Source organism: Halalkalibacter kiskunsagensis (genome assembly GCF_037027555.1).
Lineage (GTDB): Bacteria > Bacillota > Bacilli > Bacillales > Bacillaceae_D > Halalkalibacter > Halalkalibacter kiskunsagensis.
On record NZ_JAXBLX010000004.1, the window covers coordinates 115,344 to 158,260 of the forward strand.

Consider the following 42,917-nt stretch of genomic DNA (forward strand, 5'->3'; position numbering starts at 1 on the left):
CCTCAATCGTAGAAAGGCGATTCAGTTCATCAATGCCGTGAAAGACTCTCGGATAAATATTGTCCGCTTGCATGTGTGGAACCATAACTTCTTTCATTAACCCTAATCTCCAAGCTGCATCATCTGGTTTCGTTGTCACCGTACCATAATAGCTATCTAGTATTGCTAAAGGTCCTCCAATAGACGTTCTCTCTCTCAATTCAACAGGCGCTGTCCCTTCTAAATCAAGGTGTCTTAACATTTGAGCGCTTTCATCGAATTCAAAAATGTTTTGCTGCTCATCATCGCCATACGTACCCCAGTTGTTTTGTACAGATTGTGCCGGATCATACAGCTGGTCAATCCATTTTGCTGTTAATTCAAGGTTTTGGTTGGCACTTGTAATGACCATTCGTGAACGGTCAAAGCCCATTCCATTTGTTCTTGTTACATTAATATGACCATCTGGACCAGCTAATGGATTCATTAAATCATAATCGTCACCCATACCTGTGATATTTCCTTTATCCCAAGTGAAGTACAAACCATAACGTCCTTCTTGTCCTTTGGCAACATAGACAGGCCAGTCTTGTTCAAAGCCTTCAATATCCATTAAATCTTCTTCATATAACTCGTTCATGAATTTGATGGCTTCTTTATAGCCTTCATCAGCTGCTGTTAATTTCACTTCTCCATCATTCGTTACAACCGTACGATCCCAGTTATCACCTAGACCGAAAGAGCCAAATAAGAACCCTAAATCTTGTCCGCCATCATTGATGATAAACGACATTGGAATCGTTTGTCCGTCGCCTGCTGGATCATTGTCTCTAAACGCAATGAGGACATCTTTTAATTCATCTGTTGTCGTTGGCATGTCTAAGCCTAATTGATCCAACCATTCAACATTAATCCAAGGAAAATTATCTACAGAGTGAATGCTTTCTCTGCCTTCACCTAATTCTTCAATCCATGGAAAGGCATAAATGTTTCCATCTGGAGCCGTCATCATTGCTTCATACTCCGGTGCCTTCTCAAGTACGGTTTGTAAATTAGGCATATGTTGATCAATTAAATCGTTAAGTGGAATAATTGCTTCATCTTTTGCTAAGTTTAATAACTCATAGTCACTATAGCCTGCATTCAAAATCGCATCCGGCATTTCACCGCTGGACATTGCTAAATTTCTTCTTTCACCAAATTGTGCCCCAGTAAAGTTTCTCCACTCGATTTCAACCCCTGTTTGTTCTTCTAACCGTTGAAAGATCAACTTGTCATTAGGGTCCTCAGGTGCTAATGGTGAACTTTCTGTCAAAAATTTTAATGATACCTTTTCTTCTAATGGAAACGTAATATCAGACAACTCATAATCCTCAGACCATGTTTGGCTCGAATTTCCTCCACAAGCTACAAGAAGTGACGTTCCAATTAACACTGCTGACATCGTTTTCACAAATTTCTTCATGACAAACCCCCACTTTTCTTTTTTTTATTTTAATGACCCGACCATAACACCTTTTTCAAAGTATTTTTGGAAGAATGGGTACATAATTAATAACGGTAAACTTGCTACAACAATCGATGAGTACTTGATCATTTCGGCAATTCTTTGCATTTCAGCCCTTGCGAGTTGGTCGGCAATCATTCCCGGTTGTACTTCGTTTTGGATGAGAATGTCTCGCATAATCAATTGCAACGGGTACAGTGACTTGTCTTCAAGGTAAATCATCGCATTAAAATAAGAATTCCATTGTCCGATAAAAGCATAGAGAGCGAGCACAAAAATAATCGGCTTAGACAATGGTAAAATAATTTTTAAGAAGATTTTAAAATCAGATGCACCATCGATTCTTGCTGCCTCTTTCAACTCATTCGGAAGCGCTTTAAAATACGTTCTTGCCAAAATAATATTCCAAACCGTGACTGCTCCTGGCAAAATGACCGCCCAAGGTGTATTAATCATTCCTAACTCTCTGACAAGTAAATACGTTGGGATCATCCCTCCATTGAAAAACATCGTAAAGAGGAAGAAAATCATTAATGCCTTTTTCCCAACGAGCTTATCAACCGATAACGAATATCCTGCTAGAATCGAAAATCCAACCGAAATGAGCGTAAACCCGCCAGCATATAGAATTGAATTTAAAAACCCTCTCATAATCGAGCCATCAGTGAAGATACGTACATATCCATCAATCGTCCAATGATCAGGATTAAATGAAATGCCTCTCGTTACTAGAATATGAGGCTGTAAAAAAGATCCTAGCAGTACATATAGGAGAGGAATCATAACAATTAAGACAACTAAACTCAGTAAGACTTTATTCAATAGAAGGATTAGTCGGTCTGTTTTCGAGTTATTGATCAATCTATTTTTGTTCGAATTACTTTGAAGCAACAGTCTATTTTTTTTCTTTTTGCTGATTTTTTCTTTTTTAAAATCACTCATCCTACTAACTCCTTTCTAGTAAAGTGTTTCGCCATTGAATTTTTTCACTACATAGTTGACACTTACTAATAACATCAAACTAACAACAGAATTAAATAATCCAACAGCTGCACCAAATGACCAATCTCCTGCTTGCAACCCTCTTTTATACACATAGGTATCGATGATTTCTGAAGCAGGTAAATTCATATCTGTTTGCAGCAAATAGGCTTTCTCAAAACCAACACCCATGATTCCTCCAACTGCTAGAATGAATAGCACCGCCATAACAGGTTTCAGCACTTGAACGTCAATATGCCAGATTCTTTGTAATAGTGATGCCCCGTCAATCGTTGCAGCATCATGCAATTGCGGATCACTATTTGATAGGGCGGCTACATAGATAATCGACGCAAAGCCAGCACCTTGCCAGATTCCAGACGCTATGAAAATTGTTCTAAAATAGTCTGGATCAGACATAAACGATATCGGACGGTCTAAGAAAACAGATAATAGTGCATTTATCGGCCCTGCTGGTGATAAAAAGATAAAGATCATCCCGCCGATGACAACGGCTGATATGAAATGCGGTGCATAAATCATCAATTGAACATTCTTTTTTATGCTTGCTCTTCTCACCTGGTTTAACATGAGCGCCAATATAATTGGAACAGGAAATCCGATAAGAAGTTCAAACGCACTTAGCTTAATCGTATTTGCGAAAATCTGATGGAAATTGGGCGAGTTCAAGAAATTTGTAAAGTGAGTCAACCCAACCCATTCACTTGCCATGATCCCCCTTGTTGGACTAAAGTCCTTAAAGGCAATCGTTACTCCATACATTGGAATGTAATTAAATAAAAACACTAAAATGACGGCAGGAGCTAAAAATACATACAAGATAAAATTTTTCTTCATAAAGTCTAATGGGCTTTCTTTCTTTTTCTTTATTTTAGGCAACTGATTTGAAACATCAGCTGTCTTGGCTGTAGCGCCCCCGTTTTGAGCCATGTCTTTCCCCCCTTAAGTAATTAACTTCTAACTTTTTTAGCAGCCTTGGAATCTATCCAACATACGAAATGCGGCTTGAAAGCTTGTCACCTTAAGTAAGAATTAAGGTAGCGCTTTCTTGAATTCAATATAACAAAATCGCGAGAACAACTATTTCAATATCTTTGGTTTCGGACATTTAATATTTTCGGTAGTTGAAATCGATTACATTAAAACCCTTAGCTTCCCCCCGATTCTACTCTCCCCCCAGGCGACCAATCCTTTACTCATTCTTATCTTAAAACCAAAAAAACCCCCTAGCTTGTTAACTAGAGGATGTCATCTTTATTCAACCGCTTGACTGAAGTCTTTTCTTGGTAAAGAAAACGATGCTACTTTCATCATTACGAAACTGATTAAGCTCATACCGAAAACAAGAATTAATACGGGAAAGTTCATATACAAAAATAAGACAATAGCCAGTCCACCGATCATCATGATCGTTTGAAACGGCTTCGCAACAGCCAGAATTAAAGCGTGTTTCGGATATTGTAAAAACGTCAAATTAAAATGAACGAATAAAGGGAAAATATAAAGTAATGTCAGTAAATAGACAATGCCGATCACAACCGTTATGCTCGCTAAAGCTAATTGGAGTATGTTGTTGTCTAATAGCTGGAGTACTTTTATATCAACGTATAAAATAACGCCAACACTCAAAACAAGATAACCAATAACATTTGACATAAAGAACTCAGATTTAAATTTGCTCCAGAATAGTTTCAAAACGGAGGTATCTTCATCCTCCATAATGATTTGCCTTAAAACTGCAAACAATGCTGCCGTAGCTGGAAAGAAACCTAATACAAAAACACCTAATAAAGAAAAGAAAAACCATAGAAGGTTTAACAAAACTAAATTAAATGCAAACGTGCCTAGTCGCATATACCATGGTGATCGTTCAAACATCTTTGTGCACCTCCATCGTGATGACATCAAATGGTCAAGCTCTTCCTTTACTTTAACAAAAGGAACAGATATAAGAGTTTAATATTTTTGGGTGCAGATGTTTAAAATCTTCAGGTTTTGAAATCGTTATCAATTAATAAAAGGGGTCAGACCCCTTTTAAGGCTTGGTTGATTTTTTCAACCGCTTCGTCGGCAGCTTCCTTTACATCTTTTTCGTTAATGACAACATCCTCAAATAGTTCCTTTATCACGTTACTAATAACAGGATACGCTGGGGTGACCGGTCTGTTTTTTGAGTAATTTCTTCCTTGTTCAATAAAGATATTTTTAGGGTACTCATTAAGTTCGGGAAGTTCATTGACTACTGAGTACCTTGCCGGAATATCGTCTGTGATCTCATAATGCTTTTTGACACCCTCAAAACTTGTCACAAATTTAATGAATTCCCATGCCTCATCAGGGTAGTTAGACTTTGAAGAGATGCCAAGAGCCCATCCCCCGTTAGGAGCCACTTGATCGCTCGCCTTTGGCAATGGCGCAATCCCGTAATCTTCCCCTAATTCAAAGTCAGGGACACTTTGCAATTCTTTAACGTGCCATGAACCCAAAACCGTCATAGCAAGCTGGTTAGATTCAAAAAGACCCGGAGGCAACTCAACCGTCGCTACACGATGCTTGAGATACAAATCTTGATAAAATTGCAGTGCTGCAAGCGCCTCTTCAGAATTTAAATATCCCTCTGCTGTTGAGCCATCTGGACTTAAAACATCTGCTCCGAACTGCCATAGAAACGGCATTTTAAAGTAGGCGGGACCTTCCCCTTCACCAAATCCCTGGGCCGGGTCAATCGCATACACTCCCTTTTCTGGATTGTTTATTTTTTTAGCAATTTCTAATACTTCATCCCATGTCATCGGGTTGTCGGGGTCTTCTGATGGGTACGGGATACCTGCCTCTTTGAATAGGTGTTTATTATAAAATAAGGCAATACTCGATTCGCCAACAGGAGCAAGATAAATTTCATCCTGATAGGTTACTCCATTTAATGTATGCTCAAATATATCATCCAAATGGCCTTCTTTTTTCATGTATTTATCTATTGATAATAGCTCGCCTGCATTTGCATAAACTGCCAAAGTAGGACTATCGATGCTCATTATATCGGGAGGATTTCCAGCAGCCATTTCAGTACGTAGTCTTAATTCATATTCATGAGCCCAATGAATCGATTTCATATTAATCACAATATGGGGGTGTGTTGCTTCAAAAGCATCAACTAATTGTTCATATGCTTGATTGTAAGCTGGGTTCCCTAAATTCCGTAAAAACGTCAACTCTACTTGTTCTGCATCAGCATGATCAATATCTGCCTCTTTTGGGCCGTTAAAAAATAGGATATAAAAAGATAGTGCTGCGATACCAAAGAAAATAATGGCCATTTGAACCGTTATCTTTTTTTTCATCGACATTTCCTCCTTTCCATATTTAATCACTTCCACTTAAGTGTCGATTGATTTACGAAATTCAACAGGAGTTTGCCCAAAATGCTTTTTAAATACCGTACTAAAATAGCCTGAGCTAGAAAAACCAACTAAGTTTGCGACATCAATGATTTTAAGATGTTTATCTTGAAGAAACTGTTTTGCTTTTTCCATTCTTATCGAAACAAGGTAATCACTAAAATTCTGCCCTACTTTATTTTTAAACGTTTCAGATAAATAAGCACTATTAATATGAAATAATTTAGATAATGAGGTAAGCGAAATTTCATTGGCATAATGCTCGTCCAAATAATGCTTGATACTATCAATTAATTTATGATTCGAAAAGCGAGCTGCCCGTACTTTTTCAACAATTAACTGGGCTAATTGCATGAGATATTCCATCACTTTATGTTGAGAAGTCAACTCCCAAATACGCTGTTGGCAATTCCAAATCGTACTTTGTATGTCTTTCGTTTCGATATCGTATTTTTTGGCTAATGAACCTAACAGAAATAATACTCGATTGGCCGCCATTGAAAAAGACATCACAGATTGATTTTCTCCTCTTCCAAGCACCTTTTTAAGGTTTTCTTTAAACACCTCGAAATCGACATTTTCAATGGCATTTGTTAACCTTCTTTCAAAATCAGGCGAAAAGTCAAATACTTCTTCTCTCGTTCCTGTTTCATCAATCACCTGTGACTCAGAACCTAGTTGACTTTGACTCCAAGCAAGCAAGCTTGAAATATAGCCATTTCTAAATTCTTTAAGACCACGGACGACATTTCCAATCCCTATGACCGTTTCTAAATGTAAATATTTTTTCACGTTTTCTTGAACATTCTTAACTAAATCGGACGTGCGGTTGGGCGTTTTGGAATCAGTAAGTTGTAAAAATTGAACCATATTTGTATAGTTAGGATCGTAAAAGGAGTACGCCCCTGCATGTTCTTTGGCTATTTCTTTACACAACAGTTGAAACGGAAGACCGAATTCCTTTAGTCGCTTCGATTTGTCATCGTTTTCTCTAATTTCTACTGTTACAAACTGTACCGTCACAAACTCATGTGCCAGTTCTTCTAACTGCAGCTGATGTAATCTCTCTTTCACCATCGCAAGTTGCAACCATTCTTCTTTGACTAAATGAAGAAAGTATTGATCTTGCACTTCTTGGAGATGGGAGTGAACAAGCTGGCGCATCCGATCTGATTCCAATTGATTTTGCTTCTCCTCCTCAATTTCTTTCCGAATTCTTCGTAACGCTTCTTCTAATTCGTCAGGCGCAACGGGTTTTAATAAATAGTCTCGAACTCCTTCTTTCATCGAACCTCGCACAAAATCAAAGTCAGAGTACCCCGATAATACGATCACCTTTACATTTGGAAATTGTTCATGACAATGTTTAGCGAGTTCAACGCCATCCATAATCGGCATTCTCATATCTGTAATGATTAAATCGACAACCCCGTTTTCTAGCAATTCAAGCGCTTCTTTCCCGTTAGAAGCCTCCGCCACAATTTCAAAACCCTCTTCTTCCCAATCCACTTTCATTCGTAAGCCTTTACGAACTTGAATCTCATCATCGGTGATTATGACCTTCATCATGTACATCCCCCCTATTAATATGGATACATAATGTAATTTTCGTGCCTACATTTTTCTCAGACTCAATTTGATAGGAAAAGTCTTGTCCATAGTAAAGCTTTAATCGTCCAAGTACATTTTTTAGGCCAATGCTGCTTCCTTTACTTTCTAATACAGTCATCGTTTCTTCATTCTTCTCTTCGCTTACTAAATCCGAAATAACGTCTTCAGACATGCCTATTCCTTTGTCTTCAATTACAATCAGCACTTGATCTTGAACTTTTTCCGTTTTGATATAAATGTTAGCAAATTGCTTCTCTTTAAAACTGTATTTCACCGCATTTTCCACAAGCGGCTGTAAAATAAATTTTATAATAGGTAGCCGTTTCGTTTCAGGATCTTCTGCTATTTGCACCGTAATCGCCTCTTCATACCTTAGCTTTAGAATGTCTGTATAACTTTTAATATAGTTTACTTCTTCACCTAAATTCACGACGTTGCTTTTTGTATTCAACGAATACCTCATCATTCTCCCTAAATAAACACTTACATTCATAACCTCTTTGTTTTTTCCTTGAGCGGCTAATCCCCCGATAATTTCAAGTGTATTGTTCAAAAAGTGTGGATTAATCTGTAATAATAACGCTTTGTATTCAGCATCTTTGCGCCGAATATTTGCTTCGTACTGTGTTTCAATTAAGTTCTTTAATTGCCCAATGGTACGATCGAACACTTTGATTAGATAACCAACTTCATTGTTATGAGATTTAATGGTTGGCATAAACCGTTTCGCACCAGCAAAATCACCACGTTCAATAAATCCCATCGCTTTTGCCATTTTTCCTAAGGGACTTGTAATATTGGAAGAAAGCATGAAAGAAATGACAATCGTTAGTAAAAAGACGACGGCACTCGTTAAGAGCAAGTTTCGTTGCAAATGGTTCACATTTGAGAACAAATCAGACTCCGTGACTTCACTGATCAAAATCCAATCTCCCACGGATAACTTTTGAAAAAACATGAAATATGTCTCTCCGTTATAATTCAATTCTATTAACCCTTTTGGATGATTCTCCTTTGTTATTTCGAGCAAACTTTGTTCTAACACTTGTTCAGGAGTATCGATCGGTCCTTGAAGAACGTTTGCTCCTTGCTGATCGATCAAATATGCACGGCCCTCTTGGCCAATTGTAATTTTATTAAGCGCTGTTTCTAGCAGAGGTGAAGGGAAATTAACCTTTATAATTCCACTTGAAACGAGCGTATTGGTATCAAAAAGAGGCAAAATATAGCTATTTATACTTCTCTCTCGCATTTCATGAGACTGCTGATAAGAATCTTTATGTGCCTTCACAAACCGTTGTTCATTGTCCGAAAAGTCTTTGAACCAATCCACCTCACCTAGTGAGGGATGATTTCCCCAAGTCCCGGTACCATCATCTAGAAACACGGAAATGGACATTGCATTTGAATTGTTAATCATGATAGACGATAGCAGCATCCTAAGTTCATTCTTCATTAACAGGGTCTCTTCGGTCGCAGCATTCTCTTTTTCTAACCTTACCCACTCTTGAGTCGTTTGGTTAACAAGTACCTGCTTGCCTAGATCCTGTGCCTGTGTCGTGATCGAATCAACATAAAGCGAATACTGATCCATCATTTCTACCGTTAATTCTTGTGTCTGTTCTTTTATAACAGATGTAAACCAACTAGGAATAAGAATTGATAAAATAATAAATGGAACCGTAAGCAAAAGTGTAAAAATGAGGAATAAACGATTTCGTAATGAGAAAAACACACTCCCCCTCCTTTCCTAAAGAGACACAATAGAAAGCCCTTACATCATTTTGACGTTTTAAGAAATTATATCATTTAAAAACAATCAACTTTGATAATCTTCTTTTCAGTTAATAAACATGTATTGAACTTAGCATATCTTTTATTCCATTGCCACTGAGAATTCAAAATAGAACCCATTAGAAAGTGCACGTAACTTCCTAGTAGAAATTAAAGAGCGCAAGCCTCTATCAGTGAGGAGAAAGTTCATCAACAAAAAAACGCTTCTCTCATTATTTAAGAGATGCGTTTTTCACAAGCAGATATAAAATTTGTTTCAATCATATCCTGAATTCCATCCCGTATTATCTATATAATAGAGTGAAGTTAAAATTGCAGCTAAAATACTAAACAAAAGCCTTATTATTTCTTATTTTATTTCGACCATAAATCTTTCTAGAAATCATTGGAGCTAGCTGGAATAAGATAATTCCAATTATCGCAGATACTAATATAAAAATACTACTAAATGCCTGTAGTGTTCCAACAGCTAATGCCGCAATAATAATTGAAAATTCCCCACGTTGAGTTAAAGAAAGCCCTGCTCTTAGTGATACCTTTTTGGATAGTCCATACCAACTTCCACCCCAAAATCCCACCATAATCTTAGCCGCAATTGACCAAACAATAAGAATCAACAAAAGCGAAAGCATTGGGATTCCTTCATTCAAAGTGATCGTTGTACCAAAATACAAGAAGAATAAAGGCATTAATAAATCTCTTGAACGCACAACCAATTCCTCTAATTCATGTGTTCTACGTACTTCCGCAAGCATAATCCCTGCTAAGAAAGCCCCTAATACTTCCGATAAATCTAAATAAAGAGCCAATCCTCCATAAGTTAATGCAAGTCCAATCACAAAGAGAAGAAAAATATCATGATTCATATAGCGATCGAAAAACGGCCCCAACTTACTAAATAAAAGTCTACCTAAAAGCACCGATCCAGCTACTAGGACTACGACCTTTACGATCAGCAAGGACATAGAAGAAAAAGTAATTGCTGTTCCTGCTGTTAGTCCGACAAGCACGGCTACTAAAATTGGAGCCACTAAATCTTCAAAGATTAATAGACCTAACATGAACTCAGATTCAGGATTGGCCATCCTTTTCGTGCTTTCAAGCATTTTTGCCGTTATTGATGAACTCGTTGCATATACAACTCCACCAATAATAAGCGAAGTTATTACATCTAACCCCACTAATAAACAAATACCTGTTGTAACACCGAAGCTTAATACTACATCTAACATCCCCGCTCTCAATACCTTTTTAGCAACGGTTAATAATTGTTTAATTGGAAACTCCATCCCAAGCATAAAAAACAAAAGAACAATTCCGATCTCTCCTGCAAAGTGAAGCAGATGAGTATCAGTTATGATATCTCCAATGACAATACCAGTTACTATAAATATAACTACATTAGGTATCTTCATTTTCAATCCTGCAAACCCCGCAAAAAATAATAGCAGAAGAATCAGACCTGCACTAAATAATTCAGGAAAGTCCATCTTATCTGCCCTTCCCTTCACAGAGCATTTCGATTTCATTTATTGAATCTTTCTTTCCAACTACCATAATCGTATCTTTAATTTCAATTAACAAATTTTGTTTAAGATCAACCAAAAACTCATCATTACGAAATATTCCAATTAATGATGCATCAGAGGGCATTTTTGCTTTGAGCACAGAAACGTTCAGTCCAGCAACTTTAGATTGTTTTGTTATATCAATCCACTCAACGACAATTTGTTTTCGTGCTATTTTAATCTTTTCCAATTTCTCACTATCAATTGGACTAAATGAAGCCCCAAGTAGTTGAGCAGCTAATTGTTTTGTATCCTCTGAAGACAAATTAAATGAGAAAATCGCCTCATCATCGTCTACATCCTCGAAGAAATAAAGTTCGCGTTTCCCGGTATGATGAATAATGATTGCCATCATTTGATTTTCTGCATTAACAAACGATATTTTCTTTCCTACTCCAGGTAAATCAGTAATGTTCATTTTCATTTAAATCCCTCATTTTCATTTTATAATAATGGTAGCATAAGATTATAAAATTTCGATAATTGCTACTTTTTAGCCTACTATTTCTTATAACACTCTTAAACTATTATAAATAAATCCCACTTCCTAAAATTGAAAGTGGGATTAATAACTAAGATTTTGATCAAATATCAGGTAAATGATAAAAGCTCGTTATTTGCATACATAGACTAAGCTTTATAAAGCTTAGTCTATTCTTTTACTCACAAATCTAATTGGAGACAGGAACCGCATTCATATATTCCTCAAGTGTTACTCCTAGAGAAACTATTTCCTTTGCTATTTCCTTTCCTACATAGCGTAGGTGCCACGGCTCATATTGATATCCGGTGATTGACTCTTTCCCTTCTAAGTATCGAATAATGAAGCCATAATCCGCTGCGTTTTCCTCTAGCCACTTTGCTTCTTCTGTTTCAGCGAAACAGACTTCTACAACACATGTATCATAACTAGCTGTGACATCAATCGCAAGCCCGGTTTGATGCTCACTAGAGCCTGGAACAGCACTGTAGGTACGTGCCTTTTCTTCCCCATCTCTTTCAACATAGTAATTAAACAACGCTTTTTGCGTATCGTATGAACGATATGCTGATACTCCTAATAATGACAGCCCGTCCATCTCCGCTGCTGAAAACAACTCTTCTATCGCCATCGCTGCTTCTTCTCTCATTTGGCGTTTCTCTATTTTCTCCTCAAAAGTAAATGGTATATTCGGATAAACTAAGTCTTCTGGTTTATGACCTTCTGGAAGACTATACTCCTTGTTCACAAGCACTGCGGTACTTTCTGGATTCGTCTCAACTTCAACTTCATGCTCTTCAACTATTTGATCTTCGCTGTTCATTTCACTTCTATCATCTTTACTAGTCTCATCTTCCTTGCTTTCATCTTCACTGTTTGAATCGTTATCAGAGATTTGAGAAGAACTGATTAGTGGTGGATCTTGTTGCAAAGAATGCTCTTCTGTACTACAACCAGTAAAAAATAATATCGTTAACCCTAATAGTATCACAGAAATAATACTTGGTTTCATTATAAATTCTCCCCCTAATTACATTGAATACGCACTATTATATTACCTATTAGAAAAAGATTTTTCAAATCACACTCTGCTTGCCCCACAAATTACAATCATGTCAACATTCTACTAGAAAAAGAGAGCTAAGGATACTCCCCTAACTCTCTTTGCTATCTTTATTTATCTTTTACCCGCAAAAGTCGTAATCCGTTCAACGTAACAAGCAAGGTTGCCCCCATATCAGCTAAAATGGCTATCCAAAGAGTTAACCAACCTGGAACAACTAACAATACTGCTAGTAGTTTAATCCCTAAAGAAAAGGTAATATTTTGTTTAATGATGTTCAGAGTTTTTCTGCTGAGGATAATCGTATAAGGAAGCTTCGTTAAATCATCTCCCATTAAGGCCACATCTGCAGTCTCTAATGCAGTATCGGTACCTGCGCCTCCCATCGCAATCTCGACAGTAGAAGCAGCTAATGCTGGAGCGTCATTCACACCATCCCCAACCATGGCAACATTTCCGTATGCAAAGCGCAATTGTTTAATATAGTCTAGTTTATCTTGGGGCATGAGTTCTGCTTCAACATCTGTTACACCTACATGATTTCCAATTGCTGCAGCCGTTTGTTTATTATCTCCCGTAAGCATGACTGTTTTTTTACTCCCTAAGTCATGTAGTTTCTTAATGACTTCTTGGCTCGTTTCTCTTACTTCAAAAGTGTACGGTGTGTTTTAACAAGCAATTTTTTAAAGAATCATTCAACAGTAAATGTAGAAATTACTCCTTATTCAAGCCATCAATAATCACATTAATATTAGATTCCATCATTTTTAAATAGGTATCTCCATCTGTCCCTTCTTTTCCTAAAGAGTCGGTATAAACTGTTCCTACAATCGGAACACCAGTTTCCCCTGATACGGTTTCCATACTACGGCGATCGATACTCGTTTCAACAAATAATCCATTTACTTCTTTCTCACGAATAAGGTCAATTACGTCACGTATTTCTTGTGGAGATCCTTGATTTTCGGAATTGATTTCCCAAATGTATCCCGTCTCAATTCCATAAGCCTCCCCAAAATATTTAAAAGCACCCTCACTTGTAATTAAAAAACGTTTATCTTCATCGATAGATGCTATTTGTTCAATTGTTTTTTCATGCAATTCTTTTAGCTCGTTAATATATGTTTCAGCATTTTCAGTGTATAAACTTTCATTCCCTGGATCTACTTCAATTAAGGCATCGCGGATATTTTCAGCATAAGTCATTCCATTGCGTAAATCGAGCCAAGCATGTGGATCCGTTTCTTCCTCTAATCCTTTAGACTCTAAAAATATAGGCTCTACTCCTTCACTGACTCGATAAACAGGTGCTTCCGCGTCACCTTTCCCTGCAACCTCAGTTAATTTCTTAAACCAACTATTTCCTTCTTCCAAGTTAAGTCCATTATAAAACACAATATCTGCATCCGTTGTTTTCTTTACATCTTCTGGTAATGGGTCATATTCGTGTGGATTCGAACCGATAGGAGCTAAATTATAAATATCCGCTTCCTCTCCTGCTACATTTTTGGCAATATCATAGATGATGGAATAAGTTGTGACAATTTTCAATTGCTGATCTTCACCTTGTTCTTGACTAGTTTGTTCACTACCACACGCTCCAAGTAAAAAAAGTAAAAGGAATGTGATACTAAATAATAATTGGTTTCTCATAATTTTCTCTCCTTCTTCTTGTTTATTTTTAGTTTTCTGTAAGTAATTTTTTCTTTTTCTGAGTACGTAATGTTCGCCATAAAAGTCCTTGTTTTGGCGAAAAGAAAAAGGCCAGTGCAAACATCAAGCTTGCTACTACAACAATTGTCGGGCCCGAAGCTAAATTATACGTAAAGCTATAATAAAGACCTATAATGGATGAAATAACGCCAAATCCTGCAGCTAGAAAGACCATAAGCCATAATCGATTGGTCATCAGATAGGCTGTTGCTGCGGGCGTAATTAACATTGCGACTACAAGAACGATTCCTACTGTTTGCAAAGAGGCTACCGTAGACATTGTTAAAAGTGCCATTAATATATAATGGATGAGCTTATTAGGTAATCCATACGCAGCCGACATCGTCGGATCAAATGTAGTCACCAGTAATTCTTTGAAAAATAAATAGACACCAAGTAACACAATAACTGTCACAATAAATGTCATCCACACTTCTGAGGTTGGGACGGCTAGTACGTTTCCGAATAAGATATGATACAAATCAGCACTACTTTGCATAATCGTAATCAGGATAATCCCTATTGCAAAAGCAGCTGTAAACATAATTCCAATCGATGTATCATGTTTTATTCGACTGTTCTGGCTAACATATCCAATTGAGATTGCAACCAGTAATCCCGTTAGTACAGCACCATAGAAAATATTAATCCCCAACATATAAGAGATGGCAACTCCCGGAAGAACGGCATGGGAAATTGCATCTCCCATCAAAGACATTCCTCGTAAAATGATAAAACATCCGATCACCCCACAGATAACTCCAACCATTATCGATGTAATCAAGGCTCTCTGCAAAAACTCATACTGTAAAATAGACTCATAGAAAGCAAACACACTCATGATACCGTCATCCCCATTTCATCTAAAAAGGATAATTGTCCCTGATAGGCTTTCTTTATTACGTCTGGTCGACATACCTCAGCCACAGCCCCATACTTAACTAGTTCTCGATTAAGTAACAATAACTCATCAAAGTATGAATTCGCTTTGCTTAAGTCATGATGGACAACTAATACTGTTTTCCCTAAGTTTTTCTGTTCACGTAAAATGTTAATGATCGTTTCCTCACTGGACACATCGATCCCGACAAAAGGCTCGTCAAGAAAAAACAATTCCGCCTTTTGAGCTAACGCTCTAGCAACAAAAACTCTCTGCTGCTGTCCCCCTGACAACTCGCCAATTTGACGCTGACTGAACTCTTCCATTCCCACCTTTTGTAAACATTCATAAGCCCACTCTCTTTCGCGTTTCTTTGGACGTTTAAATAAACCAAGGTTTGGATATGTCCCAATAACGACCGTATCAATTACCGTAATTGGAAAATCCCAATCGATATTGCTACGTTGAGGAACATAGGCGATTTTTTTTCTCATTTCATGTATCGGCTTACCTGCAATTTTTATTTGACCCTTATCTCTTGGAATTAAATTCAATAATGACTTTAATAAAGTTGACTTTCCTGCTCCATTTGGACCAATGATTCCAACAATTTGCCCTGCTTTTGTAGAGAATGATAAATTTTTTACCGCTTCATTTCCGTGATAGGAAACATACAAATCTTGAACTATTACTATATCTTCCAACGTCTTCCCCTCCCTTCAGATTAGTAAATGATTAGTATAAAGCTCACAATCTTTCCTTAAGGCAACTTCCCAACAAAAAAAATTAGTCTTTTAGAATACCTAAAATCAAAATATGTAATTGTATTAATAAAACAAACTTGTACAAATGAATTTATTTTTCCTTAAGGCAACTTTTAATAACATTATATTCATTCTATTTCAAAATTACAACCTAAAATATTTTCTTGGTCACCTTTCATTTATAATAAAGAAAGCAAAAAAGGGTCTCCAATGCTTTTTTATATAGAATGTAAAGTTTGTATTAAGCTTTGGTTGCTTCATTGAATCTAGTTCAAAAATTTGTTACGATCATAATATCGGTTTTCGATATTACTTTTCGATAATAAGAGGAGGGATATATTGGAAGAGAGAGTATTACGAAAGCTTTTCTTAGGCTTTATACAAATACATATACTTTACCATGCGAAAGAACATCCTATTTTCGGATTATGGATGCTTGAGGAATTGAAGGAACACGGATATGACATTAGCGCCGGAACCTTGTATCCAATTCTTCACAACATGGAAGCGGACGGGCTATTAATAAAAGAAGAACAAAAGGTTGAAGGGAAAATAAGAAAATATTATTCGACCACTGATAAAGGTGAAATGGTCTTAATTGAAGCCAGGAACAAAGCTTATGAGCTTTTTAAAGAGATAAAAGATTAATAAAAGAAGGTGAAATGATGACTGATAAAAAAGAGAACACGCTTAAGTCATTGCTAGAAATACTCATTGTTTCTACTAGACTTGGATTTACTTCCTTTGGAGGACCAATTGCACATTTAGGTTATTTTCATGAAGAGTACATTCGCAGAAGAAAGTGGATGGACGAAAAGAGTTATGCCGATTTAGTTGCCTTATGTCAATTCCTACCAGGACCTGCTAGTAGTCAGGTTGGAATTGGAATTGGAGTGATGCGAGCGGGTGTTTTAGGTGGAATCGTCTCGTTTCTTGGATTTACTTTGCCATCGGTTATTGCATTAATTATTTTTGCTTTGCTCCTACATAACTTTGGTTTGACAGATGCAGGCTGGATCCATGGATTAAAAATTGTTGCTGTTGTCGTTGTCGCTCATGCCATTTTAGGAATGGCCAAAAATTTAACACCTGATATAAAAAGAAAAACTATTGCTCTATTTGCGGTTGTTATGACATTATTATGGCAAACAGCTTTCACACAGGTTGGGATAATTCTTTTAGCTGGCTTTGTCGGATTTCTTATTTATAAGCATCATACATTGGATGAAAAATCAGATGACGTCCACGTCCACTTCCCTATTTCGCACCGATTTGCGGTAATCTGTTTAACACTATTTTTTGGATTGTTGATTGCTCTCCCGCTATTAAGGGAAGCAACAAACCTACATTGGCTTGCGATGTTTGATAGCTTTTACCGCTCTGGTTCACTTGTTTTTGGTGGTGGACATGTTGTCTTGCCATTACTCGAAAGAGAATTTGTACCTACAGGATGGCTGAGTGAGGAAGAATTTCTTGCTGGTTATGGTGCTGCTCAAGCTGTACCAGGACCATTATTTACCTTTGCAGCCTATATTGGGGCCGTTATCAATGGTTGGCAAGGTGGTTTACTCGCAACTGTTGCGATCTTCTTACCTGCGTTTCTACTAATACTAGGAACACTGCCTTTCTGGAACTCATTACGTCGTAATCCAAAAATCAAGGGAGCTCTAATGGGTGTGAATGCCGCTGTTGTCGGTATCTTAATTGCAGCACTTTATCATCCAATCTGGACAAGTTCAATTTTGTCTGCCATTGACTTTGCTTTTGCTGCGGTATTGTTTAGTATGTTGGTTTTCTGGAAGCTACCTCCTTGGGTGATTGTTGTAGCAGGGGCATTCGGTGGTTTTTTATTATCATTATAATAAAACATAGCAAAAAAGAAGATGCGATAAGCATCTTCTTTTATTATAGTTTCTTAGAATTAACGTGTAATTGCCCTACGCCCTTCTCCTCACACCAGCTTCTACCTCGTTCTCCTTTTTCGTTAATTTAAAAAAGGCAAGAAAACCTATAAAAGAAGTAATAAATAAGGTTGCTCCCATTGGAACGGCTGTTGTCTCATTAATCCCAACTAAAGGAGAAACAATTGCTCCTAGTAATAATGAGAGAGTTCCTAACACAGCACTTGCACTTCCTGCGCGATGCCCCTGGTTTTCCATCGCAAGCGTAAAGGAACTTGTTATAATCATTCCCATAGAGGTCATGTAGATAAAAATAGGGATCACAAGCGTTGCAAGTGGACCTTTAATAATTGTCATAAGAAGAAGAATGAAAGTTGCACTTACAGCAATAATCACAGCTACACGAAGCAAACTTCTTTCATGGACAATCCCACCAAAACGCCCGATAATAAAACTCCCTGTAATAATCGCCAGACCATTAATACCAAAGAGAATACTAAAGACTTGCGGTGACACATCATAAATACCCTGATACACAAAAGGAGTTCCTGCTACATAAGCAAAGCTTCCCCCATGTATAAAGCCGACGGTCAATGCGTAACCAATAAAGGAACGATCCTTGAACAACCCCCCCATCGTACGAACGGAATGCCCGATTGAGCTTGGAACTCGCTTCTTCGGTGGCAATGTTTCCTTTAATCGGATTGCAACAATCAACACAATGAAAAGTCCGATTAAACATAAAAAGTAGAAGATGGTATGCCAAGTTGCAAAAGGTAAGAGCAAGATTGCTCCACCAGCCATCGGTGCCACCATCGGAGCAACTGCTGTGATGACCATTAATAGTGCAAAGAATTTCGTAAGCTCTCTTCCACTAAACACATCACGTACAACAGCACGAGAAAGGACAATTCCTGCTGAAGCAGTGAAACCTTGCAAGAATCGTGCGATCACCAACGTGGTAATATTGGGAGCAACTGCACATAGAAGTGATGATAACGCAAATAAGAAAATCGATATCAATAAAGGCTTTTTTCTCCCCTTTGCATCACTAATCGGTCCAACAATTATCTGACCAATGGCAAGTCCGATCAAACAAGTTGTTAAACTAAGCTGTACTAGCGAGGCACGGGCCCCTAAATCATCAGCTATTTCAGGAAAACTTGGTAAATACATATCTATATTTAATGGTCCTAATATTGCAAGCATGCCAAGTAGAAAAGCCAAAGCTAAACGTTCTTTTCCTGTTGGATTCTGTAACATAAATCTCCAACACCTTTCCTATAACTCTATTATATATTGCATAAAAAACGATATTGTACAGGAAAAAGAACAGTCTGTCTAGTAGATAATACTAGATAGACAAACCTTTAAATTACCATTTTACCTTTGATTAAGTTTATAAATTTCACGAGCCAGAGATTCTAGGATATAAACAACTGGCACTTGTGTAGTAATATTCGCTTCCTCAAAAAATTCCTCTGTTACATAATATGAAATGTTTATGTCAGAAATTTTTGCTATGGTTGAGAGTTTAGAGTTTGTAATACTATTTACATATTATATATTGTATATTAGGAATACAATCTCAACAAAAACTATGTATGTCCCTATTCAACAAGCCTGCCTCATTCAATAAGAAAAGGTAATTACCCTTTTTGCTAAATGCTTTTTATAGAGAGAGTGTGTGGTGGGAGCTTATAAGAGGGCTTTTGGGGAGTTCTAATGAGATGTGCTAATAATTTTTATAATAAGGGTGCCAGAAAGGACCCCCTTATTTAAAGAAGGTCCTATTTCGAAAACATTTATTCATAGACAAATCCTATTGTTTTACCAAATAGATTTTAACTTCCAAATCTCCATTAACTTAATATTTACAGAACCATTTTTTGCAAACAGATCAACCTCTAATCTATTTTTACTAGGGTAAATTCGATTTGATAATGTAACCCTTCCATCATCTATAAATAGTTCAATAGATGACTTATCGATAAATAAATGAATCTTTAAGCTTTCAAGATTATTCCTTATTTTAGAATATGAAATACTTGAATCACCTTTATTTGACATTGTTCGATTTACGATAATTTGTCCAGCAAATGTATTAAATGTAACAATCTTTTGTTCATAATTTCCTTCTGGGCATTTTAATTTAATTCCAAACTCTTCTGCAGTACAGTTGACAAAGTCAATCTCCGCCATAATCTCAAGACAGTCTCCTACAATATTTCCCAATAAACTTGTTGGTTTATCTGTAACTTTTAAATGTAAGTATTTATAATGCTTTTCGCGTAAAAGACTTAACTCAGGTACTGGTTTTATGCTTAACTTTCCATCTGGCAATAAGTTTAATACTCGTGGCAAAGTCATTGCCCCAGCCCACCCATTTTCTTTAGTTGGCAAATAACTTCCCCAGTGATCCATCCACCCAAAAACAATTCTTCTACCTTGGTCATCTAAGAGAGATTGTGCAGCATAATTATCAAAGCCGTAATCAAAAACCCCAGTAAATTCGGGTGTGAATTTACAAGTTTCATAATTCATATGACCAATCATATAAATTGTATTACGAGTTTTATCATCGTAAATTGGTGATATGATGAGAACATGTTTTTCCCCTAATGGAAACAAATCGGGGCATTCCCACATTTGTCCTTGGCTTCCATCACTTTCAATTACGTACCCCATGTAATCCCAATCAAATAAATTAATTGATTTATATAATAATGCTTTCCCTTTTCCATCTTTTCCTGAGCCGACGATCATATACCAACTCTCTTTATGTTTCCAGACGTTGGGATCACGAAATTCCATTGTTCCGTCTAGAGGTGGATCACTTATAATGGGGTTTCCTTCAAATTTTTGAAAATGGATTCCATCCTTACTTTCAGCAATACACTGAACCTGTTTCCTAGACCCATCTTCTAAATAAGTATTCCCAGTATAAATTAACATCAGTTTATCATCTATAATGACAGCACAACCAGAGAAACAACCGCCACTATCATATTCTTCACTCGGTGCCAAGGCGATAGGTAAGTGTTCCCAGTACACTAAATCTTTACTTTTGGCATGTCCCCAGTGCATTGGCCCCCACTCTGGACTATATGGATGATACTGATAAAACAAATGATATTCTCCATTAAAATAGATTAAGCCATTGGGATCATTAATCCAATTTGCTGGTGACATAAAATGGTAACCCATACGGTAAATATCAGAATTCACCATGTCTTTTACGTGGCCAATTGATAATTCAGCCTGTTTAATTAATTCCTGATGGTCTAAATTTTTCAAGGATTCTACCCACTTTCTAAAATAAAATTAGATAACTTGCATTGCTAATCACTAGGAAGAATAAAAATCCTTCTAATTTCTGAACACTTTTAACTGTTCATCCCTATAAGGTTAGGAGGTATTTCACCCTTTAAACCTTTTACTAAATTCTCTGCCGCTACCATTGATAATTGATGTCGAGCTTTTTTCGTTCCAGCACCAATATGGGGCATGGTTACGACATTCGGCATGGTCAGAAATGGGTGATTATTTGAAATCGGCTCTTTTTCGTAAACATCAAGTCCGGCTGCTTTAATTCTTCCTGATTTTAAAGCACCTATCAAAGCTTCTTCATTTACAGTCATTCCTCTTGAAGCATTAATAAAAATAGCACCCTTTTTCATTCGTTCAAACTGTTCTTTATTCATGAATTGAATGGTATCTTTTGTTAATGGTGTAAGCAATACAACAAAATCAGACTCTTGTAACAAATGATTTAATGTGACATATTTTATTTCTAGTTTTTTTTCTACATCTTCTCTTCGGGTACGGTTGTAATATGATACTTCCATATCGAAACCTAATTTTGCCCGTTTAGCTACTGCTTCACCAATTCCTCCAAGACCAATAATACCTACTTTACTTCCAAAAATATCTGTTCCAAACAACTCCTCATCATCTAGTCCTTTTTTCCACAAACCTTTTTTTACAAAATTATCCAACTCTGTCATTCTTCTAGCTGTTGCAATCATTAATCCTAGTACAAGGTCCGCAACAGTATTGTCTATTGTTTTAGGCGCATTTGTAGCCATAATATTTCTTTTCTTCATTTCGTTAAGGTCAAAATTATTGTAGCCAACAGCAATATTGCTAACAATTTTCAAATTTGGGGCTGCATCAAGTAACTCTGCATCAATTTTATCCCCGGTGGTTAAGATACCTTCAACATCAACTATTTTCTGGAAAATAATCTTCCTAGTTATTGATTCTTGACCTCTCCAGACCTCCAATTCACAGTGATTGGTTAGATAACCCTCAACCTCTTTAGATATAGGTCTTGTAACAAAAACTTTTGGCTTTTTCTTCATTCAAAAAACTCCTCTTTCTTTTTTAATTATCCCTTTACTGCCCCCAAAGACATTCCACTTACAAGTTTTTCTTTAGTAATTAAATAGAATACGAGCATCGGGATAATTGCAAAAATGACAGCTGCACTCATCATGCCATAGTCTACAAAGTATTCACCTTTGGCATAAGCTAAAATGACAGATAATGTTTTATGTTCTTCTTTCGGAATCATAATTAACGCAGTCGTATAGTCATTCCAAATCGCTACCGATGCCAAAATTAACATCGTAACAATTCCATTTTGACTTAAAGGAATTGTTACCTTAGTGAAGATTTTCCAAACACCACAACCATCGATAATAGCTGCTTCATCGAGTTCCGATGGTATCGCTTTCATGAACATTGCCATTAAAAATACAGAAATTGGTATTTGCTCTACAACATATGCTATCACAATAGAATATTTATAACCCAAAAGCCCAAGCTCATTAAATAATTTGTAATTCATTGGAAGGATCGTTATTGTCGGAATTAATACAGCTAACGAAAAAAACAAGTAAATATAGGTTGCCATTCGAAACTTAAATCGAGAGATAGCAAACGATAATGGTAATACGATAACCATTAATACAAGTAAGCTTATTACTGTAATACTTAACGAATTATAAAAAGCTCTTAATATATTTGTGGCTTCAAAAAGCTTAATATAATTACTCAAATCAAAAGAAGTAGGAATTATTCGAAAATTCGTTAATATTTCACCGCTTTCCCTGAAGGAGTTTGTGAATACCCAAAAAATTGGGACCAACGTAAGCATTGTGTAGAAAATTAAAAAGGAATAAGTAACTGTTATACTTAGATGTTTTTTTTTCGGTAAACTTATCTTTTTTACATTTTGTGTCCCCAACTCAACAATTTTCATTGTCATCCTCCTTTTATTTAGAACTTGTTAATTTTCTAAATACAATTGTTACAAAAAAACTAAACATAAATATTGCAAAAGCTATTGCCGTACCATATCCATATCGCATTCCCTCAAAAATTGTTTCGAACATATATGTTGCTGGTACTTGAGTTGAATTTGCTGGTCCTCCTTTCGTCATCACGAACACATAATCAAAACTCTTCATAGCTCCAGTTATCGCTAAGATAATACAAATTTGTAATATAGGCCAAATTTGTGGAATCGTTACCTTTGTAAACGTTACCCAAGCATTTGCTCCATCAATCTTCGCCGCTTCATAGATTTCTCCTGAAATATTTTGCATTGCTGCTAAAAGAATAATAAAAAAGTAACCGATTGTATGGTAGATAGGAGCTGCGATTACAGCATAAAATGCAGTTTGTTCATTTCCAAGCCAACTTTTAGTCCATGATTCAAGTCCAATCGAACTTAGAAAGATATTTAATACGCCAACATCTAAATCGTATATTAAAGTAAACATAACACTAATGGCAGCCGTTGAAATGATAACGGGTATAAAAAAAGCCGATGTGAAGATTTTCGATCCCACAATAGGTTGCCTTAAAATATTAGCTAAAATTAATGCTAATCCAACTTTAATTAAAATAGCTAATAGAGCCCACACCGTTACTCTACCCAAACCTGATAAGAACAGTTGATCATTTAATAATAATAGATAATTTTGAAACCCTATGAAAGTAGCCTCGCCTATTCCACTCCAATCAAAAAAGCTATAGTAAAAAGTGCGAAAAAAAGGATAAATAAAAAAAAGAGAATAGATTAGAAACGCTGGCATCATGAAAAAAATAATTCTGTTTTGAAACTTTAGAGTACCAATAATTTTCCCCTCCTCGTACTTTTATAGAAGTGCCTTATATTGACTCTATAAGACACCTCTGACAAACTATTAATTAGAGTTAATAATTTCATCAAGTTTTTGTACATATATATCTGGTTTAAGCTTCCCGCTCAGTAATTCACCTTGTAAAGATTCATACTTCTTTCTTTGATCTGGAGACAACATAGAAGGAATCCATTTATTCATCGGCCTATTCAAAGCAATGTTCTGAGCATCAACCGTTAATTGTCCTACCTTTTGAGGGTCGATTTCTACTCCTAACATCGGCATAGGTTGTTTAGCATCTTCTATATATTTTTTTGCTGATTCCCTTGATGTTAATCTCTTTACCAATTCCTTTACATATGGTTGTTTGTCAGTATCTTTGAATGCTGTTGCACTAATATAATATAATTTAGTCAAATCACGTTCGACATTCATTTCTTGTTGCGCTCCTCCAGGAATAAGAGGGAAATCTAATGGAATTAGCGATTCTTGAATTGCCGAATCAATATGAGCTGTCCCCCATGATCCATCCATCATTAACGCTGCTCTTCCATTATTAATGTATTTCGCATACGTCGCATCTCTTTCAATTGCAAGAGCATCTTCTGGAGCATTGCCAACAATTAGTTCTTGTACTAACTCAGATGCTTTAATTACTTCTGGAACATTTATAGGTTCTTTTCCGGCATACATATTTAAAGCCCTTTCATTTCCAATCATTCGATTAAATACGTAGTTATAAATACGAGAGCCATTACTATCTCCATTAATATTAATTCCCCACGGCAATTCACCTTCTTCTTTTAATTGCTTGATTGCTGAAAGCAACTCATCCCATGTTTGCGGAATAGAGACTCCTGCTCGATCGAATACTTCCTTATTTGCTAAAAACTGAATATAGTACATTTGAGCCGGTATACCATACACTTTTTCATCTTTTGTTGCTGTTTTCCAAGATGATTCATCGAAAAGATCTTCAAAAAAAGGATCAGTTTTGGTCCATTCTGTTAAATCAGCTAACATACCAGCCTCTTGTATGACATTAAGACCAAACGAGGGATCCAACCTCCAATAATCAAAAACATCAGGTAAGCGATCACCTTGTGCATCCAATTGAATTTTTGTTTGATGATCATCACCTGCAGCACCCTCTATTTCAACTGTCACATTTGGATAATCTTCTTCAAACTGAGTAACAATATCATCAATAATTGGTGTAAGTGGATGGCTTCCAATAAAGTTTGTAGCAAATCTAATTGTTACCGGTTTTTCTGTAATCTCTTCTTCCCCAGTTGATGAAGCAACATCATTAGAAGACTTAGAACAACCCAAAATCATTGTCGCCATTACTATTAATAAAACAACCATTGTAGAGGTTTTTACCCATTTCCCCATCAAATCTTCCTCCTCAAATTTCAAAGTTTAATAATTCAGAAACCATTTACTTATCCATCTACCTTTTGAAGATTTTGTGATTTCACAGTAATCATGAATACGTTTTCATTCGAGAAAATTTAAAACCCTTTTTAACCTTTCTTTGATAAATACATTTTTTTACCGCAATTAATCCACCTGTTCCTTACAAAACAATTTTTTTATTTCTCCCTCCTTTTCGCCTATGAAAAAATGTGATAACGTTGTCACAATTTAATTATATAATCTTGCTAGCCAATTTGTAAAGAATATTTTTTCAGAATTTTCTAGCAAGAGTAACATGCTTGATTATTGCTCTTATTTCCCTTAAATTCTAGAATTTTAAATTATTCATTTACTCTGTTAAAAATGTTTGATATTATTTAAAATATATGACAACGTTATCTTAACTCTCAATTCTAGGTTAATAGAACATGTCTAAATTAGTAAGCCAACTAATGAAAAAAACGACCTGTGAGGTGAGTATCCTTGGCTACAAGTAAGGACGTCGCAAAATTAGCAAATGTTTCTGTATCTACTGTTTCTAGAGCTTTTCGAAATGATTGTTATATTAGTGAGGAAATGAAAAATAAAGTTTTGGCTGCTGCGAAAGAGCTTGGATATACGCCGAATTTAGTAGCAAGAAGCTTAAAAAACAGTAAGAGCAAAATTATTGGTTTAATTACTTCTGACATAGATAATGATTTTTATTCTGTTGTAACTAGAGTTATTGAATCAGAACTAAAACGACTTGGTTATAGATTATTAATTTCAACTACTAACGAAAGTTCTGAAGAAGAATTAGAAAATTTAAACCTGTTATCCTCATCAAGAGCTGATGGTATTATTTTTACACCTAATAGCGCTAGACATCATTTAACAATTGACAAAATAAAAAAACAAAACATTGCTTTAGTTCAAATGTATAGAAGAGCCTATAAGGATATTGATACAGTTCTAGTTGACGATAAAAAAGGAACCTACATCGCTACAAATTACTTAATTCAGAATGGTCATACGAACATTTTATTACTTACAACAGTCGGGTCAGAAATTGAAGATGCTAAAAATTACAAACCTTCTGGCTATAAGCAAGCTTTTAAAGAAAAAAACCTTTCATTGGACGAAAATAAAAACATACTATATTTTCCGTATCAAACTGATTTAAGAATGATGATTACCCAACAAATAGAAAAAATAAAACCCACTGCTATAATTGCTGGAACGAATACAATTGGAAGAGACGTTATCAAAGTTTGTAAAGAAATGAAACTTTCGATACCAGAAGATATCAGCGTTATTATGTTCGACGATGTGGAATGGGCCTCATTGTTAGATATAACAACTATTTCACAACCAATTAAAGATATAGGTTTAATCGCTAGCCGAACACTGATAAATAGGATTGAAGATCAGAACGTTTCAAATACACCAATCCTTTCTACTTTAGAACCTGACCTTATATTAAGAAATTCAGTGAAAAATCTTTTCACATCCAAAAAGAACTGATTTTTTCTAACTTACTTGAATCAATTTCATAATGCCTAGTTCATGAATGACAGACTCTTTCGGACGTGTGTATTTTAAGGTCTTGTACGTCGCATCGTAACTATCGTATCGATACGAATGTTCTCGGACACAAGTTGGGGCAAAGTGCCTATCAAATCCTTCTAGCTCTGATTCATTTTTCTTGTTGGAAGCAATAACGGATTGTGCTCCGATTCGGTAAATCTGTTGGTAAATAGCTGGATAATCATAACCAGCATCAGGTGTACTAAAAGAAATTTTCAGTTCAGAAAGACGCTCTTGCATTCCTTTTAATAAAGGGATTACAGCTTTTCCATCATTCAGGTTTCCAGAGGAAAAGAACGACTGAAAGATGTACTGACTTTTCGTTCCAACGGCGAAATGTCCTTTGTGGCCAAACCAAAAAACGTTCTTTCCTTCACTGTTTTTCTTGATGCCCCACTTAGGGTCAAGAGGAACAGCTGATCGTAACTCAACTAAAGATGCGTCAAGTTGAGCTTCAATTCTTTTCTCGAAAATAGGAAGAGCCACTTCTCGTCCCGCTTGTTCTTGAAGCCATTTTTCTTTCTCTTCCTTTGATTTGCGGCCGCGCTTTTTGGGTTCAGGTTTAGGCTTTTCTTCTTTCGATGGGGCCTGGTCATGAGCTTCGATGTGAGTCGCATCGGCAACTGTATCATCTATGATAAATCCTTCCGTCATCGCTTGAAGGATGCGCGTTTCTTGAACACTTTCAAGAACAGGTGATTCCGCTATTTTAGAAAGCATTCTCGAGTAAGAAGCTTGGGATGGAATCGCATCAGAAAGAAGGTACCCGCAATCCAAACGGAACATAAAATCATGTTTGAGGCGTTTAATTAGATCCTTTATCGTCGGAATGCGTTCGAGAATTCTAGCGACAAGTGAGTAGATCATAGCTGCGTAATTAAGCTGAACAGGCGCACCATACAAGGCTTTTTTAGATACAACAGCCAATATAGATCGACTTTAATTGTCGAAAATACTGCTTCAAAACGGTGGGTAGGTTCTAAATCGTATAAATCTTGCAGGTCAAATAGGCTTCCTTGTCGTATAATAGTCATAAGGGAGTCTTCCTCCAGTCTGAGAGTTGGTTTGGTCACTTACTCATTCGACTTTTGGGGAGGTACTCCTTTTTTCGTGTCTTGAAAACCTTGCGAGACTAAGGGTTCAAATTATGAAATTTACTCATTTATAAAACAATAGAATTAAATTTCATTAAAAGAGCATTAGCTTTTTTTAGCTAATGCTCTTAAATGAATCCTTTCAAATAATAATATAATTTTCACTTTTAAATAACAGGTATTACTAAAAAAGTTGAAAGGTTAGTTGTTGATCGCCATTACTCTCTTTCTTTAACTCCTCAAAGATTTCCTTTTATTCGTTTAATTAGATACTGAAGCTTAATCTGACTGATATCAAGCTTCTTGTACCTTGTACGCTTCCATATATATTATCAATAATGATCATCATGCCAATTCCAATCGGCTGCCTCACCTAATTGAAAGCTATGAAGTCCATCAACTTCTTGTAATTTTAATAATTCTTTCACTGGCCCCGTTACTACTGCACCATAAACCTGGAATCCTTCATTATTTAGATAATCGTATCTTTCTTGAAGGTGATTCGTCACTAACAACCTTTCAGCTAAGGACTTATTTTCTTCCAACATTCGTGCCATGTTATCAAGCATAGCCATTTTACTTTCTTCTACACTCATCTCATTTAATACGTGTGCTAAAGAGCCACTCCTAAAATTGTCTTCGGTTGTTCTAGCTCCAGATAGCCCCCATTGATGAGCTAACGCCATTGAGTTCCCACCACCAGACCAACCCCACTCTGTGAATTCTTGATATTCCCCCATATATATTGGCATCCAAATCACATCGACATCGTAGTCAGCGAGCAGCTGTAATATCTCTTCAGGTGAGTAATAATCATTTGTAGAAAAAGCAAAATCAGCTACACTTCCTTCATGAACCATCTCTAGTGTTTCAAAAACACCAGGAGATTTATTTCCGACTAATGGCCGCCCATTTTCAGGATGAAAAGGGAGGTAAAAATTAAATCCATATTCCCCAGACTTATAAGGATAACTTCGTTCAATTTCCAGTTGAGATCTTTCATTCATAATTGGTTTACTTAGGTTCAAATGTGATACAACATAATTATTTTTACCGATCCTTCTCTCTAAAGGAAACTCAATTTTCTGTGTCCAAAACGGAGTAATCTCCTGATGGTGACTTATTGCAATATCACTTGTAAATTCTGGATACGTCCAATCAATTGCTAACTTTTGATAAAACTCTGTTCGAGGACCAATCTTACTATAATCATAAGAAACCGTAAGAACAAATAAATAAATCCAATACAATAGCAATAAAGAAACAATCACACGAATAATTTTAAAAGACAATCGAAAGTTGAACCGACTTTTGTATTTTTTCACAATCTGTTGAGCCTTCTCCTCGTTCCACTCCACTTTAATCACCCCTTTAAAAGCTTTTTCCTAATCTTTCTGATAATTGTTTAAAACGTTTCCTATCCCTATATAGATTTACTTTCACCTGCTCAAGAGAAAGATCCATGGTTACCGTGAGTTCATCATATGTAAATTGTTGATGTTCTCTTAAATAAAGAATTGTTCGATACTGTTCAGGAAGCAATTTCAAAACATCCTTGATTTCTCCTACACGTTCTTTTATGGACCATTCTTCTTCAGAATCCCGTATAGACTTTCAAAGTCAATGGAATTATTAAAAGAATCGTAAAAAGGGATCCATTTCCACAGCTGCCGTTGACGCCTTATTTTACCACTTTTTTAGAATTAACCCGCTTCTTTTGTTCTATAAATAAAGAAAGTCCCTGTTCGAAATTGCTTTATTAATAGTAAAATTATTTTTTATCTTTAGTTTTTCAATTGACAATTTGATCGTATCATTAGAAATATTCCAGGTGCTCCTGTCCCGTCCCAGGTGAAAGAACCACTAAATCAAAAAAAGAAGATCCCTTTAATTTAAGATAGGTTCCATCGCTGTTGGGATTAGGCTCATCTAGATTCCGTGTAGTGTGAATACCTGAATTTGTTGCATTTTGTCACAAGCTGCTCGTTCTATGTTTAATAATATACTCATTTTTATCGTCCCTTTCTTAGATCAAAAAAAAGGTCCCATCCTAAAATAAAGGACGAGAAACCCGTGGTGCCACCTTCGTTCGTCTATCATCATAAACGCACTTTTTGTACAGTACTACAAACGTTCGATACAGTGTCTCTTTTCGGTGAGATACTCCGCCATAACCTACTTACATTTCAGCCTGGTTGCTCAGAAGCCCATTCAACAACAATCGTCCCACACTGATTTACACCAACCATCAGCTCTCTGGAGTGCTCCTACTGTTTACTCTTCCTCGTCATTGCAGTCATATTTAATTGTTGTCTTTTCTATGTGCTAACTTATTATTGATTTTTCGTTATTTTTAACATCGAATGAGCATTTGCCTGAAATTCATATGGAACTTTCATTTCTTCCACTGTGCAGCCCATATCCAAAAGCTCCTGTTTTAATCTATCTAAATGCTGATAGCGGTTCCCTGTTAAATCTACCAAAGGAAAAATACGTATTTCTTCTTTAGATACCCTTACTAACTCATGTAACGTTTTTTTATGAAAATCGTAATCTAATCGGTCGGCATACGTAAAAAGAAAATGAGCAGATAGTAATATATCAAACTCTTCATCTTGAAATGGCAAAGTAGGTAATGTAACAGGAACGTATCGTTCACTCGATTCCCTCATATTGTTTGCGCAAGCTTGTAAAGCACTTAAACGATGCTTTCTCAAGTTTTCAATATCTTTAAAATAGTCCCAAACAAACTTATGCTTAACATTTTTCATTTGTTCCATCGCATGCTCAATATCTTGGATCCCTTTCTTCTCCAGGTTGTCTATTGAATGATAATAGGCGATATCGCAAGCCGTTACATCCATACCGAGTTTATTCCCCATTGCCGTAAATGAACATGCTCCGGCTGGACAATCCAGAATTTTTTTCTCTTTTAATTCTTGAACTGTTAGAGAAAACATATCGAGATATTCTTCAAACGTTCTCCCTATGAAAATAATCCTTTCTAATTCTAACTTTGTTTCTTCCTCAACTCTGCTCATCTCAACTCACCTCTTAATATGGATTTAAATTTTCTTCCTCACAATCATTAAAAAATTTCTACAAATGATTGTTACTTAGCAACGTAGGGTAACTACCTTCCAAGTAAGAAAAAGAAAACAAAAAGGGTTACTCATACCTAAGAAAAGGACGAGTAACCCGTGGTGCCACCTTCATTCGTTTACAAATGTAAACGCACTTAATCCGTACAAAATCACTAGTTGTGTTTCTATACGAAGTCCCTTTTAACGGTAGGACACTCCGCTAAACCTACTACTAATTCAGTCTAGAAGCTCAGAAACCCATTCAACAATAATCCCACACTGATTTGCACCAACCATCAGCTCTCTGAAGTGTTCTTAATGTTTACTCTTCTTCTTCATCACTCTTTTATATGAATTTAATTCTAAAATATGGATAATAAAGGTCAAGAGAATATTGGTGAAAAATTCCAATTAAACAGATTATTTAATATCCGATTAAAGAATCGTATGCTGTTTTTTTCCGCATAACACAGTGTTGAACGATTTATTAGATTTCAATCATCGCCCAAGAACATGACTTGGATGAAAGACTTCATTCGAAGCATTTTGGGAAGACGTGTCGCAATTAGATTGACAGAATGGGCTGCATCAATGAAATCCAACCCGTCATTTTACTATTGTTATCCGTTAGTAGAAAATTCATTTATTTATTAAGAGTTACTTTTTTTATTTGCACGGCGTTCTATCCCATAATAAACAGCGGCAATTAAAAATAGAATATTTGAAATGAATAATACTAAACCATTCCACTCACCATTAAAAATAGTTATATTTATAAGGATAGTTGTATGTATTATAGCAATAACAATAAACAAAATTGAATAAGTTTTCATCAAAACACACCTCCAATACTATTACAAAAAAACTTCCCAGGCTACCACACTATCTTGCCTCAATAGTACAAGTAGCGACTGCACTTATTTAATAATTACTACCAGTTAGTAAAATGGCAATATCTTGATGTTTAAGGTTTTAGTATAAAAATCGCTGCAACGATTATTTCCAGATTAGAGAGATAGATCGAGTTAGTCATGCCAAAAAGCTTGTCGGATTCGCTGGAATAGATCCGCTTTAATTCCTTTGTTGATACATTATCTGGAGTGAGACGGATACTTACTCAATATTTCCTTTTTTATCAACATGATATGAATATACATAAAAGTGGTTCGTCTTCAAATGTAACTTTAAGATGATAAGGATTGTATCCAATAAGGGCAAGCCATTATTACAATAAAACCCCCAAAAGTAAAAAGCAATCCAGCTCTCCTTTGTTCCTTTTTCAAAAATAACTAGGAGCGATTCTACCACTCCTATTATTTTAAAAGTAAAATAAGCATTACAACAGCTATATATACACACAAAAACAATCCAGTACCTTTCAAAATAAGACGACCATAGTATTTTTTCCATAATTCAATACCGTCTTTGGATCCTGTAGCTACAGGTTGATCTATTACTTTTATATCAATTGGAGATTTCATCAGTTCATATAACTCGCCACAATCAGAACAACTTTCTAGATGTTCTTTCACCATTAGGCTTGTGTCTTTGGAGCAATCCCCTTCTACATAAAGTGGCAACAAATCTCTAATTAAGCTACACTTCATTTGTATCATCCTCAGTTCTACATAAGTGCTTTCGCAGCTCAAGCTTTGCCCGGTGTAAATTAGTTTTCACTTTTGAAAGCTTCCAACCTACTACTTCTGCAATTTCATCATACGATAACTCTTGATATTCTCGAAGTATTATCACTGTTTGATAATCTTCCTTTAACGAATCTATGGCCGACAACATTTGTGCTTGTTCTGCCTTTTGAGCTACCACTTCTTCTGGATTTTTGTATGTTTTTTGTTCTAGAAAAATAGTTTTTTCAATTGGATGCTTACTGATTTTCGTTTCACGCCGATACCAATTAATAAATGTATGATGGGCAATTGTGTACAACCACGTTTTTATACTTGATTTTCCTTTAAAAGAAGATAACCCGTTAAATGCTTTTAAAAATGTATCTTGGGTAAGATCTTGAGCTAACTCTTTTTGTCTCGTTCGTTGAAGCAAATACCTAAATATCTCTTCATAATAAAGAGAATATAAATCCTCTAACGTTCTCCAGTTACTCATTTACCATAAATACCAAACGGACATCCAAATCGCAAGAAAAAGGAAAATACTATATAGCGACATCGTCATAATACGAATCCCCCAAACTTTCTCACTATCCTCATGAAAGGCAGGATTTCTTCCATTTTCCTTTCCACAATTTTGACAATAAGTACATACAGCCTCGTGCTCCATCATCCATTGCTTCGTTTCATCCTCAACTTCTTCTTCTGTATATAATTCATACAAATCTTGAAATACTGCACATTCATCTTTTTTATTCATAGAGGGAGACCCACTCTTTCGTTTCAATGTCTACTAAGTAAAGACGATGCTCTGCTTTTTTATACGGCTGGATAACTAGTAACCAAGCTACTCTAATATCATCATTTTCATCAATAACATGAGTTAACCTTGCTCTTGAGGCATAAGGTGTAAAATCTATCGCATTTGCAACAACCTCATATGCTTCTTTTCTTGAGGCAACGGTCACCTTTGTCTTTGGTTGGTTATAATAGTCGAGGTTCTTCGAATAAGTGAAAAGAGGTTCACCTTTTGTATAGCCAAATTGATGAACATAGGCAAGCTTCATCTCCTCTTGGTCAATATCTCTTTCTCTCCACTCCCAAAAGTTAGAGAAACGATCTCGCTCCCAGTCTTCGATCTGAACTTTTTTATTAGCTAACACCTTGTTTTCTAACTCATGAAAATCTTTTTTTTCATAATTAACTAATTCACCGCCAAAGTACAAGATTTCACCCGTACGTCCATCTAGTTGGATATTCTGTTGATTTAATGTAGTAATATTGATATCAATTGTCCTGTTACTATATCCATACGTTACATTATCAATTACATATCTTGGCATCTCTTCCCCTAACATTTCGTACCATTGTTGTAGGATTAATTCAATGTCTTTAGACGTAATTGAAACATCTTTTAACGTTTCCACGGGATATAAGTTTAAGCGTTCGTGAAACTCCACTAGAGATTCTTTTTCCCACGTAAAAGAAGTGTTCATCCATACATCTAAGGCTGCCCCACTAGAATACTTCGGCACCATTTCAACTTGAACGCGACCTTCCTCTTTAGTAATGGTCGTGTCAATTTGATCATCATCTAGCAATGTTCTCCCTATTTCTTCTAACAATTGCTTGGAACGAGCAACATATTCATCAGCAGAAAGAGTCTCGCCTTCTGGTTCGGTTTGGCGATGAACATTCATGACAACTCCTGAAACCCCGTCAATATCAACAGAATAGTTCTTTGACATTAGCCAGTATCGATTGTGAAAATCTTGTGTTTCAGGCTGACGGAATGAAAATTGCTCATCATTTGTAATCTTTGTTGCTAAAGATTTTGCTTCCTCTAATTGAATTAAATTAGTTGTTTCAAAATAGCGTAATCTCAATTCTGCATCAGTAGAGGCAAGGGCTTGATCGGCGGCATTATACAGAGGATTACATAATACTAGGAATAAAATAGCCATTATAAGCTTAAACGGCTGTTTCAACTTCTCGAGTAATTGAAACTGATTTCTATTGATAAGATGATACGTCAGTAATAATCCTATGAAAATAATAAAATTTGACACTTCCATCATATCCACCATACCTGTATTACGTCTTAAAAGGTAAAACACTAGCGTGCATATTACTATAATAGAATAGAATGGAATAATGGTTTTCCAGCGAAACTCCCAATAGTTAAGAAAAAATAAATACAGACTTCCTACAATAATTGTAAGGATTGTGAGAAAACCAACCACATCTGCAACAATGACTTCACCTTTGATAGCAAAAAGAATAAAACTAGTTAGAAGCTGTAATGCCGGTAGTGTCATTACGGCAATATCGAAAGTATAAAAGATTCCTTTATTGTTATTTTGCTTTAGTGTAACAATGTAGTAAAAACCGACGACAATGATGTAACCGAAAAACAAAAAGTGTAGAAACTGTCGTAAAGACGGCTGCCTATCATAATAAACGGTCGTAATTTCCGTTATACTTACTTGATGAAGCATTTCAATTGAGAAACCGATAAGTAACACTAAACGTACAGCAAACCCAACATAGATTGATACTCTCGCCGCGTTCCATTTTTTTACAAATAATGAAACTAAGCCATAAACTGCTAAAACAGTTAATGTCCATTGAATAATGATTTTACTAAAATAACTTAATAAAAAAAAGTTTTCAATATGCAATACGAACCTGCTTATAATCTCCATTACTATACACCTTCTCTTATTTTCTATGAGCTCATACTGTATAGACAATTTAAAAGGGAAAAAGTTTCAAAAAATAAAAAACGATAAAATAAAACTGTCAAAGATCGCTTCTTACCAAGGAAAGCAACTCTAATATTATGAAAAAAGTCTCTTCCATTGCAAAGAAGGGATTTTAGTTATTCTATTAAATTAATTCCACTTTAATACTAAGCGGAGTCTTCAAGAATCCGTTAAAATCTCCTATGGATTTTTCCTTTCGTAACCCCTAAATTTCAATTTCTAATAACACCAATAAAAAAAAAGATGACTCAAAGTCGGAAATCAAAAAGATTCATGGGGTGATACGCGTGCCAGTCATTGGAAACCTTACAATCGATGATCCAATCGATGCAAATGAAAACATTATTGAATACACCTATATTCCCGATGACGGCAAATATCGAGAAGGTGAAGTGTTCATTCTAGAAGTCCATGGAGATTCTATAGAAGGAAGAAGTCGAATTTGCAAAGGCGACCGCGTACTCGTTCAACGCCAAAATGATGTGGAGTCCGGAGAAATTGCTGTTGTAGTTATTAATGGAGAGGATGCAAACCTAAGATGCGTCAAAAAAACAGAAACTGGAGATGTGTACCTCTATCCTGATAACGCTAAGTATGAACCTCTTTTGATTAAGGATGGAAATGCTAAAATTTACGGAAAGGTTGTACAGGTTATTTTTGAACCACTATAAATAACCTTCCCTTTCTGTATTTGAAAGGAGGTGAGAAAAATAGCGACTTTCAAAAAATACCCAGTAAAAAGCAATTCTAAGGGATACAAGTGGATGTATCAAGTTGATTTAGGGACCGATCCAGCAACAGGTAAGAGAATACAAAAGTTAAAAAGAGGACTTTCTACGAAAAAGGTAGCGGAAGCAGATTGTGCAAAGTTGATAAATCAATATAGTCGTGGTGCAATTGCTCCACCAAAAAAACTTTTATTACACGAGTTAATTGATAAGTGGATCTTAAGTAAAAAGAAAATACGTGATGTAACATTAGCAAAATACCAACGACTTCTAAAAAATCACATAGTGCCAGCTCTCGGCTATATTCAAGTTTCAAAGTTAACCGACGAACATTTAAACATTTTTTACAAACAATAAAAAACAGAAAAAGGTCTCTCTAGTACAACCATAAACGAAGTTCACAAACTTTGTAAACAAATCCTTTCTTATGCAGTGAAAAAGAAATTTATCGTTGAGAATGTTGCCGCCATCGTAGAAGCACCTAGACTAAACAAAAAACAAATTCAGATATGGACTTACGATGAATGTAGAAGATTCCTTAATCATGTAAAAGAGCACCTGGAATATGTAGCTTACCTGCTTGCTTTAATAACCGGAATGCGTCAAAGCGACATTCTAGCATTAACCTGGCAACATGTTTACTTTGAAAGAAACACAATTTCAGTTAACCAAACACTTGAGCGTGGAACAAGGGCACTCGATCCTAAAGTTAAATCAAAGAACAGTCAGCGTAGTATTCGAGTTGACCACGAAACAATGTTAGAGCTTCAAAAACAAAAACGTCGGATCATGAAGGAAAAAATGTATTTAGGAGAAGAGTACAACGATTTCGACTTAGTGATCCCAACTACAAAAGGAACACCTATTAATCAAAGAAACATCCTTCGAACATTTTATCGATATATGAAAAAAGCTGGAGTTAGACAAATTGATTTCATGATATGCGCCATACACATGCATCTATGTTGCTTCAAAATGAAGCAAACCCGAAAGCTGTTTCTGAGAGACTTGAACATACTGTCCGAACACTAATGGAAACCTACGCTCACATCATGCCAAATGTTCAAGAAGAAATTGCAATAGACTTTGGCTCTACTTTCTATCAGAAAAAACCACACAAAAAACGAAACGCAAAATAATGTGATCAAACCCCTCTTCTTTCATTTTCCAACAACAAAAAACACACCTCTCGAAACCTGAGAAGGCGCGTCCTTACTGACTTTCTTATGAATGACCCGTACTGGGTTCGAACCAGTGACCTCCACCCTGTCAAGGTAGATAGATTGATAGGATTATAACAGTTTGAGTCGGAAAACGTTGATTTAATAGGCTCTAGTTTTTGTTAAGTAGGATCTAATCAGATGAAATTGGTGGCAGTATGTCTAAGTTTGCCACCAATCTGCCACCAACTCGCCACCATTTTACCACCAGCTGAATCTCTATTGTTATTAGGGTTTTACAGCTCCTAATTTGCTCCTCATTCTATTCCATGATCAAGTTTTGCGAGTTTTTTGGAATTATCATCTTCTATTTAGTTAGTAACGTTGTTAAAGAAAAAACTGGAAGGTTATACTCCCCTCAGTTATACGTCATCAATAAATTTTATAAACTTGCAAGTATTTCATTTAATTTTTCCAGCTCTTCTTTCGACAAAGTAACCCCTTTACCCATTTCCTCGTGATTAGGTACCCAGTCGCGAATATCATACTTCGGTTCACGGCCATTCCAGCTGATTAGATTAAGTTCCTATCTCCAGCCTTTTGGTAATTCGGATAAGACTGCGATGTGTTCTGTGATTTCATATTTTAGCTCTGCCATTAATACCTCCGCTAATTATTTAATGATTTTTGCATTATATTCTCCATTAATTCAGCCTGCCTCATGACTACATCAAGAGCATTCTTTACTTGTTTTGGTGGGTAGTCATATTTTTTCAATAAGCGTTTAATGATTCTTCTCATTCCCGCTTATGCACTTTTTGCACATGCCAGTCGATAGATACATTCCGTTTTATTGCTGCTGTTAGCTCATAGCTTCAGAGATAATGTGGTCCCTAAGAAGCCTTAACATCTTAATATTTTCTGTTTTCCCAATAATAACTTGTCCTGACTGATCACCAATTCCTTTTGGATAGTAACTTAAGACCGCTTCTATTACTGCCATAATATTCACCTCCGTAAAAATAAAGAAACCGCTCATAATTGAACGGTTTCCTTTCACTATATATAGGGGGATATTATCAGTCTACTAGACATTCCCTTTGCAGTTTTCTTTTTAATTTTCTTTGTACCGCTTGATAGTATGTCCATTTATCATCCATTTTTTTTCATACATTCAGCAGGGGTATAGCCTTCTACTATTTAGTCTACCATCAAAAGAGAAATATCTAGTTGTTGGGAGAGTTTCAACTAACTTGCTTTAAAAAATTCCAGGTAACTATTAGGATCGTGAGTCTTTACATAGTTTTTAAATTCTTTATATAACCCTAGTTTTTTCAAATCATTGAAAAGAAGAGTTGGCCTTTGTTCATAGCTTTTATAAACTCCAGCATGATCGATTACTTTTAATCTTTTATCATTTGTAACAATGAAATGCCTCAAGTGTACATTAATCCTTGGGAACTTTAATTTTTTAAGTTCCTTTAGACAAAAGAGAATTTGTTCTGAGATTTCGTTTGATAGGTATCCTTTTTTACATAGATAGTCATAAAGATTTGATCCTTTAACATATTCCATAACAATATAGTTTTTTCCGACTTCATAAAGTTTTGGAATTATAGGGGAGTTTACACCCTTTAGAAGAGCCTTTTTTTCTGTTTTTACCCTTTCTAATTTAACATAGATTTTTACGCATTTTTCAGAGGATAGTTTAAATACTGCTCCTGTATAGCCTCTCCCAAGAAACTTATATGGGGTAGGATTTTTATACTCAACACCATCTTTTCCGGGATAAACTTTAATTTTCAAAAAATCATATTTCATATTTTCTCACCTCGTATGTTAGCTTTATTGGATCGCTTACTATAAAGCTCCTTGTTTTTTCCATTCATCATAAATTGTTTTATCTATTTTTTTTACTTTTTGAATAAATGTAGCTAAAAACCCCATTTTTTCTAATCCCTTTAATAAGTTTTTAGGGTATGGGGTTACCTTTTGCCGTGAGTTAACGTGATCGATAACCTTCACTTTTTTTTCTTCTTCAAGAATTAAAACATGGCGTAGTTTAACATCTATTCTTGTAAAATGGAATTTTTTCATCTCTGTCAACAAGTGAAGCAATTTGTATATAATCCATTCAGGAAGTTCTCTCGTATTTTTTAGGTAGTTGTCCAAAGGAGTTCCATGAATATTCTCCATTACAATGTATTTATTACCTGTTTCATATATCTTAGGGAAAAATTCTGATTTTTGAACATCTTTTAATATATCCTCCTCTAAATTCCTACTGTAAGAATGAGGATATATTTTCACACATTTTGTTTTTGATAATTCAAACACTGCTCCTTGGAAACCTAGACCTAATAATTTATAGTTATTTGGGTTGGCCATAACAGTAACCTTAGTATCCTCATTATCATGACTGACCACAATTGATTCATACTGACCCATATTATGCTTCCTCCTAACATTATTTATTGATACGGTTGAAATTTAGTGGTAGCCGTTTGGGTTATTCTCTTGCCATTTCCAAGCATCTTGACACATTTGTTCTAGTCCTTTTTTGGCTTCCCATCCTAATTCATTTTTAGCCTTTGTTGCATCAGCATAGCAAATTGCAACATCACCTGGCCTTCTATTTAAAATTTCATATGGTATTTTTACTTTTGATACTCTTTCTAAAGCTTCTTTTACTTGGATAACACTATATCCGTTTCCTGTTCCAAGGTTATATACTGCGATACCCGTTGAAGATAAAGTTTTCTGTAATGCTTTTACATGTCCGAGAGCAAGGTCAACTACATGGATATAATCCCTCACACCTGTTCCATCAATAGTTGGGTAATTGTTACCGAATACTTGTAGCTTAGGTAGTTTTCCAATTGCTACTTGAGTAAGAAACGGCATTAAATTATTAGGAGTCCCTTTCGGGTCTTCACCAATTTTTCCACTACGGTGGGCGCCAATCGGATTAAAGTATCTTAATATAGAAATGCCCCATTTATTATCCGAAACGTATAAATCATATAATAAGTTTTCGATTACTAGTTTTGTTTGGCCATAAGGATTTGTAGGAATTAGTGGAAAGTCCTCCTTTATTGGGACTTTATGAGGTGTACCATAAACTGTAGCAGAAGAGCTAAAAACCATTTTATTAACTTTATACTTTTGCATCAATTCACATAAATTTATAGTTGTATTTATATTGCTATCATAGTAATGAATAGGATTTAGAACAGATTCTCCTACCGCTTTTAAACCTGCAAAGTGGACAACTGCTTCAATGTTATTTTCTGAAAATACTTGTTCAAGCTCTATTTTGTTTAATAGATCGATTTGATAAAAACGAAAGTCTTTTCCTGTAATTTCTTTTACTCGTTTTACGACTTCGAGTTTGCTATTAAGCAAACTGTCAACAATAATAACTTCATAGCCACAATTTAGAAGTTCAACACAAGTATGACTACCTATATAACCGACACCACCTGTTACTAGTATTGACATATTATTCACTCCAATAAATTTATTGTGAGATACAATGGTTTAAGCGACTGCTTTATACGCCTATTTTCTATTGATTTGGAACATAACGGGAACAAAAAAATAAAATATTAGTAAAATCTAAGAATGGGCCAGTAAACCTTCTCTTAATATATTTAATTGCATTTTATGCATTGGTACCCTAAGTCGTACTTGTTTAGAGACAGAATGGATGAATATCTCAATCCATTTAGCGACATGCTCTCTTATTAAGGGTATAAAGAAATAAAGGAGGAGTGTATTATGACTAGCATCGAAGGTGGTAACATTCCTAATGACATTCAAAATTGTGAGCTTTCTGATTCAGAGATAGAGAAGTTATGTGCTCTATTTGGGTTAGGAACATTAAAAAAAGTGGTCGGTACTCCGGGTAAAGGAAGAGTTAATAAAACGATCTTAATAAAAGCTTCGACAGGTAACTATGTTGTTAGACTTCTAGGGCATTCAACATATGGGTCAAGAATTAACATTGTTGAAGAAATGTTAGTAAAGTTTAAAGAAGTAAATGTACCTGTTGTAAATGCTCAAAAAAATAAATCAGGGCAATACTATGACCAAATGAAAGGTTATTATGTTCAGATTTATCCATATATAGAAGGAGAAACCTTTAGTTTTAAAAGAAACCAGATCATTTCTTGTGGAAAGATGCTAAGAAAGTTTCATGAGGCGATTAAAGTAGATGACATTACAGTACCTCCACCAAGACTCTTTATTTATCCTCAAAACAAAAACCTTGAGGAAAACTATAAAGAATTTCTTAAAACTAAAAAGATTAAATCAAATTCAACCCTAGAAAAGATTAAAACCCTATATACTTCCGTTATGAAAAAATGGTCTAAGACGAACATAAAACAATTACCTGAAGCAATTATTCACGACGATTGGCATCCTTGGAATTTAATTTTTAACCAAAATGGATCTGTGGCGGCTATTTTAGATTTTGATTACCTTCAGAGAGGGCAACGAATCTTTGACTTAGCTTATGCTATACACAGTATTTATACAACTTCTAGTAATTCAAAGGATGTTGCAACTCTCTTATTTCAATCCTATGGAGAATTAACCTCTACAGAAAAGACGATATTTCCATTAGCTGTAGCAAATGTATGTCTATTTCAAATCTTCTATTTTGCGAAAGAAGGCTCTTTGGAAACTTTCAAAAAGGTATTAGCAGAAAATGAAGCATTTATCAACTATTTATTAAGTGATGAAGGCAAAATGTTTTGCCAATACCCTTTATAAATTTGGAGGTGAATCAAGTGGAAAGTGTTTCCGTATTATTTCCGTATAAACCGGATTATGGACATAGAGATCGATTATTTAAATGGGTTCTGAAGTATTACAAAGAAGTATTTCCTGAAGTGGAGATATGTATAGGTGAATGTAAGAACGATATTTTTTCTAGGGCAGAAGCTGTTAATAATGCTGCCCATAAAGCGACTAAAGAGATATTTGTAATAGCAGATTGTGATATTTTCTATGATCGCAACGTTCTTAAAAAGTCTATTCAGCAATTAGATAATTTTGCATGGGTTGTCCCATATGAACGAATTCATTACCTATCTAAAGATTGTACAGAGCAAATTATTCAACAAAAACCAGAGTGGCCCACGGTTCCCCTTAAAGGTGATATAGTAAAAGCTACAGAAGGACAATATATAAGTGGATATGTTTATATAGGTGGTGTAAATATCGTACCAAGAAAATACTTTTCATACATTGGTGGATTTGATGAGAGATTTCGTGGTTGGGGCGGGGAAGATGATGCCTTTAATGCAGCGATGAATACATTATGCGGTCATTATGGGAGGCTTGATCTTGATATTTATCACTTATGGCACCCTCCTGCACCAGGTAGCCATGAATCTAATAACTCACATTCTAACTTTAAGGAAAATACAAAGTTAAAAAAACGCTATACATCCGCAAGTGGAAATAAGGATGCTATGATACAAATTGTTAGCGAAAATTTTTTAAATAATTGATCAAAAATTATAAGATAAATAAACGAGCACATGAAACCTTAATCTTTTTTTTTTAGTACATTTTTCACTAGTGTTGCATTAAATTAGACTAACTATTAAAAATACTCAAAATGTTCAATAAAGTTATTTTGTGCAAAGAAAA

The 42,917-nt window shown here is 35.6% G+C and carries 40 protein-coding genes, 5 pseudogenes and 2 other annotated features (1 of these 47 only partly in view); of the genes and pseudogenes, 9 read left to right on the plus strand and 36 right to left on the minus strand.

Features of this window, described 5'->3' with window-relative positions; genetic code table 11:
* The 14 genes and pseudogenes from SLH51_RS03730 to SLH51_RS03795 all read right to left on the minus strand — a co-directional run.
* On the minus strand, nt 1-1,444 hold the 5' portion of the coding sequence (locus tag SLH51_RS03730; RefSeq protein WP_335959217.1) for an extracellular solute-binding protein. Its footprint begins 158 nt before the window's first position; the window shows 1,444 of its 1,602 coding nt (coding positions 1-1,444); the start codon lies at nt 1,442-1,444; the stop codon falls past the left edge of the window.
* Between the two features lie 24 nt (nt 1,445-1,468).
* Nucleotides 1,469-2,428 (minus strand): carbohydrate ABC transporter permease, encoded by a 960-nt coding sequence (locus SLH51_RS03735; protein WP_335959219.1) that lies wholly within the window; start codon nt 2,426-2,428, stop codon nt 1,469-1,471.
* 15 nt (nt 2,429-2,443) lie between these two features.
* On the minus strand, nt 2,444-3,325 hold the full coding sequence (locus tag SLH51_RS03740) for an ABC transporter permease (RefSeq protein ID WP_335959277.1): 882 nt from the start codon (nt 3,323-3,325) through the stop codon (nt 2,444-2,446).
* Nucleotides 3,326-3,742: 417 nt separating this feature from the next.
* Nucleotides 3,743-4,366 (minus strand): YesL family protein, encoded by a 624-nt coding sequence (locus tag SLH51_RS03745; protein WP_335959221.1) that lies wholly within the window; start codon nt 4,364-4,366, stop codon nt 3,743-3,745.
* A gap of 146 nt (nt 4,367-4,512) precedes the next feature.
* A complete protein-coding gene (locus SLH51_RS03750; protein WP_335959222.1) occupies nt 4,513-5,829 on the minus strand; it encodes an ABC transporter substrate-binding protein in 1,317 nt (438 codons plus the stop codon).
* A 36-nt stretch (nt 5,830-5,865) separates the two neighbouring features.
* Nucleotides 5,866-7,455 carry a response regulator transcription factor gene (locus tag SLH51_RS03755; protein WP_335959224.1) on the minus strand — a complete coding sequence of 530 codons (1,590 nt, stop codon included), beginning with the start codon at nt 7,453-7,455 and terminating at the stop codon, nt 5,866-5,868.
* Nucleotides 7,430-9,232: a sensor histidine kinase gene (locus tag SLH51_RS03760; protein WP_335959226.1), complete on the minus strand. Its 1,803-nt coding sequence runs from the start codon at nt 9,230-9,232 to the stop codon at nt 7,430-7,432. The genes SLH51_RS03755 and SLH51_RS03760 overlap by 26 nt, the downstream gene beginning before the upstream one ends.
* A gap of 385 nt (nt 9,233-9,617) precedes the next feature.
* Nucleotides 9,618-10,781, minus strand: coding sequence for a cation:proton antiporter (locus SLH51_RS03765; protein WP_335959228.1), 1,164 nt, complete (start codon nt 10,779-10,781; stop codon nt 9,618-9,620).
* Between the two features lies 1 nt (nt 10,782).
* Complete coding sequence (locus tag SLH51_RS03770) at nt 10,783-11,283, minus strand: cation:proton antiporter regulatory subunit (protein ID WP_335959230.1); 501 nt, start codon at nt 11,281-11,283, stop codon at nt 10,783-10,785.
* A gap of 247 nt (nt 11,284-11,530) precedes the next feature.
* On the minus strand, nt 11,531-12,352 hold the full coding sequence (locus tag SLH51_RS03775; RefSeq protein ID WP_335959232.1) for a M15 family metallopeptidase: 822 nt from the start codon (nt 12,350-12,352) through the stop codon (nt 11,531-11,533).
* Nucleotides 12,353-12,513: 161 nt separating this feature from the next.
* Nucleotides 12,514-13,053 (minus strand): annotated as a pseudogene (locus SLH51_RS03780) (HAD-IC family P-type ATPase); the annotation flags it as partial.
* A gap of 64 nt (nt 13,054-13,117) precedes the next feature.
* The gene (locus tag SLH51_RS03785; RefSeq protein ID WP_335959233.1) at nt 13,118-14,056 is read right to left on the minus strand and encodes a metal ABC transporter substrate-binding protein; all 939 of its coding nucleotides are present in this window, start codon (nt 14,054-14,056) and stop codon (nt 13,118-13,120) included.
* A 28-nt stretch (nt 14,057-14,084) separates the two neighbouring features.
* Nucleotides 14,085-14,957 (minus strand): metal ABC transporter permease, encoded by an 873-nt coding sequence (locus SLH51_RS03790; protein WP_335959234.1) that lies wholly within the window; start codon nt 14,955-14,957, stop codon nt 14,085-14,087.
* Nucleotides 14,954-15,700 (minus strand): metal ABC transporter ATP-binding protein, encoded by a 747-nt coding sequence (locus tag SLH51_RS03795; protein WP_335959236.1) that lies wholly within the window; start codon nt 15,698-15,700, stop codon nt 14,954-14,956. Before SLH51_RS03795 ends, SLH51_RS03790 begins: the two co-directional genes overlap by 4 nt.
* Nucleotides 15,701-16,099: 399 nt before the next feature.
* On the opposite strand from SLH51_RS03795, the gene SLH51_RS03800 reads away from it, so the two are divergent.
* Complete coding sequence (locus SLH51_RS03800) at nt 16,100-16,408, plus strand: PadR family transcriptional regulator (RefSeq protein ID WP_335959237.1); 309 nt, start codon at nt 16,100-16,102, stop codon at nt 16,406-16,408.
* A gap of 14 nt (nt 16,409-16,422) precedes the next feature.
* A complete protein-coding gene (locus SLH51_RS03805) occupies nt 16,423-17,622 on the plus strand; it encodes a chromate transporter (protein ID WP_335959239.1) in 1,200 nt (399 codons plus the stop codon).
* A gap of 75 nt (nt 17,623-17,697) precedes the next feature.
* Here SLH51_RS03805 and SLH51_RS03810 read toward each other — a convergent pair whose 3' ends face one another.
* The 7 genes and pseudogenes from SLH51_RS03810 to SLH51_RS03840 all read right to left on the minus strand — a co-directional run bounded on the left by SLH51_RS03810 (nt 17,698) and on the right by SLH51_RS03840 (nt 25,208).
* Nucleotides 17,698-18,924: a Bcr/CflA family efflux MFS transporter gene (locus SLH51_RS03810; protein WP_335959241.1), complete on the minus strand. Its 1,227-nt coding sequence runs from the start codon at nt 18,922-18,924 to the stop codon at nt 17,698-17,700.
* A 120-nt stretch (nt 18,925-19,044) separates the two neighbouring features.
* Nucleotides 19,045-19,218, minus strand: a pseudogene (locus SLH51_RS03815) (RpiR family transcriptional regulator); the annotation flags it as partial.
* A gap of 273 nt (nt 19,219-19,491) precedes the next feature.
* Entirely contained in the window at nt 19,492-20,958 is a 1,467-nt protein-coding gene (locus SLH51_RS03820; RefSeq protein ID WP_335959243.1) for a glycoside hydrolase family 32 protein, read from the minus strand.
* Nucleotides 20,959-21,047: 89 nt separating this feature from the next.
* Nucleotides 21,048-22,025 (minus strand): 2-hydroxyacid dehydrogenase, encoded by a 978-nt coding sequence (locus SLH51_RS03825; RefSeq protein ID WP_335959245.1) that lies wholly within the window; start codon nt 22,023-22,025, stop codon nt 21,048-21,050.
* Nucleotides 22,026-22,051: 26 nt separating this feature from the next.
* Nucleotides 22,052-22,927 carry a carbohydrate ABC transporter permease gene (locus SLH51_RS03830; protein WP_335959246.1) on the minus strand — a complete coding sequence of 292 codons (876 nt, stop codon included), beginning with the start codon at nt 22,925-22,927 and terminating at the stop codon, nt 22,052-22,054.
* 13 nt (nt 22,928-22,940) lie between these two features.
* A complete protein-coding gene (locus tag SLH51_RS03835) occupies nt 22,941-23,768 on the minus strand; it encodes a carbohydrate ABC transporter permease (RefSeq protein ID WP_335959248.1) in 828 nt (275 codons plus the stop codon).
* A 108-nt stretch (nt 23,769-23,876) separates the two neighbouring features.
* Nucleotides 23,877-25,208 carry an ABC transporter substrate-binding protein gene (locus SLH51_RS03840; RefSeq protein ID WP_335959249.1) on the minus strand — a complete coding sequence of 444 codons (1,332 nt, stop codon included), beginning with the start codon at nt 25,206-25,208 and terminating at the stop codon, nt 23,877-23,879.
* A 507-nt stretch (nt 25,209-25,715) separates the two neighbouring features.
* Here SLH51_RS03840 and SLH51_RS03845 point away from each other — a divergent pair.
* Nucleotides 25,716-26,735, plus strand: coding sequence for a LacI family DNA-binding transcriptional regulator (locus SLH51_RS03845; protein WP_335959251.1), 1,020 nt, complete (start codon nt 25,716-25,718; stop codon nt 26,733-26,735).
* 54 nt (nt 26,736-26,789) lie between these two features.
* Here the strand turns inward: SLH51_RS03845 and SLH51_RS03850 are convergent.
* From SLH51_RS03850 to SLH51_RS03885, 9 genes and pseudogenes are all read right to left on the minus strand, one after another.
* Nucleotides 26,790-27,832 (minus strand): annotated as a pseudogene (locus SLH51_RS03850) (transposase); the annotation flags it as partial.
* A gap of 392 nt (nt 27,833-28,224) precedes the next feature.
* Nucleotides 28,225-29,250 carry an anti sigma factor C-terminal domain-containing protein gene (locus SLH51_RS03855; protein WP_335959252.1) on the minus strand — a complete coding sequence of 342 codons (1,026 nt, stop codon included), beginning with the start codon at nt 29,248-29,250 and terminating at the stop codon, nt 28,225-28,227.
* Between the two features lie 13 nt (nt 29,251-29,263).
* Nucleotides 29,264-29,500: a sigma factor-like helix-turn-helix DNA-binding protein gene (locus tag SLH51_RS24410; protein WP_390183822.1), complete on the minus strand. Its 237-nt coding sequence runs from the start codon at nt 29,498-29,500 to the stop codon at nt 29,264-29,266.
* A gap of 447 nt (nt 29,501-29,947) precedes the next feature.
* Nucleotides 29,948-30,192, minus strand: a binding site (T-box leader).
* Between the two features lie 33 nt (nt 30,193-30,225).
* On the minus strand, nt 30,226-30,933 hold the full coding sequence (locus SLH51_RS03860) for an SAM-dependent methyltransferase (RefSeq protein WP_335959254.1): 708 nt from the start codon (nt 30,931-30,933) through the stop codon (nt 30,226-30,228).
* A 141-nt stretch (nt 30,934-31,074) separates the two neighbouring features.
* Nucleotides 31,075-31,323: a binding site (T-box leader), on the minus strand.
* A gap of 302 nt (nt 31,324-31,625) precedes the next feature.
* Nucleotides 31,626-31,808: a hypothetical protein gene (locus SLH51_RS03865; RefSeq protein ID WP_335959255.1), complete on the minus strand. Its 183-nt coding sequence runs from the start codon at nt 31,806-31,808 to the stop codon at nt 31,626-31,628.
* Between the two features lie 480 nt (nt 31,809-32,288).
* On the minus strand, nt 32,289-32,582 hold the full coding sequence (locus SLH51_RS03870) for a zf-HC2 domain-containing protein (protein ID WP_335959256.1): 294 nt from the start codon (nt 32,580-32,582) through the stop codon (nt 32,289-32,291).
* A complete protein-coding gene (locus tag SLH51_RS03875) occupies nt 32,572-33,096 on the minus strand; it encodes a sigma-70 family RNA polymerase sigma factor (protein ID WP_335959257.1) in 525 nt (174 codons plus the stop codon). The genes SLH51_RS03870 and SLH51_RS03875 overlap by 11 nt, the downstream gene beginning before the upstream one ends.
* Nucleotides 33,097-33,360, minus strand: coding sequence for a hypothetical protein (locus SLH51_RS03880; RefSeq protein WP_335959259.1), 264 nt, complete (start codon nt 33,358-33,360; stop codon nt 33,097-33,099). It lies immediately after the preceding gene.
* Nucleotides 33,353-35,305, minus strand: a complete 1,953-nt coding sequence (locus SLH51_RS03885; RefSeq protein WP_335959261.1) for a hypothetical protein — start codon at nt 35,303-35,305, stop codon at nt 33,353-33,355. The genes SLH51_RS03880 and SLH51_RS03885 overlap by 8 nt, the downstream gene beginning before the upstream one ends.
* A gap of 347 nt (nt 35,306-35,652) precedes the next feature.
* Here SLH51_RS03885 and SLH51_RS03890 point away from each other — a divergent pair, with 347 nt between their 5' ends.
* From SLH51_RS03890 to SLH51_RS03900, 4 genes are all read left to right on the plus strand, one after another.
* Complete coding sequence (locus tag SLH51_RS03890; protein ID WP_335959262.1) at nt 35,653-36,036, plus strand: LexA family protein; 384 nt, start codon at nt 35,653-35,655, stop codon at nt 36,034-36,036.
* Between the two features lie 93 nt (nt 36,037-36,129).
* Entirely contained in the window at nt 36,130-36,450 is a 321-nt protein-coding gene (locus tag SLH51_RS03895) for an Arm DNA-binding domain-containing protein (protein WP_335959263.1), read from the plus strand.
* A gap of 75 nt (nt 36,451-36,525) precedes the next feature.
* Entirely contained in the window at nt 36,526-37,125 is a 600-nt protein-coding gene (locus SLH51_RS24415) for a tyrosine-type recombinase/integrase (protein WP_390183820.1), read from the plus strand.
* Nucleotides 37,035-37,232, plus strand: a complete 198-nt coding sequence (locus tag SLH51_RS03900) for a site-specific integrase (RefSeq protein ID WP_335959265.1) — start codon at nt 37,035-37,037, stop codon at nt 37,230-37,232. The genes SLH51_RS24415 and SLH51_RS03900 overlap by 91 nt, the downstream gene beginning before the upstream one ends.
* Nucleotides 37,233-37,695: 463 nt before the next feature.
* On the opposite strand, the pseudogene SLH51_RS03905 reads toward SLH51_RS03900, so the two are convergent.
* The 6 genes and pseudogenes from SLH51_RS03905 to galE all read right to left on the minus strand — a co-directional run bounded on the left by SLH51_RS03905 (nt 37,696) and on the right by galE (nt 40,754).
* A pseudogene (locus tag SLH51_RS03905) lies at nt 37,696-37,911 on the minus strand (YdbC family protein).
* An 11-nt stretch (nt 37,912-37,922) separates the two neighbouring features.
* Nucleotides 37,923-38,122: pseudogene (locus tag SLH51_RS03910) on the minus strand (type I restriction enzyme endonuclease domain-containing protein); the annotation flags it as partial.
* Entirely contained in the window at nt 38,116-38,256 is a 141-nt protein-coding gene (locus SLH51_RS03915) for a hypothetical protein (RefSeq protein ID WP_335959268.1), read from the minus strand. The gene SLH51_RS03915 and the pseudogene SLH51_RS03910, both read right to left, overlap by 7 nt.
* Before the next feature lie 245 nt (nt 38,257-38,501).
* Nucleotides 38,502-39,074: an AarF/UbiB family protein gene (locus SLH51_RS03920; protein WP_335959269.1), complete on the minus strand. Its 573-nt coding sequence runs from the start codon at nt 39,072-39,074 to the stop codon at nt 38,502-38,504.
* A gap of 39 nt (nt 39,075-39,113) precedes the next feature.
* Nucleotides 39,114-39,701 carry a serine/threonine protein kinase gene (locus SLH51_RS03925; protein ID WP_335959270.1) on the minus strand — a complete coding sequence of 196 codons (588 nt, stop codon included), beginning with the start codon at nt 39,699-39,701 and terminating at the stop codon, nt 39,114-39,116.
* 42 nt (nt 39,702-39,743) lie between these two features.
* A complete protein-coding gene (galE, locus tag SLH51_RS03930) occupies nt 39,744-40,754 on the minus strand; it encodes a UDP-glucose 4-epimerase GalE (RefSeq protein ID WP_335959271.1) in 1,011 nt (336 codons plus the stop codon).
* Between the two features lie 279 nt (nt 40,755-41,033).
* Here galE and SLH51_RS03935 point away from each other — a divergent pair, with 279 nt between their 5' ends.
* Both SLH51_RS03935 and SLH51_RS03940 read left to right on the plus strand, forming a co-directional pair.
* Nucleotides 41,034-42,032, plus strand: coding sequence for a phosphotransferase (locus SLH51_RS03935; protein ID WP_335959272.1), 999 nt, complete (start codon nt 41,034-41,036; stop codon nt 42,030-42,032).
* A 17-nt stretch (nt 42,033-42,049) separates the two neighbouring features.
* Nucleotides 42,050-42,775, plus strand: coding sequence for a galactosyltransferase-related protein (locus SLH51_RS03940; RefSeq protein ID WP_335959273.1), 726 nt, complete (start codon nt 42,050-42,052; stop codon nt 42,773-42,775).
* Nucleotides 42,776-42,917: the final 142 nt, after the last annotated feature.

Excerpts from the sequence above, each read along its gene's own strand:
- SLH51_RS03785 (WP_335959233.1), bottom strand. The coding sequence starts at position 14,056 with ATGAGAAACCAATTATTATTTAGTATCACATTCCTTTTACTTTTTTTA.
- SLH51_RS03835 (WP_335959248.1), bottom strand. The coding sequence starts at position 23,768 with ATGATGCCAGCGTTTCTAATCTATTCTCTTTTTTTTATTTATCCTTTT.
- SLH51_RS03925 (WP_335959270.1), bottom strand. The coding sequence starts at position 39,701 with ATGGGTCAGTATGAATCAATTGTGGTCAGTCATGATAATGAGGATACT.
- SLH51_RS03765 (WP_335959228.1), bottom strand. The coding sequence starts at position 10,781 with ATGGACTTTCCTGAATTATTTAGTGCAGGTCTGATTCTTCTGCTATTA.
- SLH51_RS03875 (WP_335959257.1), bottom strand. The coding sequence starts at position 33,096 with ATGAGTAACTGGAGAACGTTAGAGGATTTATATTCTCTTTATTATGAA.
- SLH51_RS03825 (WP_335959245.1), bottom strand. The coding sequence starts at position 22,025 with ATGAAGAAAAAGCCAAAAGTTTTTGTTACAAGACCTATATCTAAAGAG.
- SLH51_RS03745 (WP_335959221.1), bottom strand. The coding sequence starts at position 4,366 with ATGTTTGAACGATCACCATGGTATATGCGACTAGGCACGTTTGCATTT.
- SLH51_RS03790 (WP_335959234.1), bottom strand. The coding sequence starts at position 14,957 with ATGAGTGTGTTTGCTTTCTATGAGTCTATTTTACAGTATGAGTTTTTG.
- SLH51_RS03885 (WP_335959261.1), bottom strand. The coding sequence starts at position 35,305 with ATGGAGATTATAAGCAGGTTCGTATTGCATATTGAAAACTTTTTTTTA.
- SLH51_RS03935 (WP_335959272.1), top strand. The coding sequence starts at position 41,034 with ATGACTAGCATCGAAGGTGGTAACATTCCTAATGACATTCAAAATTGT.
- SLH51_RS03840 (WP_335959249.1), bottom strand. The coding sequence starts at position 25,208 with ATGGGGAAATGGGTAAAAACCTCTACAATGGTTGTTTTATTAATAGTA.
- galE (WP_335959271.1), bottom strand. The coding sequence starts at position 40,754 with ATGTCAATACTAGTAACAGGTGGTGTCGGTTATATAGGTAGTCATACT.
- SLH51_RS03860 (WP_335959254.1), bottom strand. The coding sequence starts at position 30,933 with ATGAGCAGAGTTGAGGAAGAAACAAAGTTAGAATTAGAAAGGATTATT.
- SLH51_RS03805 (WP_335959239.1), top strand. The coding sequence starts at position 16,423 with ATGATGACTGATAAAAAAGAGAACACGCTTAAGTCATTGCTAGAAATA.
- SLH51_RS03755 (WP_335959224.1), bottom strand. The coding sequence starts at position 7,455 with ATGATGAAGGTCATAATCACCGATGATGAGATTCAAGTTCGTAAAGGC.
- SLH51_RS03810 (WP_335959241.1), bottom strand. The coding sequence starts at position 18,924 with ATGTTACAGAATCCAACAGGAAAAGAACGTTTAGCTTTGGCTTTTCTA.
- SLH51_RS03770 (WP_335959230.1), bottom strand. The coding sequence starts at position 11,283 with ATGAAAATGAACATTACTGATTTACCTGGAGTAGGAAAGAAAATATCG.
- SLH51_RS03880 (WP_335959259.1), bottom strand. The coding sequence starts at position 33,360 with ATGAATAAAAAAGATGAATGTGCAGTATTTCAAGATTTGTATGAATTA.
- SLH51_RS03915 (WP_335959268.1), bottom strand. The coding sequence starts at position 38,256 with ATGGCAGTAATAGAAGCGGTCTTAAGTTACTATCCAAAAGGAATTGGT.
- SLH51_RS03920 (WP_335959269.1), bottom strand. The coding sequence starts at position 39,074 with ATGAAATATGATTTTTTGAAAATTAAAGTTTATCCCGGAAAAGATGGT.
- SLH51_RS03900 (WP_335959265.1), top strand. The coding sequence starts at position 37,035 with ATGCGCCATACACATGCATCTATGTTGCTTCAAAATGAAGCAAACCCG.
- SLH51_RS03870 (WP_335959256.1), bottom strand. The coding sequence starts at position 32,582 with ATGAAGTGTAGCTTAATTAGAGATTTGTTGCCACTTTATGTAGAAGGG.
- SLH51_RS03750 (WP_335959222.1), bottom strand. The coding sequence starts at position 5,829 with ATGAAAAAAAAGATAACGGTTCAAATGGCCATTATTTTCTTTGGTATC.
- SLH51_RS03895 (WP_335959263.1), top strand. The coding sequence starts at position 36,130 with ATGTATCAAGTTGATTTAGGGACCGATCCAGCAACAGGTAAGAGAATA.
- SLH51_RS03740 (WP_335959277.1), bottom strand. The coding sequence starts at position 3,325 with ATGAAGAAAAATTTTATCTTGTATGTATTTTTAGCTCCTGCCGTCATT.
- SLH51_RS03775 (WP_335959232.1), bottom strand. The coding sequence starts at position 12,352 with ATGAAACCAAGTATTATTTCTGTGATACTATTAGGGTTAACGATATTA.
- SLH51_RS03830 (WP_335959246.1), bottom strand. The coding sequence starts at position 22,927 with ATGAAAATTGTTGAGTTGGGGACACAAAATGTAAAAAAGATAAGTTTA.
- SLH51_RS03865 (WP_335959255.1), bottom strand. The coding sequence starts at position 31,808 with ATGAAAACTTATTCAATTTTGTTTATTGTTATTGCTATAATACATACA.
- SLH51_RS03735 (WP_335959219.1), bottom strand. The coding sequence starts at position 2,428 with ATGAGTGATTTTAAAAAAGAAAAAATCAGCAAAAAGAAAAAAAATAGA.